Source organism: Metabacillus indicus LMG 22858 (assembly GCF_000708755.2).
GTDB lineage: Bacteria > Bacillota > Bacilli > Bacillales > Bacillaceae > Bacillus_P > Bacillus_P indicus.
Window position 1 is genome coordinate 172,610 of record NZ_JGVU02000022.1, and the last position, 57,671, is coordinate 230,280.

Annotated in this window: 48 protein-coding genes (1 of these 48 cut by a window edge); 33 read left to right on the plus strand and 15 right to left on the minus strand. The window is 46.1% G+C overall.

What is annotated here, in order from left to right; all coding sequences use genetic code 11:
- The first annotated feature begins 41 nt into the window (after positions 1-41).
- From AZ46_RS20535 to AZ46_RS20550, 4 genes are all read left to right on the plus strand, one after another.
- Positions 42-614, plus strand: a complete 573-nt coding sequence (locus tag AZ46_RS20535) for a TetR/AcrR family transcriptional regulator (protein WP_029283721.1) — start codon at positions 42-44, stop codon at positions 612-614.
- Positions 615-689: 75 nt separating this feature from the next.
- Positions 690-3,041, plus strand: coding sequence for a YhgE/Pip family protein (locus AZ46_RS20540; protein ID WP_029283723.1), 2,352 nt, complete (start codon positions 690-692; stop codon positions 3,039-3,041).
- A 157-nt stretch (positions 3,042-3,198) separates the two neighbouring features.
- Positions 3,199-4,212, plus strand: coding sequence for a LacI family DNA-binding transcriptional regulator (locus tag AZ46_RS20545; RefSeq protein WP_029283725.1), 1,014 nt, complete (start codon positions 3,199-3,201; stop codon positions 4,210-4,212).
- Positions 4,213-4,325: 113 nt separating this feature from the next.
- Positions 4,326-6,389: a catalase gene (locus AZ46_RS20550; RefSeq protein ID WP_029283727.1), complete on the plus strand. Its 2,064-nt coding sequence runs from the start codon at positions 4,326-4,328 to the stop codon at positions 6,387-6,389.
- A gap of 489 nt (positions 6,390-6,878) precedes the next feature.
- Here the strand turns inward: AZ46_RS20550 and yhfH are convergent, their stop codons facing one another.
- Positions 6,879-7,013, minus strand: coding sequence for a protein YhfH (gene yhfH, locus AZ46_RS21655; RefSeq protein WP_081870260.1), 135 nt, complete (start codon positions 7,011-7,013; stop codon positions 6,879-6,881).
- Between the two features lie 192 nt (positions 7,014-7,205).
- Here yhfH and AZ46_RS20555 point away from each other — a divergent pair, with 192 nt between their 5' ends.
- From AZ46_RS20555 to AZ46_RS20605, 11 genes are all read left to right on the plus strand, one after another.
- Positions 7,206-7,946: an MBL fold metallo-hydrolase gene (locus AZ46_RS20555; RefSeq protein WP_029283729.1), complete on the plus strand. Its 741-nt coding sequence runs from the start codon at positions 7,206-7,208 to the stop codon at positions 7,944-7,946.
- Positions 7,947-7,958: 12 nt separating this feature from the next.
- Positions 7,959-8,948, plus strand: a complete 990-nt coding sequence (locus tag AZ46_RS20560; protein ID WP_029283731.1) for a lipoate--protein ligase — start codon at positions 7,959-7,961, stop codon at positions 8,946-8,948.
- 665 nt (positions 8,949-9,613) lie between these two features.
- The gene (locus AZ46_RS20565; protein ID WP_029283733.1) at positions 9,614-11,170 is read left to right on the plus strand and encodes a fatty acid--CoA ligase family protein; all 1,557 of its coding nucleotides are present in this window, start codon (positions 9,614-9,616) and stop codon (positions 11,168-11,170) included.
- 17 nt (positions 11,171-11,187) lie between these two features.
- A complete protein-coding gene (locus tag AZ46_RS20570) occupies positions 11,188-11,958 on the plus strand; it encodes an enoyl-CoA hydratase-related protein (RefSeq protein ID WP_029283735.1) in 771 nt (256 codons plus the stop codon).
- Positions 11,959-12,243: 285 nt separating this feature from the next.
- The gene (locus tag AZ46_RS20575; RefSeq protein WP_029283736.1) at positions 12,244-12,795 is read left to right on the plus strand and encodes a helix-turn-helix domain-containing protein; all 552 of its coding nucleotides are present in this window, start codon (positions 12,244-12,246) and stop codon (positions 12,793-12,795) included.
- 17 nt (positions 12,796-12,812) lie between these two features.
- Positions 12,813-13,532, plus strand: coding sequence for an AzlC family ABC transporter permease (locus tag AZ46_RS20580; RefSeq protein WP_029283738.1), 720 nt, complete (start codon positions 12,813-12,815; stop codon positions 13,530-13,532).
- Entirely contained in the window at positions 13,522-13,827 is a 306-nt protein-coding gene (locus AZ46_RS20585; protein WP_029283740.1) for an AzlD domain-containing protein, read from the plus strand. Before AZ46_RS20580 ends, AZ46_RS20585 begins: the two co-directional genes overlap by 11 nt.
- Positions 13,828-13,904: 77 nt before the next feature.
- Complete coding sequence (locus AZ46_RS20590) at positions 13,905-15,170, plus strand: M48 family metallopeptidase (RefSeq protein ID WP_029283742.1); 1,266 nt, start codon at positions 13,905-13,907, stop codon at positions 15,168-15,170.
- A gap of 293 nt (positions 15,171-15,463) precedes the next feature.
- Entirely contained in the window at positions 15,464-16,747 is a 1,284-nt protein-coding gene (gene aceA, locus AZ46_RS20595) for an isocitrate lyase (RefSeq protein WP_029283744.1), read from the plus strand.
- Between the two features lie 122 nt (positions 16,748-16,869).
- Entirely contained in the window at positions 16,870-20,058 is a 3,189-nt protein-coding gene (locus AZ46_RS20600) for a DEAD/DEAH box helicase (protein ID WP_029283746.1), read from the plus strand.
- 141 nt (positions 20,059-20,199) lie between these two features.
- A complete protein-coding gene (locus AZ46_RS20605) occupies positions 20,200-21,084 on the plus strand; it encodes a hypothetical protein (protein ID WP_051827421.1) in 885 nt (294 codons plus the stop codon).
- Positions 21,085-21,158: 74 nt separating this feature from the next.
- Here the strand turns inward: AZ46_RS20605 and AZ46_RS20610 are convergent, their stop codons facing one another.
- Together AZ46_RS20610 and AZ46_RS20615 are read right to left on the minus strand one after the other, a co-directional pair.
- A complete protein-coding gene (locus AZ46_RS20610) occupies positions 21,159-21,995 on the minus strand; it encodes an alpha/beta fold hydrolase (protein ID WP_029283750.1) in 837 nt (278 codons plus the stop codon).
- A 284-nt stretch (positions 21,996-22,279) separates the two neighbouring features.
- A complete protein-coding gene (locus tag AZ46_RS20615) occupies positions 22,280-22,513 on the minus strand; it encodes an IDEAL domain-containing protein (protein ID WP_029283752.1) in 234 nt (77 codons plus the stop codon).
- Positions 22,514-22,774: 261 nt separating this feature from the next.
- Between AZ46_RS20615 and AZ46_RS20620 the strand changes: the two genes are divergently transcribed.
- Complete coding sequence (locus AZ46_RS20620; RefSeq protein ID WP_029283754.1) at positions 22,775-23,338, plus strand: competence protein ComK; 564 nt, start codon at positions 22,775-22,777, stop codon at positions 23,336-23,338.
- Here AZ46_RS20620 and AZ46_RS20625 read toward each other — a convergent pair whose 3' ends face one another.
- Positions 23,339-23,701 carry a hypothetical protein gene (locus AZ46_RS20625; protein WP_029283756.1) on the minus strand — a complete coding sequence of 121 codons (363 nt, stop codon included), beginning with the start codon at positions 23,699-23,701 and terminating at the stop codon, positions 23,339-23,341.
- Between the two features lie 180 nt (positions 23,702-23,881).
- On the opposite strand from AZ46_RS20625, the gene AZ46_RS20630 reads away from it, so the two are divergent.
- Together AZ46_RS20630 and lepB are read left to right on the plus strand one after the other, a co-directional pair.
- Positions 23,882-24,499, plus strand: a complete 618-nt coding sequence (locus AZ46_RS20630) for a TVP38/TMEM64 family protein (RefSeq protein ID WP_029283758.1) — start codon at positions 23,882-23,884, stop codon at positions 24,497-24,499.
- Positions 24,500-24,520: 21 nt separating this feature from the next.
- Positions 24,521-25,027 (plus strand): signal peptidase I, encoded by a 507-nt coding sequence (gene lepB / locus AZ46_RS20635; RefSeq protein WP_029283760.1) that lies wholly within the window; start codon positions 24,521-24,523, stop codon positions 25,025-25,027.
- A gap of 77 nt (positions 25,028-25,104) precedes the next feature.
- On the opposite strand, the gene AZ46_RS20640 is transcribed toward lepB, so the two are convergent.
- Positions 25,105-26,340 (minus strand): MFS transporter, encoded by a 1,236-nt coding sequence (locus tag AZ46_RS20640; RefSeq protein WP_051827422.1) that lies wholly within the window; start codon positions 26,338-26,340, stop codon positions 25,105-25,107.
- 99 nt (positions 26,341-26,439) lie between these two features.
- On the opposite strand from AZ46_RS20640, the gene AZ46_RS20645 reads away from it, so the two are divergent.
- A complete protein-coding gene (locus AZ46_RS20645; RefSeq protein WP_029283764.1) occupies positions 26,440-27,333 on the plus strand; it encodes a LysR family transcriptional regulator in 894 nt (297 codons plus the stop codon).
- Between the two features lie 26 nt (positions 27,334-27,359).
- On the opposite strand, the gene AZ46_RS20650 is transcribed toward AZ46_RS20645, so the two are convergent.
- Positions 27,360-28,484: an MFS transporter gene (locus AZ46_RS20650; RefSeq protein ID WP_051865818.1), complete on the minus strand. Its 1,125-nt coding sequence runs from the start codon at positions 28,482-28,484 to the stop codon at positions 27,360-27,362.
- A gap of 199 nt (positions 28,485-28,683) precedes the next feature.
- On the opposite strand from AZ46_RS20650, the gene addB reads away from it, so the two are divergent.
- From addB to AZ46_RS20675, 5 genes are all read left to right on the plus strand, one after another.
- Positions 28,684-32,181: a helicase-exonuclease AddAB subunit AddB gene (gene addB, locus AZ46_RS20655; RefSeq protein ID WP_029283769.1), complete on the plus strand. Its 3,498-nt coding sequence runs from the start codon at positions 28,684-28,686 to the stop codon at positions 32,179-32,181.
- Positions 32,178-35,885 carry a helicase-exonuclease AddAB subunit AddA gene (gene addA / locus AZ46_RS20660; protein ID WP_029283771.1) on the plus strand — a complete coding sequence of 1,236 codons (3,708 nt, stop codon included), beginning with the start codon at positions 32,178-32,180 and terminating at the stop codon, positions 35,883-35,885. The genes addB and addA overlap by 4 nt, the downstream gene beginning before the upstream one ends.
- 72 nt (positions 35,886-35,957) lie before the next feature.
- Positions 35,958-37,139: an exonuclease SbcCD subunit D gene (locus AZ46_RS20665; protein ID WP_029283773.1), complete on the plus strand. Its 1,182-nt coding sequence runs from the start codon at positions 35,958-35,960 to the stop codon at positions 37,137-37,139.
- Positions 37,136-40,480 (plus strand): SbcC/MukB-like Walker B domain-containing protein, encoded by a 3,345-nt coding sequence (locus AZ46_RS20670; RefSeq protein ID WP_029283775.1) that lies wholly within the window; start codon positions 37,136-37,138, stop codon positions 40,478-40,480. Before AZ46_RS20665 ends, AZ46_RS20670 begins: the two co-directional genes overlap by 4 nt.
- A 16-nt stretch (positions 40,481-40,496) precedes the next feature.
- Entirely contained in the window at positions 40,497-40,799 is a 303-nt protein-coding gene (locus AZ46_RS20675; protein WP_029283776.1) for a hypothetical protein, read from the plus strand.
- A 34-nt stretch (positions 40,800-40,833) separates the two neighbouring features.
- On the opposite strand, the gene AZ46_RS20680 is transcribed toward AZ46_RS20675, so the two are convergent.
- From AZ46_RS20680 to AZ46_RS20705, 6 genes are all read right to left on the minus strand, one after another.
- On the minus strand, positions 40,834-41,052 hold the full coding sequence (locus AZ46_RS20680) for a spore germination protein (RefSeq protein ID WP_029283778.1): 219 nt from the start codon (positions 41,050-41,052) through the stop codon (positions 40,834-40,836).
- Between the two features lie 44 nt (positions 41,053-41,096).
- Positions 41,097-41,486, minus strand: coding sequence for a spore germination protein GerPE (locus AZ46_RS20685; protein WP_029283780.1), 390 nt, complete (start codon positions 41,484-41,486; stop codon positions 41,097-41,099).
- The gene (locus AZ46_RS20690; RefSeq protein WP_029283783.1) at positions 41,483-41,659 is read right to left on the minus strand and encodes a hypothetical protein; all 177 of its coding nucleotides are present in this window, start codon (positions 41,657-41,659) and stop codon (positions 41,483-41,485) included. The genes AZ46_RS20685 and AZ46_RS20690 overlap by 4 nt, the downstream gene beginning before the upstream one ends.
- Positions 41,656-42,279 (minus strand): spore germination protein GerPC, encoded by a 624-nt coding sequence (gene gerPC, locus AZ46_RS20695; RefSeq protein WP_051827424.1) that lies wholly within the window; start codon positions 42,277-42,279, stop codon positions 41,656-41,658. Before gerPC ends, AZ46_RS20690 begins: the two co-directional genes overlap by 4 nt.
- A gap of 88 nt (positions 42,280-42,367) precedes the next feature.
- A complete protein-coding gene (locus AZ46_RS20700; protein WP_029283787.1) occupies positions 42,368-42,580 on the minus strand; it encodes a spore germination protein GerPB in 213 nt (70 codons plus the stop codon).
- A gap of 13 nt (positions 42,581-42,593) precedes the next feature.
- On the minus strand, positions 42,594-42,815 hold the full coding sequence (locus tag AZ46_RS20705; RefSeq protein WP_029283789.1) for a spore germination protein: 222 nt from the start codon (positions 42,813-42,815) through the stop codon (positions 42,594-42,596).
- A gap of 261 nt (positions 42,816-43,076) precedes the next feature.
- On the opposite strand from AZ46_RS20705, the gene AZ46_RS20710 reads away from it, so the two are divergent.
- Together AZ46_RS20710 and AZ46_RS20715 are read left to right on the plus strand one after the other, a co-directional pair.
- On the plus strand, positions 43,077-45,200 hold the full coding sequence (locus AZ46_RS20710) for a type IA DNA topoisomerase (protein ID WP_029283791.1): 2,124 nt from the start codon (positions 43,077-43,079) through the stop codon (positions 45,198-45,200).
- A gap of 746 nt (positions 45,201-45,946) precedes the next feature.
- The gene (locus AZ46_RS20715; protein WP_029283793.1) at positions 45,947-47,101 is read left to right on the plus strand and encodes a DUF418 domain-containing protein; all 1,155 of its coding nucleotides are present in this window, start codon (positions 45,947-45,949) and stop codon (positions 47,099-47,101) included.
- On the opposite strand, the gene AZ46_RS21660 is transcribed toward AZ46_RS20715, so the two are convergent.
- Positions 47,098-47,265 (minus strand): aspartyl-phosphate phosphatase Spo0E family protein, encoded by a 168-nt coding sequence (locus AZ46_RS21660; protein WP_081414267.1) that lies wholly within the window; start codon positions 47,263-47,265, stop codon positions 47,098-47,100. The genes AZ46_RS20715 and AZ46_RS21660 overlap by 4 nt on opposite strands.
- Before the next feature lie 311 nt (positions 47,266-47,576).
- Here AZ46_RS21660 and AZ46_RS20720 point away from each other — a divergent pair, with 311 nt between their 5' ends.
- Positions 47,577-48,482, plus strand: a complete 906-nt coding sequence (locus AZ46_RS20720; RefSeq protein ID WP_029283795.1) for a fumarylacetoacetate hydrolase family protein — start codon at positions 47,577-47,579, stop codon at positions 48,480-48,482.
- Positions 48,483-48,529: 47 nt separating this feature from the next.
- Here AZ46_RS20720 and AZ46_RS20725 read toward each other — a convergent pair whose 3' ends face one another.
- Complete coding sequence (locus AZ46_RS20725; RefSeq protein ID WP_029283797.1) at positions 48,530-49,720, minus strand: ornithine--oxo-acid transaminase; 1,191 nt, start codon at positions 49,718-49,720, stop codon at positions 48,530-48,532.
- A 182-nt stretch (positions 49,721-49,902) separates the two neighbouring features.
- Between AZ46_RS20725 and AZ46_RS20730 the strand changes: the two genes are divergently transcribed.
- Positions 49,903-50,259, plus strand: coding sequence for a YisL family protein (locus tag AZ46_RS20730; protein WP_029283799.1), 357 nt, complete (start codon positions 49,903-49,905; stop codon positions 50,257-50,259).
- 35 nt (positions 50,260-50,294) lie between these two features.
- Here AZ46_RS20730 and AZ46_RS20735 read toward each other — a convergent pair whose 3' ends face one another.
- Positions 50,295-50,861, minus strand: a complete 567-nt coding sequence (locus AZ46_RS20735) for a DUF2777 family protein (protein WP_029283801.1) — start codon at positions 50,859-50,861, stop codon at positions 50,295-50,297.
- A gap of 194 nt (positions 50,862-51,055) precedes the next feature.
- On the opposite strand from AZ46_RS20735, the gene asnB reads away from it, so the two are divergent.
- From asnB to AZ46_RS20760, 5 genes are all read left to right on the plus strand, one after another.
- On the plus strand, positions 51,056-52,906 hold the full coding sequence (asnB, locus tag AZ46_RS20740) for an asparagine synthase (glutamine-hydrolyzing) (RefSeq protein ID WP_029283803.1): 1,851 nt from the start codon (positions 51,056-51,058) through the stop codon (positions 52,904-52,906).
- A gap of 80 nt (positions 52,907-52,986) precedes the next feature.
- Positions 52,987-53,868 (plus strand): hypothetical protein, encoded by an 882-nt coding sequence (locus AZ46_RS20745; protein WP_029283805.1) that lies wholly within the window; start codon positions 52,987-52,989, stop codon positions 53,866-53,868.
- A gap of 157 nt (positions 53,869-54,025) precedes the next feature.
- Entirely contained in the window at positions 54,026-55,549 is a 1,524-nt protein-coding gene (locus AZ46_RS20750) for a phytoene desaturase family protein (protein ID WP_029283807.1), read from the plus strand.
- A complete protein-coding gene (locus AZ46_RS20755) occupies positions 55,546-57,021 on the plus strand; it encodes a phytoene desaturase family protein (protein WP_029283808.1) in 1,476 nt (491 codons plus the stop codon). Before AZ46_RS20750 ends, AZ46_RS20755 begins: the two co-directional genes overlap by 4 nt.
- Positions 57,014-57,671 carry the 5' portion of a phytoene/squalene synthase family protein gene (locus AZ46_RS20760; RefSeq protein ID WP_029283810.1) on the plus strand. It continues 176 nt past the right edge of the window, so 658 of the gene's 834 nt are visible here — the first part of the coding sequence; its start codon is at positions 57,014-57,016; its stop codon lies beyond the right edge, outside the window. Before AZ46_RS20755 ends, AZ46_RS20760 begins: the two co-directional genes overlap by 8 nt.

Consider the following 57,671-nt stretch of genomic DNA (forward strand, 5'->3'; position numbering starts at 1 on the left):
GACCAAAAATGTCATTCGGTCATTTTTAGGAGGTGAGAGGGTTGAGCGTGGACCGCAAACAGCTTATTTTAGAAGCAGCAACAAGATCATTTACCCACTATGGCTATAAGGCAACGACAATGGATTCTGTTGCAAAGCTCGCAAATGTGGGAAAAGGAACGATCTATACCTTCTTTAAAAACAAGGAAGAGCTGTTTGATGAGATTGTCTCATCTTTGCTGACGGAAATGCGGGTTGCTGCTGAAGAGGCAATGGATGAAGATCTTCCATTTTTTGAAAATGTTCATCGTGCCCTGTACAATCTGCTTGAATTTCGAAAAAAGCATCAATTCACGATTAAAATTTTTCAGGAAAGCACTGATGTCGGCACACCTGCCGTTCAGGAAGTCGTTCAGAGGCTTGAAAAAATGATCCTGCAGTTTATCGCTGCCAAAATAGAAGCAGCTGTAAATAAAGGAGAACTCCGGGAGTGCAATCCTGAAGTAACAGCATTCGTGATGCTGAAACTATATATTTCTCTCATTTTTGACTGGGAAAAGCACCATGAACCGCTTGAGAAAGAAGAAATTGCGCATTTATTTGAATTATACTTACTCAAAGGATTATCAACATAGATGGTCCTATCTTTTTGGGAAAAAGTGACCAATTGAACAAATTGGTCAATATGTATTAAATTAGGAGGAAATGCAATGAGTTTAATGGCTAAAGAGTGGAAAGCGTTAGTTTCCAACAAAAAAGTGCTGATTCCGGTCCTTGCTGTTTTATTTATCCCGCTCATGTATGCAGGGATGTTCCTTTGGGCGTTCTGGGATCCGTATGAGCAGCTAGATCAGCTTCCTGTCGCCGTAGTCAACGAAGATACTGGAGCTGATTATGAAGGAACAGAGCTTCAAATTGGATCTGAGCTTGTTGATAATTTGAAAGCAAATCCAAAGTTCAAGTGGGAATTTGTTTCAAAAGATGAGGCTGTGAGAGGCCTTGAAAACGAGCAGTACTATATGATGATTGAAATACCCGAGAATTTTTCAGAAAATGCGACAACACTGATGGACGAGGATCCTCAGTCACTTGAGCTGAAATATGTTCCGAATGAAGGCTTTAACTTCTTGTCAGGGCAAATTGGCGGAACAGCCGTTGCTCAAATTAAAGAAGAAGTCTCAAATACCATTACGAAAACCTATGCGGAAAGCATCTTTGAAAACATTGACAAACTTGCAGACGGACTTGGCGATGCAAGTGAGGGAGCAGGCAAGATTGATGAGGGTGTCATCGACCTGAAAGGCGGTTCAGCTGAACTGAAAGAAAAGCTTGAGCTGCTTGCAGGAAAATCGATTACGTTTAAGGACGGATTGAATGACGCTTCTGCCGGAGCAAAGAAACTGGCAGACGGAGCCCAAAAGCTAGACAGCGGTCTGGGACAGCTTCAGGACGGGAGCGGGAAGCTTTACAGCGGATCAATGAGCGCTGAAAAAGGAGCTGCCCAGTTGAACGAAGGTCTTGGAACGTCTCTGTCCGGAATGAAAGAGCTTCAGAGCAATGTTCCGAAACTTACTGCCGGGGCAGAAGGAATCAGTGCCGGAGCGGGTGAATTATCCGGAGGCCTTAACCGCCTTTCTGACGGAAGCACGGCATTAGCTGCCGGAGCAGGTGAATTATCTACAGGGCTGGATAAGCTTTCTGCCGGTAATCAGGCTGCCTATAAGGGAGCCGGAGAACTCTCTGCAGGCCTGACACAGCTGAATGACCAGCTGGCAGTCATGCTGCCGCAAATTGAGAAGCTTCCTCTTCCGGAAGCCGAGAAACAAAAATTGATTGAAGCAGCAAAAGGCGTCAGCCAGCTTTCTGAAGGAAGCAAACAGCTGGAGTCAAGTCTTGGCCAGCTTTCTGCGGGCGCTGCCGATGCACAAAAGGGAGCAGCTACTATTGCAGATAAAAGTGCAGAGCTTTCAGCAGGAGCCGGAAAGCTTCAGGAAGGTGCTTCCAAGCTTTCAAGCGGTTCTTCTGAACTTGCAGCAGGCCAAAAGAAAGCAGAAGAAGGCATCAATCAGCTTGTGGCCGGACAGGAAAAACTGTATGCGGGCTCAGGCGATCTATTGAGTGGTCAAAAACAATTAACAGAAGGACAAAAGACTTTTAATCAGGAATTCGCGAAAGCTAAAGCCGGCTCCGCTGAACTTGCTGCCGGCAATAGTGAACTCGGCTCCGGAATTTCAAAGCTTGCTGAAGGATCAGGTGCGCTTCAGGACGGCACAAACAAGCTTGCTGACGGTGCCGGAAAAGTGGACGAAGGCGTTGGCAAATTGTCTGAAGGGACAGGCGAGCTGTCATCAAAACTTGGTGACGCAGCAGAGGAAACAAAAGATGCCGGCGGCTCAGATGAAACCTATGACATGATTTCAGAGCCGGTAAAAGTAAAAGATGAAAAAATCAACGCCGTTCCAAACTACGGAACAGGTTTTGCGCCATACTTCCTGTCACTCGGACTATTCGTTGGGGCCCTGCTGCTTTCCATCGTATTCCCGTTAAGACAGGCAGCAGGAACGCCTAAGAGCGCAATTGGCTGGTTCATGAGCAAGTTTGGTGTTCTGGCAGCAGTCGGAGTTATCCAGGCCTTGCTTGCCGATGCGGTTTTACTCTATGGACTTGATATTGAAGTACAAAGTGTTCCATTGTTTATTTTATTCAGCATCATCACAAGCCTGGCATTCCTTACACTGGTTCAATTCTTTGTAACATCACTCGGAGATCCGGGAAGATTTGTGGCTATTATTATCCTGATTCTTCAGCTTACTACAAGCGCCGGAACATTCCCTCTTGAATTGATTCCAGAGCCATTGCAGATCTTTAATGCATGGCTGCCGATGACCTATACGGTTTCAGGTTTTAAAGCGGTCATCTCATCAGGTGATTACAGCTTTATGTGGCAGCAGGCAGGTATCCTCGGCATCTTCATTGCAGCGATGATTGCCGGAACGATTGCCTACTTCTTCATGGCCATCAGAAAAAACAAGAACAGCTTAACAGAGAAAGCTGCAGCATAATCTTAAACACCCGAAGCGAAAAGCTTCGGGTGTTTTTTGCAATGGAAAAATCTATAAAACTATTATTGAAAGCCCTTACATTTTAACATATAATAGAAAAATGAGAACGATTTCACTGTGTGTACGCTGATCGTTCGCAAGATGAGGAGGAGTGAACGTGTCTACAATCGAGGATGTGGCCAGACTTGCAGGACTTTCAAGGACCACTGTTTCCCGGGTCATCAACAATCATCCGTACGTTTCCGATTCGAAGAAAAAGGTTGTCTTAGAAGCAATGGATGAGCTTGGTTATGTTCCGAATTCATCTGCAAGAAGTCTTCGAAATCAAAAAACTGAAATTATTGCCGTTTTTATACCGCGGGTGCTGAATCCCTTTTTCAGCCAATTTATCGAATCACTTGAAATGGCGTCGTCAGCCAGGAACTATCAGCTGATCGTGTGCCAGACTCAATATTCCAAATCAAAAGAGCTCACCTATTTAAACCTTCTTAAAACAAAGCAGGTGGATGGTGTGATACTGGCATCCCTGGAGAATGACTGGAGCAAAATCGAGCCATTCACCGATTACGGTCCGATTGTTCTTTGCAATGAGTTTGAAGAGGACGCATCTGTGCCGATGATCAGGCTCGATCAGACATTTGGCGGATACATAGCAACCAAGCACCTGATTGAACAGGGACACACCCATATCGGCTATTGCTGCGGCGGGCACAGAAGCAACGTTGCCAAAGAACGGGAAAGAGGCTTCAGGCAGGCACTGATGGAAGCGGGATTAACGTTTGATGAAAATGCCGCATTCCGGAATGCCTTCAATATCGAAGACGGAAAACGTGTTTTTCATGAGCTGGCTGCTTTGGAGAATAGGCCGTCCGCTCTTTTTACCGGAGCAGATGAAGTGGCCGCAGGCGTTATTTCTGAAGCGAAAAAAAACGGCTGGAGCATTCCTTCTGACCTTGCAGTTGTGGGATTTGATAACCAGGCCATCACAGAACTGCTCGATCCTATGATTACAACCGTTCAGCAGCCTGTCTGCGAAATGGCTCAAAAAGCCATGGACATCATGATTGAAAAAATAAACAGAAAATCATACGCTGCCAGGGAAGTCTATCAGTTTCCGCTTAAACTGATTATAAGAGATTCAACGGGCGGCAAAAAGCTCGCAAACGTTTAATAGAGTAAGGCACCAGCCAGAGGCTGGTGCCTTTTTATGTGCATGCGCCATGAATGTTTACTGGAAAGAAAATAGTGGTAATTCAAAAGGGTGACTATTACTGTACGGAAGGGATGAGAAATTTGGACAAGCAGAGTAAAAACAGCAAGGATGAGCAGCTGGAAGCATACCGGGTTGATGATAAAGACGGGAACATGACCACCAATCAGGGGCTTAAGGTTTCAGATGACGAGCATTCTCTAAAAGCTGGCGATCGCGGGCCCACACTGATGGAGGACTTTCATTTCCGGGAAAAGATGACCCATTTCGACCACGAGCGGATTCCGGAGCGCGCTGTCCATGCAATGGGCTACGGGGCACACGGGTATTTCCAGGTATACGAGCCGATGAAGGAATTTACGATGGCGGGATTTTTGCAGGATCCTTCGGTTAAAACACCTGTATTCGTACGGTTTTCAACGGTGGCTGGCTCAAAAGGGTCTGCAGATACAGTCAGGGATGTCAGGGGATTTGCCGTGAAGTTTTATACGGAAGAGGGAAACTATGATCTGGTCGGGAACAATATCCCAGTCTTTTTCATCCAGGATGCGATTAAATTTCCGGATCTCGTCCATGCGGTAAAGCCGGAGCCTCATAATGAAATGCCCCAGGCCTCATCTGCGCATGACACGTTCTGGGACTTCATTGCCAACAATCAGGAATCGGCACACATGATGATGTGGGCGATGTCTGACCGGGCGATTCCCCGCAGCTACCGGATGATGGAAGGATTCGGCGTACATACATTCAGGTTTGTCAATGAGGAAGGAAAAGCACGATTTGTAAAATTCCACTGGAAACCGAAGCTCGGCGTGCATTCTCTAGTATGGGACGAAGCCCAGAAGCTTGCCGGAAAAGATCCTGATTTTCACAGAAGAGATCTTTACGAATCCATCGAGAACGGTGACTATCCAGAATACGAGCTTGGAGTTCAGATGATTGAGGAAGAGGACGAATTCAAATTCGACTTTGATCTCCTTGATGCAACGAAACTATGGCCGGAGGAAATCGTACCCGTTAAAATCATCGGTAAAATGACGCTCGACCGCAATCAGGATAATGTGTTTGCCGAATCGGAGCAGGTTGCGTTCCATCCGGGACATGTCGTGCCGGGCATTGATTTTACAAATGACCCGCTGCTGCAGGGGCGTCTCTTTTCCTACACAGATACACAGATTACAAGACTTGGCGGTCCGAACTTCCATGAGATTCCGATCAACCGTCCTGTCTGTCCATTTCATAACAACCAGCGGGACGGCATGCACCGCATGACCATAAACCGCGGTCAGACGGCCTACCATCAGAACTCGCTTGCCCAAAACGCTCCGCGTCCTGCAACGCGGGAGCAAGGCGGATATGTCCACTATCAGGAAAAAGTGGATGGACGGAAGATCCGCCAGCGCAGCGAGAGCTTTAAAGATCATTTCTCGCAGGCTAAGCTGTTCTGGAACAGCATGACAGAAGTTGAAAAGCAGCATATGATTTCTGCCTTCCGCTTTGAGCTCGGCAAAGTAAAAAGCAAGAGCGTTCAGCAGCAGGTCGTTCATATGATCAGCTGCATTGACAGCACACTTGCCGGTGAAGTGGCTGAGGGGATTGGCGCTTCGGTGCCGAATGAGCAAACGGAATCAGGCGTCACTCTTGAGTCTCCGGCACTTAGCCAGGAAAAAACGGTCAAAGTTCCCGATACGCGCAAAGTGGCAGTGCTTGCTGAAGACGGCTACGATTCGGCTTCCCTGAACGCTTTTATTAGTAAGATGAAAGAAACAGGAATGATGCCTGAAGTCATCAGCCATACGCTGAGTCCGCTGAAAAGTGAGGGCGGCGAAGAGCTTGAGGTTGATCATACCTTCCTCACAAGTGATTCCATTCTGTTCGACTCATTTTATGTAGCGGGCGGGCAGAAGAGTAAAGAGCTCCTGCTCGGCAAAAAAGACGCCGCAGCATTTCTAAAAGAAGGATTCAGTCATTTTAAGCCAATTGGAGCTGCCTATGAAGCTGCAGAAGTACTTGAAGCAGCGGGAATAGCTAATGGTCCCGGCGTTATTGTAGCAGAACAATCACAAGATCCGGCGGTATTCTCTGATGCATTTATCAGTGCAGCAGCCGATCACCGTCATTGGGATCGGGAAGTTTGACGATGGAGACACTGAGAAATCAGTGTCTTTTTTTTCTATTTATAGGGGTTTGTATGTTCACGTTTGTTTTGCAGCATTTTATGGTCGTGGATTATAGAGAAAGTGCTGTAAGCGGCGGTTAAGCGCACAAACGCGGTTATGGAAAAGGAGAAAGTGTTGTTAAAGGCGGTTAAGAACACTAACGTGGTTAGGAAGAAGAGGGAAAGTGCTGCAAGCGGTGGTTAAGCGCATAAACGCGGATATAGAAAAAGGAGAATTTTGCTGTTAAAGGTGGTTAAGAACACTAACGTGGTTAGGAAGAAGAGGGAAAGTGCTGTAAACGAAGGTTAAGCGCACAATCGTAGCCCCCAAAAATAGCAAAAGTGTTGTAAACGGAGTTTAAGAACACAAACGTAATTAATGAAAATCGAGAAAGTGCTGTAAAAGTCCGCAAAAAAAAGAAAGGACAATGTATCCTTTCTCAAAAATATAGGTATAGGATCGGTATGGTTACAGGCTGCCGACGTTCATGCACTTATCGCAAGTATTGCCGTAGCACTCGTGCTGCTCTTCAATCTTTTCCCCGCACTCAAGACATTTTTTCGCCGGCAGGTTTTTGAAAAATTCAGTCATTTTAACTAACATTGGTATCCCCTCCAAGTTGTTATTACACACATTGTATTATAACAGATAGAGGTATGTCAACATCTGTTTTGTAACAATGTGCTTCTTTTCAAAAAATGGGCTGCTGTCTGCATGTTTATAGTGGCCTCAGCTTGCGCTTATCAGCGGAAAATGGGTATATTGTAAGATAGGAATGAGCGAGGGAGGATTCACATGAAAATAACGGTTGTTGGTTTTTGGGGAGGATTTCCTGCTGTTAATGAAGCTTCTTCCGGATACCTGTTTGAATCAGATGGTTTCCGGCTCTTAGTTGATTGCGGAAGCGCGGTTTTATCCCAGCTGCAGAATTATGCAAAACCGGAAGAAATCGATGCGGTAATTCTGTCTCATTATCACCATGATCATATTGCTGATGTAGGGCCGCTGCAATTTGCCAGACTTGTTGGATCCTTTATGAATAAAAGCAGCAGGACGCTGCCTATATACGGCCATTCAGCTGATGCAGAAGCATTTGCAGGGCTTACATACAAAGAAGTAACGGCAGGGAAAGCATATAATCCGGAAGAATCCATCCAGATTGGGCCTTTTCACATCCGTTTTATGAAAACAAAGCATCCGGTAGACTGCTATGCGATGCGGATTTCGGATGGTTCATCAGAAGTAGTTTACACGGCTGACTCAAGCTACAGAGAAGAGTTTGTGCCATTTTCAAAAGATGCGGATCTTCTGCTGTGCGAATGCAATTTTTACGGAGATATGGACGGCTCGTCGGCCGGGCATATGAACAGTCTTGATGCCGGCAAACTTGCTGAGCATGCTTCTGTAAAGGAACTGATCCTGACTCACCTTCCTCATTTCGGAGAAGTGTCAAATCTCGTAAGTGAGGCCGAAACGATTTACAAAGGTCCTGTCCGTCTTGCAGCATCCGGCCTGCAATGGACAAAGGGCAATTAGGAGGAAAAGTACATGCTGTTTATTGATAATAAAGGAATAACGGATCCGAGAATCAATCTGGCCATAGAAGAGTATTGCCTGAAAAATCTTGATCCTGAGCAATCTTATTTGCTTTTTTACATTAACGAACCTTCCATTATCATCGGAAAAAATCAAAATACTATTGAAGAAATCAACACAAAGTATGTGGAAGAGCAGGGTCTTCATGTTGTGCGGAGGCTTTCAGGCGGGGGTGCGGTTTATCATGATCTTGGAAACCTGAACTTCAGCTTTATTACAAAAGATGACGGAGACAGCTTCCACAACTTCAAAAAATTCACTGAGCCTGTGACACGGGCATTGAAGCGTCTTGGTGTAGATGCAGAGCTGAGCGGCCGCAATGATATCCTTGCTGAAGGCAGAAAGATTTCAGGAAATGCCCAGTTTTCTACAAAGGGCAGAATGTTCAGCCATGGAACGCTGCTGTTTGATTCGGAAATGGAAAACGTCGTGTCCGCGCTGAAAGTGAAAAAGGACAAGATCGAATCAAAAGGAATTAAATCCATTCGCAGCCGTGTGGCAAACATCAGTGAATTTCTTGAAGAGAAGATCACGATTGAGGAATTCAGAGAACTGATTCTGCGCTATATTTTTGATACAGACGGCGAAATTCCGCAATACGTTTTAACGGAAGCGGATTGGGAAAACATCCATGCTCTTTCTGAGGAACGCTATCAGAACTGGAACTGGAATTACGGCAAATCGCCATCCTTTAACCTCCAGCATTCCCACCGCTTTCCGATCGGACAGATTGACATCCGTCTGGAAGTGAAGAAAGGCAAAATCGAAAACTGCAAAATCTTCGGAGACTTTTTCGGAGTGGGTGATGTTGAAGAAATCGAAAACCTTCTCACCGGCCTGCAATATGACCGTTCTTCCATAGAAACGGCTTTGAGGGACACAGATATCAAACATTATTTCGGCAATATTGAAAAAGAACAATTTATTGAGCTTATTTATTGAGCGTGAAGGGCGTCCTTTTTTAGGGCGCTTTTTTATTGATTGATGGGAAATATGCTGCTCAGATTATCTCCTCGGCACGGCCTTGGTTGTCCTGGAATGGAAATAACCCTTCATCGAGATCCACTCTGTGCGAATGTCACAAAGCCGCGTGGAAATGACCCTTCATCGAGATCCACTCTGTGCGAATGTCACAAAGCCGTGTGGAAATGACCCTTCAGCATAATCAAATCTGTGCGAAGGTCACAAAGGCGCGTGGAAATGACCCTTCATCGAGATCCACTCCGTGCGAAGGTCACAAAGCCGCGTGGAAATGACCCTTCATCGAGATCCACTCTGTGCGAATGTCACAAAGCCGTGTGGAAATGACCCTTCAGCATGATCAAATCTGTGCGAAGGTCACAAAGGCGCGTGGAAATGACCCTTCAGCATGATCAAATCTGTACGAAGGTCACAAAGGCGCGTGGAAATGACCCTTCAGCATGATCAACTCTGTGCGAAGGTCACAATCCGTCATAGAATCTCCCGCGTTCACAATTCAGCAAATTTCTCCCATATCCGCCAAGCCGTTTGTTGAGAATTTTTCCGTCATAAAATATAATAGATTTATAGTTTTAAATTTTTAGAAAATGAATGGCTGTTCATTCATTTTCGCAAGGGGTGGGAGAATGAATTTACTATCACAGCTGTCTCTGTCTGCACAGAAGTACGGAGGCAAGCCGGCGTTTATTTTTGAAGGGAAAGAAACGTCGTACGGGGAACTTGATGTGCTGATCAGCAAATTCGCTGACAGTCTGCAGCAGCTTGGGGTCAAAAAGGGGGATCATCTTGCGCTTGTGCTTGGCAATTCTCCGTATTTCGTGATTTCTCTTTATGGGGCAATGCGTGCGGGGGCTACGGTTATACCAATCAATCCAATTTACACACCGGATGAAATCGGGTACATATTGAACAATGGTGATGTAAAGACAATTGTCACACTTGATGTGCTGCTTCCGCTTTTTGAAAAAATGAATGGGGTTCTGCCTCAGGTCGAGCATATTATCTCATGTGAAACACCGCCGTCAGAAGCAAAGAGCGGGTTAGATGCGTCTTCGCTGTCAATCAGCCCAAAATTGAAATCGTTTACAAGTATTGTAGCCCAAGCTGGCGCAAACCCGGCTGAAGTTACGCTTGAAGACGATGACACGGCTGTCATTCTCTATACATCAGGCACGACAGGAAAGCCGAAAGGTGCTATGCTGACGCATAAAAACCTGTACAGCAATGCACGTGATGTAGGTTCTTACTTGAAAATGAACGACGGGGACAAAGTCGTGGCGACACTTCCAATGTTCCACGTATTCTGTCTGACGGTTTCGCTTAACGCGCCGCTGATCAGCGGTGCGACACTGCTGATCGTTCCGCGCTTTAGCCCTGCTGAAATCTTTAAGCTTGTTAAAACGTATGAAGCAACTGTTTTTGCAGGAGTGCCGACGATGTATAATTTCCTTCTTCAGCATGAAGGCGGAGACAAAGAGGATCTTCGGACCCTCAGATTGTGCATTTCCGGCGGAGCTTCGATGCCGGTTGCTCTATTAAAAGGATTTGAACAGAAATTTAATGTCGTTGTGTCGGAAGGGTATGGCTTATCGGAAGCTTCTCCTGTTACCTGCTTTAATCCGCTGGACCGTCCGAGAAAGGCCGGATCTATTGGGACAAACATTTTAAACGTTGAAAACAAAGTGGTGAATGAGCTTGGTGAGGAAGTGCCTCCAGGACAGGTAGGGGAACTGATCGTCAAGGGCCCGAATGTCATGAAAGGCTACTATAACATGCCTGAGGAAACAGCCCATACGATTCGCAATGGCTGGCTTTACACAGGGGATCTTGCGACGATGGATGAGGAAGGCTATTTCACAATTGTCGACCGCAAGAAAGATATGGTGATTGTCGGCGGGTACAATGTTTATCCGCGCGAAGTGGAGGAAGTTCTCTACAGCCACCCGGGTGTAGTGGAAGCTGCGGTTGTCGGCGTGCCTGACCCGAATCAGGGAGAAGCTGTGAAATGCTTTGTAGTTGTAAAAGACAAATTAATGACAGAAGAAGGGCTGAAAGCGCACTGCCGCGAGCATCTGGCGAAGTATAAAGTCCCTGGCTCCATCGAATTTCTGGAGGAGCTTCCAAAGAATACGACTGGAAAAATCCTGCGCAGAGCACTTAAGGATCAGGTACTTCAAAAATAGCCGGGGGGAAGTCTGTTTTGACAAATATTCTATACTCTGTGGAAAAAAATCTTGCGGTCGTTACGCTGAACAGACCGGAAGTGTTCAACTGTTTCAACTACGAAACGCTTCTTCAGCTTGAGGAGGCAGTAGAAGATATTCGGACAAACGAGGAAGTAAGGGCCGTTATTTTTACAGGGTCAGGAGATAAAGCCTTTTGTGCCGGAGCTGATTTGAAGGAACGAAAAACGCTGACTGATCAGCAGGTGAAACGTAACCTTTTTAAAATAGGAGAAGTTTTCACAAAAATCGATGCCTTGCCTCAGCCGACTATTGCAGCCATCAATGGCTATGCATTCGGGGGCGGCATGGAGCTTGCTCTGTCATGTGATTTCCGAATCATAGCTGATGGAACGTCAGTCGGCCTTACAGAGACTGGACTCGGAATTATTCCGGGCGCAGGCGGAACGCAGCGTCTCCCGAGAATCATTGGGGAGGCAAAGGCGCTGGAGCTGATTTTAACTGCGAGGAAAATGACTTCCGAGCAGGCAGCAGCCTATGGACTTGCCTTGAAAACGGCTCCGAATGCGCTCGAAGCGGCTAAGGAGCTTGCTGAGGAAATTCTTAAAAATGCACCAATTGCCCTGCAGCAGGCAAAGTTTGCCGTTAAACAGGGAATGAATGCAGATCTTCAGACCGGCCTTCATATTGAACGCAAAGCATATGAAGTCACGATTCCGACGGAAGACCGCCTCGAGGCATTAGCCGCGTTCAGCGAAAAAAGAAAACCCGTTTTTAAAGGAAAGTGAGAAAAAAGCAGCCTGAGGCTGCTTTTTTCTTGTTTATCAAATAATAAAGAATAATAGGGCTGTGGATAACATAACAAAGTTATCATCGGCAAGCGGAAGCGCCTAGATCCTCTGTCAGAACAAATCCGTCAAAAAAGTCAAAACCGGACTTTTCCGCCGGATTCTTATCTGCCTATCGGATCTGACCAAGGCGCTTCCGCTTTTGTTATTATGTCTGAATATTTCCTATTGTTCAAAATATTATACAAATGTATACTATAAAAAACATATTGAAAGGAATTAGATATGAAATCCTTGCAGGAGCAGATTGGCTACAACTTAAAAAGCATCAGGAAAATGCGGCAGTACAGTCTTGATCAGCTTTCGGGCGTCACAGGAGTGAGCAAGGGGATGCTTGCCCAAATTGAAAAAGGGCAGTCAAGTCCGACCGTCAACACGCTGTGGAAAATCGCTAACGGCCTCGGGGTATCTTTTTCATCTCTTGTTGAGGAAGAGACCTCCGGAATCTCGATTGTCCGCAGAGAAGAAAAGGCCGCTTTGCAGGACGTAAACGACAAGTATCATGTATTTCCTTATTTTCCTTACGACCAGCAGAAGAAATTTGAAGTGTTTCTGCTTGAGCTTTTGCCGGGCTGCCGGCATGTATCGCAGCAGCATTTGAGCGGAGCGGAAGAATACATGTTTGTCAGTGAAGGGGAAATGGCTGTTTCAATTGGAGACGATTACTATGAACTTGTAAAAGGCGATTCAATGAAATTCACAGCTAACCGGGAGCATGTATATGAAAATAAGACAGAAGCGGTTTCATCATGCTTTCTGCTTATCTATTATCCATAAGGAGAGGAGTAATCAGGATGGCGGAAACAGCGTTTATAAGAAAACAGACGCACTTTTCAGAGGGAATGGCAGCGGGACTCAGCATTGCGATCGGGTATATGCCGGTGGCGCTGACATTCGGCCTGCTTGCGGGGGATACAGGACTGACCCTTTCTGAAACGGTGATGATGAGCATTTTTGTGTTTGCAGGTGCCGCACAATACATATCGCTCAGCCTGCTTGCGGCAGGCACGGGCATTTTTGAAATTGTGTTTACGACGTTCATTGTGAACATCCGGCATTTCTTAATGTCAGCCTCTCTGAATGAAAAGGTGGAGGAGGACAGTCTTTGGAAAAAGGCTCTTTACTCATTCGGCATCACAGATGAAACCTTTTCCGTAGCTTCGGTTAAAGAGGGAACGGTATCTGCGGGATATATGTTCGGGCTTATTTTTATTTCATACTCAAGCTGGGTTGTTTTTTCCGGTGTCGGCCATATGATTGGCGCAAATCTTCCGGAGACCCTGCAGGAAAGAATGTCGGTTGCGCTTTATGCGATGTTTATCGGGCTGCTCGTCCCGTCAATGAAAAAGCAGCGGAAGGTCGTGTTTTTAGCGGGAGCGGCAGCCATTTTTAATTCCGTTTTCTATCTGACAGGCTCTCTTTCAACAGGCTGGTCAATTGTCCTGTCCACTCTGTTATCGGCTGTCTTAGTTGAACTTGCTTATTCAAAGGGGGGCAAGCGGCATGCTGAGTAATATAATGATGATGATTCTCGGAATGGCCATTGTCACTTATCTTCCAAGAATGATCCCTCTTGTTGCGCTGAGCGGTATAGATCTGCCGCCTTTTGTTCAGAATGTATTGCGGAATGTTCCGTTTGCAACGCTCGGAGCCCTGATTTTGCCCGGTGTCTTTTTTATACAGGAGGATATTTGGTTCGGGGCAGTTGGCGCAGCGGCTGCATTTGCAGTCGCCTATTTTGGTGTGAATGTCATTATTGTCGTCATGAGTTCCATTTTAACCCTTATCGTGTACGGGCTCCTGTTTTAATCCGGACGAATAAGTTCTAACTCTGCCGCTTTCACACTACACTAGTACAAAGAGCTTGTTCGGGGGAGGACAACATCATGCGCAAATGGCTTACTGTATCAGTCCTGATTTATTTCTTATACGGCCTGTTTGTCTACTGGTATATCTATATGGGAGCGGACTCGACACTTCCGGCACAGTTCCAGGGCGGTTCAGCCGACCCGAATACGTTTATGAACAGCAGGGAGCTTACCCTTTCACAGGATTACTCTAAGCTGAGGGATTTTATGTTTTTTACAGCCGCGCCCTTTGAATGGTTTATCTTTTTTGTTGTCCTCGTTACCGGATTTGCAAAAAAGATGCAGCGCTGGGCCGAAAGTATTTCCAGGTTTTTTATTCTCCAGACGGCCGTGTTTGTTTTCGCGCTGTCTCTGCTTGTAACGCTCTGTGCTTTTCCACTTGAATGGCTGCGCTATAAAATTTCGCTGTCCTATCACATTACGACCCAGACCTTTTCAGGGTGGATGAAGGATCAGCTGATTGATTTCTGGGTGAACTGCGCATTTATGGTGCTGATTGTCGCCGTATTGTACGGCCTGATCAGAAAATTTTCAAGAAAATGGTGGCTGTTTGCGTGGATTCTCTCTGTACCGTTCAGCCTGTTCCTGATGTTCATCCAGCCGGTCCTGATCGACCCGCTGTACAATGAGTTTACGCCGCTTAAAAACAAAGAGCTTGAAACGAAGATCCTCGCGATTGCAGAGGAGGCCAATATTCCTGCAGACCATGTGTTTGAAGTGAACATGTCTGAGAAGACAAATGCTCTGAACGCATATGTCACAGGAATTGGAGACAACTCAAGGATCGTTCTCTGGGATACAACGTTAAATAAATTGAGCGAGGATGAAATATTGTTCATCATGGCCCACGAGATGGGGCACTATGTGATGAAGCATATTTATATCGGGATAGGCGGCTATCTCGTGCTCACCTTGCTTGGTCTTTATATGATCAACAGGCTCATGAACTTCTCCATCAGGCGTTACGGGCACATTCTGAAGCTTGACGGAAAAAAACAGCTTGCCTCACTTCCGCTATTACTTATGCTGCTCGGAATGCTGAGTTTTGCCTCGGATCCTTTTTCAAATATCATATCGCGCCACCAGGAAAAGGACGCAGATCTGTATGCTATTGAAATGACAGAGAATACCGAAGCTGCCGTGAGCACATTCCAGGAACTGACCCGGGCAGGTTTAAGCCAGGTCAATCCGCCGGCTATTGTGAAAGTGTTCAGATACAGCCACCCGACCATTTTAGAAAGAATCAACTATCTTGAAGAATGGGGCAGCGGGAGGGAAGAATAATAAGAAACTGATTATTACTTTTAAAAAATCCGAACTGGTTATTGGTTCGGATTTTTTCGTTTAGAGTGATACTTCCTCCTGCTTTCCTTCTGTTATCATACAGCGGAAGACTGCCTCCGCTCCTTTATGAATCGTACAAAACCCAGTTATATCAACCTTTCAGTCAATTAATTTAAAAAAATCAAAAAAATTAAAAGAAAAAGATTCCATTTTCAATCAATCTGTTATATATTAATACTATAAAATACAAACTGTATTATAACAAAACGTACAGACTATTGGAGGGACTGGAAATGACAAACGAAAGAGCGCGAAAACTGGAAGAAAGCTGGGCAATGGATGCGAGATGGAACGGAGTAGAAAGACCGTATTCGGCGGAAGAAGTGATTCGTCTGCGCGGATCGATCGATATTGAACATACTCTTGCACGCAGAGGTGCAGAAAAATTCTGGAATCTGCTTCAGACGGAAGACTATATTCATGCACTGGGAGCATTAACCGGCAATCAGGCCGTTCAACAAGTAAAGGCAGGATTGAAAGCGATTTATTTAAGCGGCTGGCAGGTTGCCGCTGATGCAAACCTTTCAGGCCATATGTATCCTGACCAAAGCCTTTATCCGGCAAACAGCGTTCCGGCCGTTGTAAAACGAATCAACCAGGCCCTTCAGCGTGCAGATCAGATTCAGCATATGGAAGGAGAAGGAGACGTGGATTGGTTCGCTCCAATCATTGCAGATGCTGAAGCAGGTTTTGGCGGACAGCTGAATGTATTTGAACTGATGAAAGGCATGATTGAAGCGGGAGCAGCCGCTGTTCATTTTGAAGATCAGCTTTCTTCTGAGAAAAAATGCGGTCACCTTGGAGGAAAAGTGCTTCTTCCTACACAAACAGCTGTGAAGAATTTGATTTCTGCCCGCCTTGCAGCAGATGTATCGGGTGTACCGACAATCATTATTGCCCGGACGGATGCTGACGCAGCAGATTTGATTACGAGCGACGTTGATCCTGAAGATCAGGCATTTATTACAGGCGAGCGCACGGCGGAAGGGTTTTTCCGGACAACAGCCGGCATCGATCAGGCTATTGCACGCGGACTTGCTTATGCGCCATATGCCGACCTTATTTGGTGCGAAACGTCAGAGCCGAACCTTGAGCAGGCTCAGAAGTTTGCGGATGCCATTCATGCGAAGTTCCCTGGAAAGCTTCTTGCTTACAACTGCTCACCATCCTTTAACTGGAAAAAGAAGTTGGATGAAGAAACAATTTCCAAGTTCCAAAGAGAAATCGCGAAAATGGGCTACAAATTCCAGTTCGTTACTCTTGCCGGATTCCATGCCCTCAACTACGGAATGTTCGAGCTCGCCAGAAAATACCGCGACAACGGAATGGCAGCCTATTCGGAGCTTCAGCAGGCTGAATTTGCAAGCGAACAATACGGCTACACAGCGACAAGACATCAGCGTGAAGTCGGAACAGGCTACTTTGATGAAGTGTCACAGGTTATCACAGGAGGCACATCCTCCACAACTGCGCTTAAAGGATCGACAGAAGAAGAGCAGTTTACGGCACAGTCCTAAAAAAAAAGCTGCTGCATCCATCGGGATGCAGCGGTTTTTTTATGCCTTTGTTCCCTCTCTGATAAAATGGTAGATATAGAACAGTATGCAAGACCGAAATTTAACTTTGAGGAGCCTTTGCCTTGAATAGGAAGCTGAACAAAAAAATGATTGAAAACCTCTGCGGCCGCGTCTCCTTGAAAAGCGGGGATTCGCTGCGCCGCTCCAATAAAGTAAAGTTCCGTGAGTATCATGAAGACCGCTGTCATGCGGTCGTTAAAAGTACGGAAGATTTCTGTGTTTCGATAAAGGTGGACACAGGCGGCGGCCTTCAGGCAGTCTGCAGTTGTCCGAAGCTACTCTCCTTTAATCAGGAATGCCAGCATATTGCGGCGGTATTGCTTGAGATTATGGAACATCAGAAACAAGGGACGGTTCCTCCGGTTCTGAGCGAAGGAGAGGCCCCCTTTAACCCAGACTATGCGCTGACGGAGGAATTGCTGACGGCCTTTAAGGAGCGAAAAGACCGTAAAACGGAGGCGCAAAATTATTTTGAAACGCGAACCGTACAGCCTGCCGTGTTTACGTTTAAGCCGGTATCAAGGGAAGACGGAGGGATTTTGTTTGCACTGGAGATTACGGTTGGACCGGTAAAAATCGTGAAACCGAGGGCTTTTCTTGAACAGCTTAAAAGCGGACAGTCCTTTCAGCTTGCGCCCGGCTTCCTGTTTGATCCCGAGTCTCATTGCTTCACAAAAGAGACGGATGCTGTCTTTCAGCAGCTTGTCAGGATTGTACGGAATGAGAGGACTGAGGAAGGCCCTCAGATTCTCCTCTCTCCTATTTCATGGAACCTGCTCCTGCCGGCCCTTATAAAAGCGCCCAATATAGAGCTTGAGGTCAACGGAGAAATTTATTCGGGACTTCATTTGTCAGAAGGCATCCTGCCGCTTCAATTTGATTTGTATGAAGAAGGATCAGGATATGTGCTGAGAGTAAACGGTCTAAAGGAGCTGCTCCTGTTAAAGCCTTATGAATCGGTGTTCGCCGCAGGGACATGGTATCACTTAGAACCTGAAAATTTCGAGCGCTTGGCCGAACTGAATCGGGTCATCCTTGCATCCGGAAAAAATACGGTCCCAATCCCGCCGCAGCAGGTCAGCCTGTATCTGGAGAAAGTGGTGCCGGGGCTTCGGAAACTAGGGGATGTGGCCATATCGGAAACGATTTCCAGGCGGTTAGCGGAAACTTCGCTTACAGCGAAGCTCTATTTAGACCGGGTGAAAAACCGGCTGCTTGCGGGACTTGAATTTCATTACGGAAACATCGTTTTTAATCCCTTGGACGAACAGGAGGTACGATCTCTGCAGGTGATAATCCGGGATAGTGAAAAGGAGGATCTGATTCTTAAACTAATGGAGGAAAGCTCATTTGCCCGGACGGACAGCGGCTATTATCTTCAAAATGAACTACTGGAATATGAGTTCCTGTATCATATCCTGCCGAAGGTTGAGAAGGTTGCCAAAGTGCTTGCAACAACTGCTGTCCGGAGCCGGATATTTAAAGAAGCAGCCCCGCCGAGAATCAAGGTGGAGGCGCATAAAGAGAGGACGAACTGGCTGGAATTCAAGTTTGAAATGGATGGAATTTCCGAAAAGGAAATCCGCAATGTGCTCTCGGCCCTCGAGGAAAAGCGGAAGTATTACCGGTTGAGGAGCGGGGCGCTGCTTTCCCTTGAAAAACGAGAATATGAGGAGATTTACCGGTTTTTAAATGCGGCACCGGTACAGGCGGAGGACTGGGAACAAGAGCTTGAAATGCCTCTGATCAAAGGACTTCAGCTTCTCGATTCGGTTCCTGTTTCCGGCACAATGACGCTCGGTGATTCGGTTCAGCAGCTGCTGAATGGACTTCTCCACCCGGACGAGAAGGAATTTTCGGTTCCAGAAGAGCTGGAACCGGTGCTGAGGGATTATCAAAAGACAGGATACCGGTGGATGAAATCTCTTGAGAAGTACGGATTTGGAGGGATTCTGGCAGATGATATGGGTCTTGGGAAAACCTTGCAGAGCATCACGTATATTGTGTCGGTTCTTCCTGAGATTCGCCGGCTAAAAAGGCCGGTCCTGATTGTTTGTCCATCCTCCCTTCTGTATAACTGGAAAAACGAAATTGAATCCTTTGCACCGGAAATCAAAAGCATAATTATCGATGGCAGCCGGACAGAGAGAGCGGGGCACGTTCAGGATCATGCAGCGGCAGATGTTCTCATTACATCTTATCCGCTCATTAGAAGGGACATCCATGAGTATGAAAAACGGTTTTTTTATACGGTTTTTTATGATGAGGCCCAGGCCTTTAAAAATCCGCTCACCCAAACGGCAAGAGCGGTGAAAAGAATTCAGGCCTCGCATCGGTTCGCGCTGACAGGCACACCTGTTGAGAATTCGAGGGAAGAACTGTGGTCGATCTTTCATGTTGTCTTTCCGGAGCTGTTCATGGGATTAAAGGAATACAGCACGCTCACAAGAAAAAAGATCGCAAGGAGAATCCGCCCTTTTCTGCTCCGCAGAATGAAGGAGGATGTACTGCCTGAGCTTCCGGAAAAAGTTGAATCAATGGAAATCGTCGAACTGCTTCCGGAGCAGAAGAAGCTGTACGCAGCCTGCCTGGCAAAGCTTCGCGAGGATACCCTAAAGCATTTGGATAAAGACACACTTCAGAAAAACCGGATGAAAATCCTGGCCGGAATCACAAGACTTCGGCAAATCTGCTGCCATCCTTCTCTGTTCGTTGATGGATACAGCGGAGGGTCGGCAAAATTTGACCAGCTCCTCAAGATTCTGGAGGAGGCCGGGCATTCAGGAAGAAGAGTGCTGATTTTTTCCCAGTTTACCTCTATGCTCGATTTGATTGGGAGAAAACTCGCCGTACAGGGTGTGCCCTACTTTTATCTCGATGGTCAAACTGCAATGCCGGAAAGGGTTGACCTGTGCAGACGCTTTAATGCAGGGGAACGGGATCTTTTTCTCATTTCGCTGAAGGCGGGAGGCACGGGTTTAAACTTAACGGGTGCAGATACCGTTGTTCATTTCGATACTTGGTGGAATCCGGCGGTAGAGGAGCAGGCAGCAGACCGTGCGCACCGGATAGGCCAGACTAGTAAAGTGAACGTAATCAAGCTCATCACCCGCGGAACGATTGAGGAAAAAATGAACGAGCTGCAGGATAAGAAACGGCAGCTTATTAGCGAAATTGTGGATATCGATGAAAAAAGGCCGTTTACCCTGACCGAAGAAGATATCTACGATTTGCTGAAGATCCAAACATGACACATCCTCCGTCTGCAATATGTGTTATTTGTGTTACTGGTCCTTCAATTCCACCGGCTTTAGAAGGTCGTAAGGTTTAACAGGCCATCCTTTAGGAGATGGTTTATATACCATTTGTCCTGAAAAAGGAGGCGAACCCCTATGAGCTCTTTCTCTCTTGGCGAAGATGGATTTAGCAAAGCGAAATCATTAATAGCCAAAGCTTCTCTGCACCAGGAAGAGCTGCTCGGGGAACCGATTTCTCATGAGTTTATCGAAAGAGCCACACCGGTTGCGTGGCTGGGAGAGGCGGTTCCGGGCAGCTGGGTCACAATGGCCACGAATCCGTCTCCTAAAGAATTTCTCAATCGGAACAATCAGCTGCTGCTTGGGGAACAGGCAAGATTTCATATCCTTGAAAACGGACAATCATTAGCAGAGTTTGCAAAGGACGAGACTCAGTTAGAATCAGCCGTTGAGTTCTATCAAACGTATTTTAAGGAAGGGAAGACGTACCGCACATGGTTTGGCAAACCAGGGGGAGCGAAGCTTGAGGGTTTTATAAATGGAATGGGCGGTTCTTTTTACGAATCTGCCCGTCTTCAAAACGTGGTTCACTCGGATTTTTTTCCCTTTGCAACACGCACGCATATGGGGAGGATTAAAGAGAAACTCAATTTGCTGGGTTCTGATTTTTCGCGGGAATTTATGCAGGATAAGCTTGAGTTTTTAAGACCGGGCATGGTCATTCTTCTGGGAAGAGAACACACAGCTCTGTTTGAAAGAATCGAACAAGGAATTACATTTGACCCTCCGAAAACGATTGAATTGTATCCAAGCGCACACTATCAGCTTGGCTTCCATCAAAGGCTTGGAATTCCGCTGCTTGGCCTTCATTTTAAACCGTCCGAGCAATTTCTGGGGCTCGGCGGGAGTCAAGATGTAAACGGCCTTAGCCATGGGAAATACGGGACAAAAACGGCCTTGAATGAAATGGGAAGAGAAATTGCATCAAATTTGAAATCCTTTATAAAAACGATGAACTAAGGTCTGCAAACGGCAAAGAAAAAACCAGTCTGGAAATCAAACTGGTTTTTTTACTCATGATGACTCTTCCGCCTTTAAGAATTGAGGAAGCGGATTAAACCGCGGTTAAATTCCTCGGCGTGCGTAGCGTTAAATCCATGAGGGGCGCCTTCAATCACCACAAGCTCACTCCCTTGAACCATTTCATGTGTACGCTTGCCGCTCACTTCAATCGGGACCGTTCCGTCTGAGTCTCCATGAAGAATCAGAGTGGGGATGTTTATTTTTTTCAGGTCGTCCCGGAAGTCGGTTTTGGCGAAAGCTTTGATGCAGTCAAGGGTTCCCTTCGGGGACGCCATGGCGGCGATATCCCGGTTGTAGAGACGGAATGGCTCGCTGACAAGGTCTGTTCTGTCGCCTGCTGCAAAGAAATTTTGGGTGAACGTATCGAGAAATGCGATTCGGTCGCCCTTTATTCCGTCTTGGAATTCTTCGATCGCCCCGTCATCCAGGCCGCCGTCCGGGTTATCCTCTGCCTTGTACAGATAAGGAGGAACGGCTGCGGCGAACACTGCTTTGCTCACACGTTCTGTTCCATATGTGCTGATATAGCGCGCTACTTCTCCGCCGCCCATTGAGAATCCGACAAGTGTGGCTTCACGGAGATCTAAATGCTCAAGCAAAGCGTTCAGGTCGGCTGCGAATGTATCATATTCATAGCCGCTATAGGGCTGAGAGGATTTTCCAAATCCCCTGCGGTCGTATGTAATCACCCTGTAGCCGGCATCAATGAGAGCGGGCACCTGGCTTTCCCATGATCGTCCGCTCAGCGGCCATCCGTGAATGAGTACAACCGGTTTTCCCGTTCCATGATCTTCATAGTAAATTTCAATTGGAGCATCGTTTTCATTGCCAACTTTAAGCATCGCCATACTAATCCCTCCAAACAAAATGTGAATGACACACAGGCACTGAGAAAAGACGGCTCGTGTCATCCTTTAGTATGTGATACCCGGATCTTTTTTGGTTCAATCTTTTCAATGTTTGTTAAAAGAACACAGGGCCCTGTCCGAACCTTGAGATGAAGGAAAGAAAGTTCATATCCGTCCGCTAAGGAAGCAGATAACTTTCTTCATAAAACAGAAAAAGGTGAATTTGAGCACAAGCTCAAATTCACCTTTTTCATTTTCGGAGCCAGTTATGATCTTAGCCTCTTTTAAATAATCAGTCTCAATTCTGCATATTCTTTTGCCAGTTTAAAAAACAGCGGTTTGTCATTTCGGTCTAAGGACTCATCGATCTTTTCCTGAAGGAGGGACAGTTTCCGGGTCAACACAGCTTCATCCAACACCATTTGAATGTAAATATCAAGTACGGTTTCCTGTTTCTTTTCCATCTTGAGCGTGTTACGGGACTTCATGATCTCGGTATAAGTTTTCCTGTTTTTCAAGAAAGATCACCCCTGATGCCTTTTTTTAATTATATGGATAAAGAGCCTAGAAATCAACTAAATATTTAAAATTTTTAGAAAACTTATTTCACCAAATTTTGCACGTTTTTCCTTTTTCATAAAAAGCGTCAAAGAGCAGTTCTTTTAATTGGTGATCAAATCGCAATAATGTAAAAATAATGTAAAAATGTAGAAATGCAGAGAGGGATTGTGCTAGATTAAAAGTAGTTCTTTACTCCTATTAAAATTGAGGTGATAGCGATGGAAAATAAGTTTATGAAGGACTACATAGCAAACCGGTTTACGATGGCCATTCTTCCTGATCCGCATATGGGAAAGCTCTATTCCAAGGTGATCGAGACAGAGAAAGAGATTGCCGTTAAACTCAGCCCGCAGGAGATTGTAAGCAAGAGCTGCATGTACTTCGGCAGCAGCTATGAAGGAAGAAAGGCGGGGACACGGGACCTTATGGGAATTACACATAAGCCGCCGATTGTCATTGACCCCGGAAACTATATGTTCTTTTTTCCTACACTGGCCTCAACGAGGAGTCAGTGCGCCTGGATATCGCACGCCCACATCCAGCATTATACGGCTGCGGATTTTGACAATACAGAAGTGCTGTTTACGAACGGACTGGTTGAAACCATACCAGTTTCCTCTTCGTCATTTGAAAATCAGCTTTATAGAACAGCTCAGCTGCGGACCATTATTACGGCAAGAATTGAAGAGGAGCACCGCAAAATGAATATGCTGATGTTTCCAAAGGAAAAGCAGACAAATTTCATTTACGAACAGATTATCCGTGAACTCAACAAACACTAATCAGGCTTTTACCGCTTTGAACAAATATTCTTCCATCAACTCGCATACCTTATTGCGTATTCTCGGATTAAAATAGTTGTGCTGCTCTTCGTAGCCTCTGAAGATAAAGGAATACATCGTAAAAGCTTCATCCCTTTTCACTTCACTTACTTTGATGCTGTTTTTTTTCAGCTCGCGGCGCACTGCAGCAAGGTCTTTCTGGGCAAGCTTCAGTGATTCCTCCACGAGGTTCAAATAGGGCTGCTGCAGCTTGAATGGACTTTTTTCAATGATTAACAGATCCCTGCTGAAGATGGAGATGGTCATGGGGAGGTAGATGGACATCTCAATCGCATCACGCAGGTCTGAGGGAATTCGTGTCATCGCAAAAACCTCGCTTTAACATGATAAAGAGAACGTATGTTCGTTTTTATTTTACTTTATCAGTATACGAAATGCAAGCCGCTTTTATTCAGGCAGTTCCTGAAAAAATGCTCAATGTTTAAAGTCTCTGCACAAACGTGTAGAATATGAGCATAGAGAAAGATAGAAGGAGCTTGCAGGATGGAACTTCAGGCAATACTGGATTATTTTACAATTGAAAGAATGATGGAATTCTTTAAGGATTACAAATCGTTTGGACCGCTGCTTGGCATTGGGCTTCCCTTGCTTGAGGCATTTCTTCCCTTTTTGCCTCTGGTTGTGTTTATTGTAGCGAATGCCAATTCGTACGGGTTATGGTTCGGCTTTTTGTATTCCTGGATTGGAAGCTGTCTCGGAGCGCTCATCCTGTTTTTTCTTGTAAGAAAGTACGGACAGGAGCGGTTTTTCAGATTTATAAGCCGTCATCAATCGGTTCAGAAAATGATGGGATGGATTGAAAGGCATGGATTCGGACCTTTGTTTATCCTGCTGTGCTTTCCATTTACGCCGTCTGCTGCCGTCAATGTGGTGGCCGGCCTGTCGAAGGTCAGCATCTGGCAGTTCTGTCTTGCTGTGATGTCCGGGAAGCTCGTGATGATTTTCCTGGTCAGCTTTATTGGATATGACCTGCGTGCCATCATCACGCAGCCCGAAAGAACGCTTATCGCTGCGGTTGTTATTTTTCTGCTCTGGCTGATCGGCAAGCAGGTGGAAAAGCGCCTGAATGTCAGAATGCTTGAGAGGAAAAGAAGCCATTAATTTTTTTACGGGGGAGTAAAGATGAGAAAAAGATACTGGTTTTTGTCTGCCGTCATCACCTTTTTGCTCATACTTACTATAAAAAATCTTCTATTTGTCGACTACAGGGTGGAAGGGGTTTCGATGCAGCCTACTCTGACTGCGGGCCACCTTCTGTCTATTAATAAAGTAAACCATCGGTTATTTGACCTGAAAAGATTTGATATTGTTGTCTTTCAGCCTCCAGGGGAAAAAGAGGCCTACATCAAGAGAATTATCGGTTTGCCGGGAGATGAGCTGGAGTATAAGAACGACAAGCTGTATATCAACGGGAAGGCTGTGAAAGAACCATATTTAAATCCGGTCAAAAAAGAGTTAAGCATGGGAAAGCTGACCGGCAATTTTACGCTTGAGGAGATTACGGGCAAAAAAACGATTCCCGAAGGCTGTCTTTTCGTTATGGGTGACAACCGCCTTGTCAGCAGGGACAGCAGACAGTTTGGATTGATCAGCACAGATTATGTGATTGGCAAGGCTACAAAAGAATAGGGAAGATCCCAATAAAAGTGCACGATGGTGATCATGCACTTTTTTTCTGTACGGACATCCATCTCAAATTAACCTTTTCAGGCTGTTTGTTCTTCTTTCCGCATATATTCTCGGTCTCCTTCAGACTTCCTGTACTCTTTATTCGAAACCCATGCCAGAAACAAACTCAAGCCTGAACAGAAGTAAAGGAATGTTGTTCCTTTTTCTATTACTAGAAAAGCAGATAGCGGACCTAATGCAGCTCCGAGGTCAGCAGCCATAGAGTATTTTGTTATGATGGCTGTCTTTTGCTTCATTGCGGAAGCAGCATCAGATACTAATACATCGGTTAACGTTGTTATAATGGTTGAGCAAATCAGGAGAAGCACGATGATCGATGCCCAAATGAAGAACGGAAGCTGACAATTGATAAGCGGAAATAAACAGCCTGTCATGAGTAATGCAATGAACAAAAGAGGATGCCTGCCAAGTACTCCGTCGGAAACATGTCCTATAAATGGAGCAAGAAACGGCTCCCATGTCCATCTTAAACCAAGGAGAAGCCCTGATGCGGCTCCAGAAGCAAGTATAAAGCCATCTGCTATAGATACGTGCATTCCGTAGTGCCTGGTCAGGTAATAGCTTACAGTAGAAGCAAATACGCCCTGAAGCAGAAACGCCGCGATCAATCCCCTGAGGAGAGAGAGCCTAATTGTCCTTTTGCTAAAATCAACCTTTTCGATTTTTTCTGATTTTTCTTCCCTTGGCCGTAATAAGGCAGGAGTTAACAAAAAGACCAATGGGACTGAGAGCAAACAAGCTGCTGCAAATACAAGGCACGTTAGTTTCATCCCAATTTGATAGCACAGTAAACCTCCAAAAATCATTCCGGCAAGGCTTCCCAGCCGGTAAGTGCCATTATAGATCCCCATGAATTTCCCTTTATTTGACTCGGAGGATAATTGCACCACAAGCAATTGTCCGGAAAGACGGAGCAGTGCCCAGGCAAACCCCCATATACACCGGAGAATAAACCAGCATAGAAAACCGTTCAGAGAGAAAAAACCGATATTTGTCAGAAAGGTTAATAGAATCGCGAGCAGTAAAGCGTGCTGAAGTTTTAGCGTTTTTACCAATAAAGCTGCAAACGGATTGAGAGGAATTCGAATGAAACGGTTTACCGACAGCAGAACTCCAGCTTCAATTAGCGAAGATAATCCTGCTTCCTTAAAATAAAGAGGCAAAGCGATATAAAACATGGAGTCCGTGAGTAAGCAGATGCCTGTAATTAAAGCTGTAAAAATGATGTTTGAGCGGTTTGGTTTTTTTGTCATGATGTACCTCTCTTTCATCATTACTCTAAAGGATGTAAAATAATAAGAAAAATATATATATTTTATCAATTGATAAGTTTTAATTATGGGAGAGTTTTAATGAATCTAAATGCTTTAAGACATTTTGTCAGTGTTGTAAAAACTGGCAGTGTCACAGGGGCAGCGAGGGAGCTGCATATTAGTCAGCCGGCCATTTCCATGCAGATTAAAAATCTGGAAAAAGAACTTGGCCACACACTTTTTAAAGCCAGGGGCAGGGGAATTGAGCTGACAGAGGCGGGGGAAGTTGTCTATCAGCAGGCTGTCAAACTGTTTTTGGCCGAAGAAGAAGCAGAAAGAATAATTGAACAGTATACGAGCGGAGTCACAGGGAATATCAGGGTCTTTGCTACGAATTTTCCGGCAAGCTACTTAATGCCCGGATGGATTGCCGGTTTTAAACAGCTTTATCCGGAAACTGGTATTCAGATATTTTCCGGAAACACAAAAAGTGCCTTGGATAAGCTGATGAAAAATGAAATTGATTTTGCGGTCATCGCAAGCCATTCTTCACTGTCTGATGAAGCCGATATTGTTCATCTGCTTGATGATGAGCTATTCTTTATCGTTCCCTGGAATCACCCTTTAGCATCAAAAAGGGCTGAATTTGAAGATCTTATGGAAGAAGATTTTATATTAAGGGGAGAAGGAAGTTCTACAAGGGCTTTAGTAGAATCATTATGTCAGATAAAACAGGTGCAATTGCAGAGGACACCCGTTCAAGTTGAGAGGCTAGAAGAAGCAATCGGGATTGTTGCATCTGGATATGGGATTACGCTCGCACCGCGATTGGCCATTTCCCCATATATGGACAGAGGTCTCCTAAGTGTTGTGAAGGTAAATGATCTGTATCTTACAAGGAGAATAAAACTATGTAAAAAAAAGGGGAATCATTTTTCCCCCGCGGTAAAAAACTTCATGAACTATATTGTAAATAACAGCCATAAAAGCTGATAGACCGTTTCCAATGCTAAAACGATTCAATCATTCCCTGACCCAATAAACGTAACCGCAGCAGCAATCCCGTAAAAAACAGAAAACCCAAGCAGCATGCTCTGAAAAGACAGAACTCCCGCAAGCAAAGGCCCTATGCTTGCACCTGCTAGCAAAATAAAGGAATACAGGGAGACGGCTGTTGCCCGGTCACTTCCTGCGGTCTCTCCAATCATGGAAATAACGGCCGGTATACAAACAGAAAGGGAGGCTGTGAACAGAACAGATAAAGCGGCGGACATGTAGAGGCTCCCGCTTGCATAGTTCAGCAGAAAAGCCAGAATGATCAACAGCATAGCGTACCTGACAGCAGCTGTTTTCCCGAACCTTCCGATCCACTTTACGCTGAATAAGGAAAACAGCGCTCCGGCAAGTCCTGCTGCTTTACACCAGAACAGGACTTCTTCAGAAACAATCCCCGAATAGGCACGGTGAAACCCCTCATAATAGGAGACAAATGACATCAGCATGGCAAACGTCAGGATATAGCACAGAACAAGCTTAGGATTGCGGAAAATGGACCGGAACGACGAGATCAGGTTCTTTGCACCGCTCTGATGTTTCCTGCCGTCCAAAAGCCATGCCAGACATCCTGTAAGCAGGGCATAGGCGACGGCGAAAAAGAGAAAAACTGTTCTCCAGTCATGCGAAATGGCGATGGCAGAGCTGATCAGCTGCCCGATCATGCCGGACATTAAAAATCCCATATTAATCAGGGAGATGAGCATGGTTGCCTCTTTTTCCCTGAACGATTCAAAACAATAGGCATAGGCAACAGGGGCAAAGCATCCGAGACAAAACCCCTGCAGGGATCTGAGCGGAATAAATGTGGCGGATGAGGAGAACGCAAGCATGGCGGTTGCTGCAATTGCGAGGGCAAAGCCTGCGATCAGGACGTTTTTCTTTCCGGCTTTTTCTGTGAGCGGCCCGAACGTAAAAAGGCCGGCCGCATAAAAGAATGTAAAAAAGGTGCTGCCGAGAACGGCTTCATTGAAGGAAAGGCCTGTATCCTCCGATATAGATGCATACAGGGGAATCAGCACATAGATGCTGCTTGCTACCATAATGGCCGTCACGAGAAAAAAGGCCGAGAGCAGATGGATTCTTTTCATCAGACTGCCTCCTTTAAAAACAGCCTATGCATATGCCGCCATAGCGGTCACGGGGCTTCTGCAAAACTTGGAAGTCCCGGGAGAATGGCATTCCATATTGTTTTCAAGTAAAATAGACAGATAGATAAAAGAGAGTGAAACGGAACAGAAAGGCGTATGAGTGAATATGCCTTTTTTTACATAGAAAGGGGTTCTGACGGTGGGTGTCAGGTTTATTTTGGGAAGGTCGGGAAGCGGAAAAACACACCGTATGCTGAATGAAATCCGTTCAGAGCTTTTCAGGGAGCCTGAAGGGGATCCGGTGGTCTATCTTGTGCCCGATCAGATGACATTCGGCATAGAGTATGAGCTTGCTAAAACGCCCGGGCTTGGCGGCATGATGAGGGCGCAGACGTTCAGTTTCAGCCGTCTTGCGTGGAGGATTCTTCAGGAAACAGGAGGGATCAGCCGCTATCATATTACCGGGACAGGCATTCAGATGATGCTGAGAAAGCTGATTGAGCAGCACAAGCAGGACTTCAGGCTGTTTGCAAAAGCAAGCGGCAAAAGCGGTTTTATTGACCATATGGAAGCGATGATTACGGAGCTTAAACGCTATTGCCTCACGCCGCAGGAGATGGAAGAAAAAATAAACGGGATGTCAGTCAACGCCACGAAACAAGAGCAGGCGCTCGCTGACAAACTTCATGACGTTGTTCTGCTGTATAAGCAGATGGAAAAGGAACTGAGCGGCACATACGTCGATTCAGAGGATTATCTGCGTCTTCTCGCGGAAAAAATTCAGTATTCATCCTATATTCAGAGGGCTGATATTTACCTCGATGGTTTTCACAGCTTTACGCCTCAGGAATACATGGTGATCGGTGCGTTAATGAAACATGCAAAGAGTGTAACGATTGCGCTGACAACAGACAAGCCGTTTCATGAACACCTGCCGCACGAACTCCATCTTTTCAGGATAACAGGCATGACCTATCACAGGCTGTCTGTTCTCGCCGCTGATAACGGTGCCGAAATAGAGGATGTGACGGTGCTGAACGAAATGCCGCGATTTGCAGAGCGGCCGTCCCTTGCCCATCTGGAGCGTTTCCTTGAGTCAAGGCCGGTGAAGCCCTATGAGGGAGAGACACATGCTGTACTTGCACAAGCTTCCTCACGAAGGGCGGAAATTGAGGGCATTGCGAGAAAAATAAGAGGGTTTGTCATGGATGATGGCTACCGGTATAAGGATCTTGCTGTTTTAATCCGGAATATTGGAGACTATCAGGATGTTATTGAACAGGTATTCAAAGATTACGAGATTCCTTTTTTCATTGATCAAAAGCGATCGATGCTGAATCATCCGGTCATAGAATTGATCCGCTCTGCTCTTGAAGTGCTGAATGGGGGCTGGCGTTATGAGGCTGTGTTCAGGGCTGTTAAAACAGAGCTCCTGTTCCCCGCTGACACGGATAAGCGCATCATGAGAGAAAAAATGGATCAGTTTGAAAACTATGTCCTTTCCTATGGCATTCAGGGCAGCAAATGGACGAGCGGTGAGCGGTTTGTCTACCGCCGCTATTATTCCCTTGATGACGAATATGTCAGAACAGATGAAGAAAATGAAACAGAAGAGATGATTAATGAGCTGAAGGACATCGTTGTACCTCCGATTCAGACGCTCGGTGAACGGATGAAGCGCACGAAAGATGCATCAGGCAAGGCCGAGGCACTTTATTTATTCCTCGAAGAACTCCATATTCCGTATAAACTCGAACAGATGAGAGCGGAAGCAGAGGAAGCGGGGAGACTCGTTGAGGCAAGAGAGCATGCTCAGGTGTGGAGCGCGGTCATCGGAATGCTCGATGAATTTGCTGAAATGATGAATGAACACCGCGTCTCGCGCAGTCTGTTCGCAGATATGATTGACACAGGTCTTGAAGCGATGAAATTTGCACTTGTGCCGCCTGCGATGGATCAGGTAGTGATTGCAAGCCTGGAACGTTCAAGGCTGCTGAATGTGAGCGTTGCGTTTGTTGCAGGAGCAAATGACGGTATTCTGCCAGCAAGGCCGATGGAAGAAGGCGTCCTGACGGAGGAAGACCGCATCTCCCTTCATCATCAGGGGATTGAGCTTGCCCCGACTGCACGGGAGCAGCTGCTTGATGAAACCTTTGTTTTATACATGGCCCTCTCAAGTGCATCCCGCGAGCTGTATATCTCATATCCTCTCGCAGATGAAGAAGGAAAGGCGATGCTGCCTTCCATCATCGTGAAACGATTAAGAGATTTATTTCCTGACATCAAAACAGAGATTTTCATCAATGAGCCGGAAGAGCTATCAGAAGAGGAACAGCTTTCATTTATCGTAAATGAGGAAGTCACACTTTCATATTTAACCTCTCAGCTTCAAAACTGGAAAAGAAGCTATCCGATCAGCCCGGTCTGGTGGGATGCCTATACACATTTTGCAGAAAAAGAGGATCGGGCTGCGCTGTCAAAAGTGACAGGAAGCCTGTTTTACCGGAACGAAGCGGAAACACTTGAAAAAGGAATAAGCAGAGAGCTTTACGGTGAACACATTCAGGGAAGTGTATCCCGGATGGAAATGTTCAAAGCCTGTGCATTCTCCCATTATGCTTCACACGGCCTGAAATTAAAGGACAGGCAGCAGTTCCGTCTTGAGGCCCCTGATATCGGACAATTGTTCCACTCGGCGCTCAAACTGATTTCAGACCGGATGCAGCAGCTGAAAATCGGCTGGAAGGACCTGTCTCATGATCAGTGCTCCCTTCTTTCCCGGGATGCCGTTGAAACACTGGCGCCAAAACTTCAGCGCGAAATTCTGCTGAGCTCAAACAGGCATCATTATTTAAAAAGAAAGCTCGTCACCATCATTACGAGGGCATCCTCCATCTTGAGCGAGCATGCAAGGGCAAGCGGTTTTGCCCCGGCAGGCCTTGAGCTCGGATTCGGAAAAGGCGGCCCGCTGCCGCCAATCCGCTTCAAGCTTGAAAATGGATGCACAATGGAGCTTGTCGGCCGGATTGACAGAGTGGACAAAGCGGAAAGTTCAAAAGGCGTTCTTCTCCGGATTGTTGATTTTAAATCGAGCGACAAAACGCTGAATTTATCCGAAGTGTACTACGGGCTTGCTCTGCAGATGCTGACGTATCTTGATGTCATCATTACCCATTCAAAATCGTGGCTTGGCGTCGAGGCGACTCCTGCGGGTGTTCTTTATTTCCATGTGCATGACCCGATGATCCAGTCTTCAGCCATGCTGCCGCAGGATAAAATCGATGAAGAGATTTTCAAAAAGTTTAAAATGAAAGGCCTGCTTCTTGGAGATGAGGAGGCTGTGAGGCTGATGGATCAGACACTGGATTCCGGCCTCTCAAAAATCGTCTCGGCCGGCCTTAAGAAAGACGGCGGATTCAGGTCAGATTCCGCGATTGCAAGCGAAGCGGAATTTGATCTTCTCAGAGGCCACGTCAGATCCGTTTTTCAATCGATTGGAACGGACATTACGAACGGGAAAACGGACATTTCTCCTTACAAGCTGAAGGATAAAGTACCGTGTACCTTCTGTTCATTTAAATCGGTCTGCCAGTTTGACCAGTCGCTTTCAGAAAATCAGTACCGTGTTCTGAAAGATGACAAGAATGATGTGATTTTAAAACGGCTTCAGAACGAAGCGGGAAGGGAGGAATCATGATGCTGCAAAAACCAGCAGACAGCCAGTGGACAGACGACCAGTGGAAAGCCATTGTCTCAAGCGGACAGGACATCCTGGTTGCTGCAGCTGCCGGCTCAGGAAAAACAGCGGTGCTTGTCGAACGAATCATCCGTAAAATCATTTCAAAAGAAAATCCCGTGGACGTTGACCGTTTGCTTGTTGCCACGTTTACGAATGCATCTGCAGCTGAAATGAGAAACCGGATCGGCGAAGCGCTTGACAAGGCGCTGAAGGAAAATCCATCATCCCTCCATTTAAGACGCCAGCTGTCACTGCTGAACAGGGCTGCCATTTCCACCTTGCATTCGTTCTGTTTGAATGTTGTAAGAAAGTATTACTATTTAATTGACCTTGACCCGGGATTCCGGATTGCCGATCAGACGGAAGGCCAGCTTCTGATCGATGAAGTGCTTGATGATCTGTTTGAAGAGCAGTACAGCATACCGGATAACGAACGCTTTTTTGACCTTGTTGACAGGTATACAACAGACAGAAGCGATACAGACCTGCAGACACTGATCAGAACGCTGTATGATTTTTCCCGCTCCCATCCGAGTCCTGCAAGCTGGCTTGAAGGGCTGTCTGATATGTACGGCGGAGAAGAACCGCTTGAAAATCTGCCGTTCTTCCCGTATCTGGCTGAAGACATCTCGATGCAGCTGACGAGCAGTCTTGAAAAGCTGAAGCGGGCGCTTGCCCTGACTGAAAAGCCCGGCGGTCCGGCACCGAGAGCAGAAAATCTGACGGATGATATCAGACAGGTTCAGGGGCTGCTTGAGGTAAGAGGGTCATGGCACGATCTTGCTGAGAAAATCAAGCTGATTTCTTTCTCACGCGCCAAGGCATGCAGAGGGGCTGAATACAGCAAAGAGCTGCTTGAACAAGCGACATCGCTCCGCAATTCCGCAAAAAAGCAGGTCGAACAGCTGCAGGAAGAATTGTTTGCGCGCTCTTATGAAAGCCACATGAATGACCTTAAGGAACTGAAGCCTGTAATCGAAACACTGATTGGGCTTGTTCATCAGTTCGGAATCCGTTTTGATGAGATGAAAAAACAAAAAGGCATCGTTGATTTCTCGGACCTTGAGCATTATTGCCTGCAGATTCTCGGTGTGCCGGATGAGCACGGCCGTCTGCAGCCGAGCGAAGCTGCGCTTGATTACAGGCAGCAGTTTGCAGAGGTGCTTGTTGATGAATACCAGGACACAAATCTTGTTCAGGAAACGATTCTGAAGCTTGTTTCAAAAAGCGGGCCGGGAAACCTCTTTATGGTAGGTGATGTCAAGCAGTCCATTTACCGTTTCCGCCTTGCAGAGCCGTTTCTGTTTTTAAGCAAATACAAGACGTTCAGTAAAGACGGGCACGCACAAGACGGCCTGAGAATTGACCTGTCGAAAAATTTCAGAAGCCGTGCGGAAGTGATAGACGGCACCAATTTTCTCTTTAAACAGGTGATGGGAGAAAAAGTGGGAGAGGTCGCCTATGACGAAGCCGCTGAGCTGAAGCTTGGCGCGTCCTATCCTGAGTCTGAAACGATGAGTGCGGAACTTTTGCTTGTGGACCGCGGAAAAGAAGAATCAGATGATGCTTCTGAAGAAGATGTTTTTGCTGCAGAGGATTTGGAAACCGTTCAGCTCGAAGCAAGAGTGATGGCCAAAAAAATCCGGGAAATGGTTCAGACAAAATATCAGATTTATGACCGAAAGCTTGGAGGCACGCGAAATATCGCATACAAAGATATTGTCGTTCTTCTCCGTTCCATGCCGTGGGCGCCGCAGATCATGGAAGAGTTTAAGCAGGAGGGGATTCCTGTTTATGCCAATCTCTCAGGCGGTTATTTTGAAGCGGCGGAGGTCGCTGTCATGATGTCGCTGCTTAAGGTCATCGATAACCCGTATCAGGATGTTCCTCTGGCGTCTGTTTTAAGGTCTCCTGTTGCGGGCCTTGGCACGAACGAACTTGCTGTTATCCGCACCTATTCAAAAAAGGGCACTTATTTTGAAGCGCTGAAGGTGTTTCTTTCTGAAGCTCATGGCTCTGATGCGGCTTTAAGAGATCAGCTTCAAGGATTTTATGATCAGCTCCAGGAGTGGAGAGAACGGGCGCGGATGGGCTCTGTTTCAGAGCTGATCTGGCAGCTGTACAGAGATACCAAGTTCTTTAACTACGTCGGCGGCATGCCGGGCGGCAAACAGCGCCAGGCGAATCTGCGTGCCCTTTATGACAGGGCAAGACAGTATGAAGCGACTTCGTTCAGGGGACTGTTCCGGTTCCTGCGCTTTATTGAACGGATGCAGGAGCGCGGAGATGACCTCGGTGCAGCAAGGGCACTGGGCGAGCAGGAGGATGTTGTCAGGCTGATGACCATCCACAGCAGCAAAGGGCTTGAGTTCCCGGTAGTTTTCACAGCCGGTCTCGCCAGACAGTTCAATATGATGGATATGAACAAAAAGTATTTGCTGGATAAGGAGCTTGGCTTTGCCACGAAGCTGATTAAACCGTCACTCAGAATCAGCTATCCGACACTGGCGCTTTCAGCCATGAAGAAAAAAATGAAGATTGAGCTGCTTTCAGAAGAGCTAAGAGTGCTGTATGTTGCGCTTACCCGTGCAAAGGAAAAGCTCTTTTTAATCGGAACAGTTAAAGATGCAGCAAAATCTCTTTCAGACTGGCAGACAGCGCTGGGTCAGGAAGAATGGCTGCTGCCTGATTTTGAACGGGCGCAGGCAAAGTCCTACCTGGACTGGATCGGACCGTCGCTTGTCCGCCACAAAGACGCAGAAATGCTGAGAGAGCAGGCAGAGGGGGTACCGCACCTTCTTTCGCATCCTTCCCGGTTTGAAATCACGATGGTGAAAGAAACAGACCTCTATGATATCCGGGCAGAAGAAAAGAAATACGATGAGGACATGCTCACAGCCCTGAAAAAACTGGAGCCGATCGCAGAGCAGTCAGCATACCGCGATCAGATTGAAAAACAGCTCTCATGGATCTACCCTCATCAGTTTGCCTCTGTGTTCAGATCCAAGCAGTCTGTTTCAGAAGTGAAGAGGCAGCAGGAAACGCGGGATGAATTCAGCGACTTCCGGATTCTCGAAAATCAGCAGGATTCATATATGTTTGACCGCCCTAAGTTCATGCAGAAGAAAACCCTCACAGCTGCCGAAAAAGGGACAGCCATGCATGCCGTCATGCAGCAGCTGAATGTCAGAGAGCCTGTGACGGAAGAAAACACAGCATGGAAAGTAAATGAGCTTGTTGAAAAAGAAATCCTCACAAGAGCGCAGGCGGACAGCATCAATATTGCTGCCATTGTTCATTTTTTTGAAACAGATATCGGCATGCGTCTTCAAAAAGCAGACCGCATCGAACGGGAAGTTCCCTTCAGCTATGCCCTGCCGGCTGAAGAGCTGTACGAGGCAGCAAGCGGTGAACAGGTGCTCATTCAGGGGGTTATTGACTGTCTGTTTGAAGACGAAGAAGGAGTCGTGCTGCTTGATTACAAGACAGATGCGATTCACGGCAAATTTCCGGGAGGGTTCGAGCAGGCAAAGCCTGTTCTTGCAAGCCGCTACAGCGTGCAGCTTGACCTCTACGGCAAAGCCATTGAAAAAATAACGAAAAAACCTCTATCTTCAAAGGTGCTGTATTTCTTTGACGGAGGGCATGTGCTGGAAATGTAAAGAAAAAGAACAATAACAAGCTCAGGGTGCGCCTCTTGGCGCAGCTTGAGCTTTTTTAAAGGAGAGAAGCTTATGAGAATTCTGCACACAGCAGACTGGCATCTTGGAAGGACGCTTGAAGGAAGGAGCCGCCTTGAAGAGCAGGCCCAGTTTTTAGATGAGCTCTCCCTGATCGCGGCGGAAGAAAAAGCGGATGCCATAATTATGGCTGGAGACGTATTTGACACAGTCAATCCGCCCGCAGCGGCTGAACAGCTCTTTTATGAGAGCATCTCGAGACTTTCGGACAAGGGAAACAGGCCTGTCGTTGTGATTGCAGGAAATCATGACAATCCGGAACGTGTTCAGGCTGCTTCGCCTCTTGCAGATACCCAGGGGATCTACTTGGTTGGCTACCCGACAGCGGATGTACTGACAATTGATGTGCCGTCTGCCGGCCAGACGATGGCGATGGCTGCTCTTGCCTATCCTTCTGAGGCAAGGCTTAAAGAGGTTCTGTCAGACACCCATGATGAAATTCTGCTTCGCAATTCATACGACGAGCGCATCAGAGATTTGTTCGCCGTGATGGCGGGAAAGTTTAGAAAAGAAACAGTAAATCTTGCGATGAGTCATATTTATGTCGCAGGCGGGAGCTCGACTGATTCGGAAAGACCGATCGAAGTGGGCGGGGCCTATACGGTCGCTGCCTCAAGTCTTCCGGAACTTGCTCAGTACACGGCGCTTGGCCATCTTCACCGTCCTCAAACGCTGAAGCGGGCAAGTTCTGCCGCCAGATATTCCGGCTCACCGCTTGCTTACAGTTTTTCTGAAACGGGCTATGCGAAATCCGTCACGATGGTGGAGGCCGATCCGGGAGGACAGGCACAGGTATCCGAGATTCTGCTCTCAAGCGGAAAGCCTCTTGTGAAATGGAAAGCCCAGGAAGGCCTGCATCAGGTTCATCAGTGGCTGGATGAAGGGAAGGACAAGCTTGCCTGGATTGATCTTGAGGTTCACCTGAAGGATACACTTTCTCTTGAGGAAATTCACAGGCTGAGAAAATCACATCCTGGCTTTGTTCATATTCGTCCGGTTTTTGAAAAGAACATGAACGAAGAAATCCGTGAAAGCAGGGCGAACCTGCCCATTGACGAGCTTTTTACGAGATTTTATGAAAAACAGACCGGTGGGGCAAAGCCTGACGGGGAAACGATGAAACTTTTTCTCGATATGGTTCATGATGAGACGAAAGAGGAGGAGGACAGAGGATGAAGCCAATCGCACTTACTATCTCGGGGCTTCACAGCTTCAGGGAAAAACAGACCGTTGATTTCAGTTCTCTCTGCGAAGGCGGCGTATTCGGCATTTTCGGCCCGACCGGAAGCGGGAAATCCTCGATTCTTGACGCCATGACACTTGCTCTGTACGGAAAAGTGGAGCGGGCGGCAAACAATACCCACGGAATCATCAATCATGCCGAGGATACTGTTCATGTGTCGTTTACATTTGAACTGGAAAATGCAGAAAGCCTGAAACGATATTCAGTTGAAAGGATGTTTAAGCGGACGGATGAGCACCGGGTGAAAACCGCGCTGTGCAGAATTCTTGAGCATGGCGAGGAAACAGCGGTATTTGCGGATAAAGCGGCGGAAGTGAATGAAAAAGTACATGCTCTTTTAGGCTTGACCATTGATGATTTCACCAGGGCAGTCGTGCTTCCGCAGGGCAAGTTTGCAGAATTTTTATCTCTCAAGGGAGCTGAAAGAAGGCAGATGCTCCAGCGGCTTTTCCACTTGGAACAATACGGGGAAGAGCTTGTCAAAAAGGTCAGAAAACGGCTGACGGATGCCAGGGGAGAGCAGAACGAGATTTCAGCCGAACAGGCTGGTCTTGGAGATGCATCAAAGGAAGCCGTTAAATTTGCGGAAGAAGAGCTTAAAGGTGTAAATCTCCTTTTAGAAAAAAGGCAGAAGGAATATGAAGAAACAGTCAGGCACCATCAAGAGCTTGAGGAAGTCCGGGCACTTCAGCTTGAACAGGAAAGCTATGAAAAAGAGCTTGCAGAGCTTGAAAAAAAGAAAGCGGACATCCAACAGCTTGCAGCAAAACTCGACCGCGCAGAAAAAGCTGATCTGGCAAAACCCTACGCGGAAGCACTGCAGACGGCTGAGCGGGAAAAAGAAGGCAGCAGAAGGATAAAGGAAGAATCTGTAGCAGAATGGCAAAGACAAAAGCAGTCATATGCTTCTGCGGCAGCCGCCTATGAAGAGATCCGGAAACAAAAGGCAGCCGAAGAGCCGGCGCTTGCTTCAAGAAAAGAACAGCTCCTGCAGCTGCTTGCTCTGGAAGAAGAACTGCAGCATGAAATCCGGTTGCTGGAAGAAAAGGCCGCACAGAACAAACGCCTGACAACTGAACTTACAGAAAAAGAGGAAAGTGCGGCGCGGGCAAATGAGCTTCTGAAAAAAGCTGTTCAAAAGCAAAACCTTCTAAAAGAGCAGATGGAGCAAAATACAGTAACAAGCAAAGAAAGAGAAAGAATACGGGCTGCGTCAGAACAAAGGATGTTCCTTACAAATGCCGAGTCGGTCGTTACTGAATGGAAGAATAAAACTGAGCAAAAGAAGCAAAAAATCCTGCAGTCAGATGAAACCATAATGCAGGCAAAGAAGAAAATGCATGAATATGAAGACAGTATGAAAGCTCTTTATGAAAATGTGCAAAAGGGCTATCATGCAAGCTGCGAAGTGCTGAACCAGCACAAAAAGCATGCAGAGACGAGAAGACAGCTGCTTCAGGAGGAAAAGAAAAACGTTCAAAGAAACATGGCAGAAATGCTCGCAAAAAGCCTCACCACTGATGAGCCGTGCCCTGTATGCGGATCTGTTCATCACCCTGCGCCGGCTGACTTCAAAGCCTTGGAATCTTCAGATGGATCAAATCTTGAAATGCTTGAAAAGCAGGCAGATAAAGATGCGCTTCTTACGCTGCAATTGGAGAATGCAAAAGAAAAGTGGGAAGATCTCTCAAAAGAAATGATTTTATCCTATTCGTTTTTATCATCTGTCTTAACTGAACTTGAAGACGGTAATGATGAAATGGATGTGTTGACAGAATCAAAATCATTAACCCAGGATTTTCTTCAAATGAAAGAACAGTATACAAAGCTCCATTCAACCGTAAGGAAGCAGAATGAAGCTCTCCGTCAGCTTGAGTTTACGCATGGCAGTCATGTTGCTGAGCACAAGGAAGCAGCAGAAAAATGGCAGCAAACAGAAAAAGAATACAATGCTGCACTAGAAAAGTGGACAAAAGCATTTGGTGACCTTACAGCTGACCAGGCAGCAGAAGAGCAAAGGCTGATAAGGGAGAAAGATGAACAATTTGAAGAGCTGAAAACCAGGGTTGCAAAAAGCATTGATTTCATTGAAGAAAAAGAAAAGGAAATAAAACAGCTTGAGACAGAATGCCAGCAGCTGAGCATCAGCCGCGCAGAGCTGACGGCCTATTTAACAAGCATGAGGCAAACTGCGGGTGAAAAACAAAAACGGATTGAAAAAGAAACAGGAGATAAACATCTCTCCCTTCAGCTTCGGGAAAACGAGGCCATGCAAAAGGAGCTTTATGCCAAGGAACAAAGCCTCTATAAATCCTTTCAGGAAGCGATGGAGGCTGTGCAAAAAGCAGAAAGCAGCAGTGCGGCTGCAGAAAAAACGTTTGAACAGGCTGAAGCAAGACTGCGCGATGCGGCTGAAAAATGGGAGCAGATCAAACAGAAGACGCCTTTCAAAGATGCTGCGGAGGCTGCCTCTGCTTTTATGCCGCAAGCAATTAAGCAAAGTCTGAAGGAAGAGTTTGACGTCTATCAGGATAAAAAGAAACAAGTCATGGCAGACTTTAAACGTGTGGAAGCGAAACGGAAAAACCGTTCTGTCAGCTTGGATGAATGGGAGTCCATAAAAGAGCTGAAAGCAGAAACGAAACAGCTGGCAGATGCTGCCTCAGAAGCCCGCGGAGCTGCCGCAAAAGCTCTTCATATCCTGAAGGATAAGCACGAAAGATACATGGAACTGGAGCAAAAACGCCTTGAGCTTGAGGAGCTTGCAGCAAGACTTGAAAAGCTGCAGACGGTATTCAAAGGAAATGCGTTCGTTGAGTTCCTGGCAGAAGAACAGCTCCACCTTGTGAGCGAGGATGCTTCTGAGCGGCTCGGACAGCTTACAAGACAGCGCTATGCCATTGAAGTGGATTCTTCCGGCGGATTTGTCATGCGTGATGATGCAAACGGAGGAGTAAGGCGTCCCGTTTCAAGCCTTTCAGGCGGAGAAACATTCCTGACCTCCCTGGCACTGGCGCTTTCTCTGTCATCTCAGATCCAGCTGCGGGGAGAATACCCGCTTCAGTTCTTTTTCCTTGATGAAGGTTTCGGGACGCTTGATGCAGATTTGCTTGATACAGTCATAACGGCTCTTGAAAAACTGCAGTCCAATAACCTTTCCGTCGGCGTCATCAGCCATGTGCAGGAGCTTCGTGCAAGACTTCCGAGGAAGCTTGTCGTAACACCTGCAGAGCCGACAGGAAGCGGCACATCGGTCCAGCTTGAACTGATGTAGAGAGGATAGGTTGATAATGGCAAAGAAACAACTTGGAACATGCGAGCTGTGCAAAAGGCAGGAGGTTGAAACAACAGAACATCATTTAACCCCGAAGGAAATGGGCGGCACCTTCATGCCGACCGCGATGCTCTGCATTCCGTGCCATAAACAGATCCATGCCCTCTATACAAATGACGAACTGGCTGTAAGGCTGAATACCATCCAGGATTTAAGAAGCGATCCGAAAATTTCAAGCTTCATCAAATGGATCCGCAAGCAGCCGTCCTCAAAGCTTGTCAGGACAAAAAAATCAAATGAGCGGAAGAAACGGAAATGAAAAAAGACGTGCCGGAGAGTTGGCACGTCTTTTTCTAATTATTGGCTACAATATTCTGATCATTTACATCTGGGTCTAACGAGTTGGTTGCACTTACGATGTTGTTGACTATGATAAAGTCGCCTGTATTTCCGCCGCCGGAACCGGAAGCTGTCTTTGATGAGCTTTTAGGAGACAGATAAAAGGAATCACCAAAGTTTACGACACCGCCGCCGACAGAGTTAATGCAGATCGGACCGATGATTGCTGGCATGAACGAACACCCTTTGTCTTTCTGTCATACTTTCAGTCTATGCATTATGAATCGGAACGTTCATTCCTGCTCCGCAATTGTCTGATGTGCTTCACCCTTGATTCGCCGTCAATTGTATTGGTTGACCCGAAATGGACAACCCCGGCAGAGGATATAGAGGTAACTTTTACAGCACCGACACGGATGACCGGACATTCATGAAAAAATGCAGTCTGGACATTTTCGTATATAAGCGGCCGGGGAAGGTTTTCAGAATAAATATTATACTGTTTCAGGTCCCCTTCATTTCCGAAATCAATTTCTTCTTCCCTCTGTACGGCATAAACCTTTATACGCGGGATAATATCAACGCTGTCGCCGACTTGAAATACCGAACTGATCCCCACCGAATCAATGTACGCCCCATTGACGATGGATAAACGATTCTGGATCATGCCGGGGCAAGCGGTACAAAAGGACCGATGATCAGTGATTCAGGCGGCGTATCAAAAACCGATGACATGGTGATGCAGTTTGCATCTCCGATGAGAAAGACGCTTGAACTCGCAACAGCTGTTACCCTGATGGCACCAACTGAAATGTCCTTGTTTACAACCGTGAATTTCATGTTTCGCTTTCAGCTCCTTCTTGGGGCAGGGCCTGGATAAAGTAGGTGATTGAACGTTCAACCTCCTGTTTTACTTTAGCCGTTATTTCTTCAATCTGTTTTTCAGCAGGGACAGACTCGCTGTATCCTCCCTGCTTCAAATAGAATCTGATCCGGCTGTCGATCTGTTTGCGGATATCTTCAATGATGAATTCTTTATGAGCATCATCAAGCTGGTAGTTGTTCTGTTCGGCAAGTGTTTCAATGTATTTTGCGACATCTTCAGTCAGGAAGACGAGCAAATTGGACTGAACCGCCTCAAATATCTCTTCGTCGCGTTTTGGATTTGACGTTTGGTTATTTACTTGAAGACCGTTCTGCTCTACTTCAAACTGTTCAATCTGGTCAGGAACAGTTGGATTCAGCCCGATATTAAGCGTGCCTTCAAGTGTCTCCACTTTTAATTGATCAAATTTATATTCAATCTTTTCAATCGTTGTACTGGGGCGTTTTTTTAGTTCTTCTATTTCTTCCATCATAGCGGAAACAGAGGCCTCAAGCTTTTGAATCTTCTGGTCTTGAGCTTGAACCATTCCATACAAATGCTGAATGCACTGCATCATCGACTGGTCATAGTACAATTCATTCACCCCGTTTCTTTAGATCACGTGCAAAGCGATTATGGGCTATTATATGCACGCTGCAGATATGGGTGAATGCCTATTTGAATTAACTCGGTGCAAGCGGAACAAGCGGGCCTTCAGACTGAGAACCTCCGGGGCTGATTGCAGGAGGAGCGGGCGTCGTGAAAGCCCCGGTGTTATAGAGATTTGCAAGCGGCTTGATGATGCCTGCGCTTCCAATCTGCAGAACGGAAGAGTTGCTGACGGCATCCACTTTCAAAAAATTAATTTGAATGGTCTGGTTAATGTAAAAATTCATTTTTTCACCCCGTTTATGCATTGCCGACAATCGGCTGGTCAACCACGTCATTATCGTAAGCGTTCGTCACACTGTTTTGATTGTAGATGTTCAGTCCGTCACCTGTATTAAAAGATCCTGCCCCGGCAAAGGTTTTGACCTCGCTGTAAGGTGAGATGGTAATGCAATCCCCGACGTGAACAATGCTGCTTGTTCCGACGGCATTCACTTTAAATGCTCCCACAATGGCTGGCATATTCAACATCCTTTGCTTCATTCAGGCAGTAAGGCACCTGTAAAATATCGTATGAAAAATAGGCAGACTTGTGATAAAAGCGGAGTTTTTCCTGCAGCGCGATAATTGATTTTTCATCCTTTATTAATCAGGGAAAAGACGTTTTGACAGCTTTCACTGAAGCTGCAGCTATTTCTTTTTAGAGCAAAATGATCCATACTGGATAAGAATACAAGAGAAGCAGATTCATTGTTTCTTAAATGAAATGAGGTCCATGCAAACATGTCCCAAGTGGTCATTCTAGCTGAAAAACCAGATCAGGGCCGCAAGCTTGCAGCCCCTTTTCCTTCTGTGAAAAAAGAGGGATATTTAGAGATTAAACCGTGCCAGGTATTTCCGGACGGCGCAAAAATCACGTGGGCAATCGGCCACCTGGTCGAACTTAAAAACCCCGATGAATACAAAGACGAATGGAAAAAATGGCGGTTTGAAACACTGCCGATTATTCCAGATCATTTTTCATATAAAGTCAGCAAAGGGAAAGCGAAGCAGTTTAAGATTGTCAAAGAGTTATTAAAGGAAGCAGATGAAATTATCATCGGCACTGACCCTGCCCGTGAAGGGGAAAATATTGCAAGACTTCTGATCATGATGGCCGGTGCAGAAAAAAAGAGCGTGAAGCGTCTTTGGACAAGTTCATTAACAGAAAACGCCATCATGAAAGGATTCACAGAGCTTTACGACGGGAGCAAGACCATCCATCTTTACCATGAAGCCCAGGCGAGGCAAATCTCTGACTGGCTTGTTGGCTTAAATGCGAGCAGGCTGTATACCCTTCATCTTCAGAAGAAAGGGATAAGGGATGTCTTCAGTGTGGGAAGAGTGCAGACTCCGGTTCTGAAACTGATCTATGACAGGCAAAAGGAGATTGAAAACTTTAAGCCTGAACCTTTCTTTGAGCTTCAGGCTGCATTTGAAGTGTCCGCAGGAAACTATACCGGAAAGCTGAAGGGGCGCTTTAAAAGCCCGGAAGAATTGTTTTCTGCTGTTGGTCCTGAAATTGTAAAGGGAAAAACGCTTTATGAAGCGACAGTGAAAAGTGCAGAAACAGCGGAGAAAAGAGTACCGCCGCCAAAGCTTCACAGCTTATCAACCCTCCAGGCAAAATTGAATAAACAGAGAAAAATGAGTCCAAGCGGGGTTCTGAAAACAGCACAGTCTCTTTACGAAAAAGGGTATATTTCGTATCCGAGAACAGACTCCCAGTACATAACAGAAGAAGAATTCGGATACATCAAAGCGCGAATCGGCCAGTATCAGGAGACCCTGTCCCTGTCATGTACCCCTGCTAGACTGTCGCCTTCAAAACGGTTCGTGGATGCCAAACGCGTGAGCGATCACTATGCCATCGTGCCTACTGAAAAAAGGGTCACGCAAGCTGCATACAATTCCTTCAGCGGTGAACAAAAGGCTGTATACGAAGAAGTGATCAAAACAGCTCTCGGCATGTTTATGGAGGATTACGTCTATGATGAAACAACCATTCTGACGTCCATCGGCAAAAATGATTTTATCAGCAAGGGAAGAACGATGAAAAAGCCCGGCTGGAAGACGCTGTACCAAAAAGAGACTGACAGCCCGGAAGAAAAAGCAGATCTTCAAATGCTTCCAAAAGTGGCGGCGGGCGAGCCCGCAAAAGCGGAAATCGGAGTGAAGGACGGCATGACACAGCCTCCTAAACCGTACACCCAGGGACAGCTGATCACGCTCATGAAAACAGCCGGCAAGCATGTGGAAGACAAAGAGATGAGAGAAGCGCTGAACAGCACAGAAGGCCTCGGGACAGAAGCAACGCGCTCCGGAATTATTGATACGCTTCTTATGAGGAAGTTTATTGAAGTGAAGAAAAATGAAGTGTTTGTCACGCCAAAAGGGGAAGTTCTTTGTGAAGCCGTTGACGGCACTCTGCTCTCCAAGCCTGAAATGACGGCCAAATGGGAAGTCTATCTCAAAGGAATCGGAAGCGGCGAAAAATCCAAAGAAGTCTTTATTGAAACGGCCAAAAAATTCTGCTACACCCTGATCAGCCAGGCAGGAGAAAGTATGGAAAAACTTGAGGTCGCCATTCCGCCCCAGCAGGAAACGCGCGCTGCAATCTGTGCCTGCCCCGCCTGCCAAAAGGGCAGCATCATGGACAGAAAAACCTTCTACGGCTGCACAGAATACAAAAGCGGATGCAAGCAGACCTTTCCGAAAAAACTGCTCGGAAAATCCATATCCGCCGCGCAGATCAAAACACTGTGCCAAAAAGGGAAAACCAATAAGCTCAAAGGCTTCAAAGGTAAAAAGCCGTTTGATGCAAGTCTTGTCCTGAAGGATGGGAAGATTGGGTTTTCGTTTGAATAACCTGCCTTTACGGCATGCTGCTCGTCCTCTTTGGTAATCAATGGCGGTGAATATTTGAACCGTACCCTCAAACACTTGGAGACAGAGCTTGAGGGCACTGGAGAACGGGAATGATGCCCTCAAAACCTGGAAAACGGAGCTTGAGGGCACTGGAGAACGGGAATGGTGCCCTCAAACCCTTGGAGACAGAGCTTGGGGGTGCTGGAGAACGGGAATGGTGCCCTCAAAACCTGGAAATCGGAGCTTGAGGGCACTAAAACCGCAGAATAGTACCCTCAAAAATCGAAAGTAGGAAATTGAGGGCACTAAAACCACAGAATAGAACCCTCAAAAATCGAAAGTAGGAAATTGAGGGCACTAAAACCACAGAATAGTACCCTCAAAAATCGGAAGCAGGAAATTGAGGGCACTAAAACCGCAGAATAGTACCCTCAAAAATCGAAAGTAGGAAATTGAGGGCACTAAAACCGCAGAACCGTACCCTCAAAAATCGAAAGTCAGAAATTGAGGGTACTAAAACCGTAGAATAGTACCCTCAAAAACCGAAAGTCAGAAATTGAGGGCACTAAAACCGCAGAATAGTACCCTTAAAAATTGAAAGTAGGAAATTGAGGGCACTAAAACCGCAGAATAGAACCCTCAAAAACCGAAAGTCGGAAATTGAGGGCACTAAAAAAGCGGACGCGCACCCCAAAACCATAAAGACCACAAAATTGATCGTATGAAATAAAAGGAGGGGAGTAACAATGGATCCACTTACAGCAGTCCCTGAGAAGGACAGGCTGCATACGCTTGATATTCTAAGAGGCTTTTCTCTGCTTGGCATCCTGCTTGTGAATATGAAGTCTTTTTATGCGCCTGCTCTTTATGAGACGAGCCTTGTGAGCGGCAGCGGGTCTGACCGGATTGTTGAGCAGCTGATTTCGTTTTTTGCTCAGGCAAGCTTTTATCCGCTGTTCTCATTTTTATTTGGAGCGGGAACGGTGATTTTTTATGAGAGGGCATTGAAAAAGGGGCATTCGTTCAATGTGTATTATACAAGAAGGCTCATTGGTCTGCTGATTATTGGCCTCCTGCATGCTTTTTTGATCTGGCATGGAGACATTCTGGCAAACTACGCCTTGATTGGGTTTTTATTTCTGTTATTTATCAAGTGGAATTCCAGGGGGCTCATTAAGTGGGGGCTATTCATCCTGCTGCTTCCGAATGTGCTGATTTCATTTGCTCTTATTGCGGCATATGCAGTTGATCCGGAGATGCTCAGTCACTACAAATCGCAGGAAGCTGTTCAGCAGTCAGCTGACGCGTACCAGACAGGGAGCTTTTTTGACATTACTCAGCAGAGAGTGACAGACTGGCTGTATGTAAATAACTTTGAGAATGCATTTTTTCTTGTGATATCCATTTTACCGCTTTTCATGCTTGGTGCTGCCGCCTATAAGCGTGGCTGGTTTCATAAGGATCTGTCGTCTGAATGGAAACGGACGGCACTTATAACAGGAACTGCCGCAGTTCTATTAAAAGGTGCACCCTTATATTGGGAGGAGAATTTGCTTACTCAGCATCTGCAGCTGTCATTAGGGGGTCCGGCACTGACCCTGTTTTATGTTTCGGTGATTCTGCTGCTGCTGAATAACTATTCTTTCAAGCTTGGCGCTCTTAAGGCAGCGGGACGGGCATCTTTAAGCAATTACCTGATGCAGTCAGTGGTCTGTACATTTCTTTTTTATTCCTATGGTTTTGGCTTGTACGGAAACATTTCAGCAGCCGAAGGTGTCATGATTGCAGCGATTCTCTACTCGGTGCAGCTGATTGTCAGCTATTATTGGTTTAGAACATTTAGGTTTGGTCCGGCAGAATGGCTCTTGAGGAAGTGGATTTACTTGTTCAGCAGAGCTTAGTTTACTGCCGTCTGCAGTTCACCTTCCATCTGCCGCTTGATTTGTTCTAAGATGAGCTGGTCGAGCTCCTGGCTGCGGCGCACCGTTTCAGAAGAATTCATTCCATGTTCTTTTGCTGCTTCAAAAAGCTTTTGTCTGTGCACTTCGATTTCATTCACTGCCATGATTTTCCTCCAACTTTCATGGTTTAATAGGAAGGTTTTTTTGAGAAATGGAATTCCAAAAAGGCTTGTTCCAAACGGGTTACACTTATTATACACAGGGTTGTACAAAATGGTTTGATTTCGCTAAAATAACAAAAAACATTACAGGTTTCTACAAAGCGGGATAGGTTTCGATCTGTTTTTCATAGGTCTTATGCCAAAGAAAAATGCTGCCGGACAGACAGGCGTTTTTTTAGAGGAAATGTGTCATTCTTTATCGAATAAGATACATTATCAGGCAGTTTAGATTAAAGAGATAACGGGGGGTAACAATGAAACTTGCAACAGCTCAGATTGGCGGAAGGACCTTCATCGGACTGATTATGGAAGAAAACAAGATTCTTGATATTCAAAGGGCAGAGAAAAAGTGGTTTGACATGGAATCAGCCCCGCAGTCAATGATTGAATGCATTGAAATGGGAGAAAAGTTTTTCAATCACCTGAAACAGCTGCAGATGTATGTGAAAAAGGCGGTTGAGACAGAATCCTTTTTATATTCTCTGACGGATGTTACATGGCTTCCTCCTATTGCTTCTCCGCGGAAGAACATATTCTGCGTGGGCAAAAATTACAGGGAACATGCGATTGAGCTTGGGAGCGAAGCGGATATACCTGAACATGTGATGCTTTTTTCAAAAGCCCCTACAGCCGTAACGGGCCATGGACAAAAGATAGACCCTCACCTTCATTTGACAAGTGAGCTGGATTACGAGGGTGAGCTTGCGGTCATTATCGGGAAAAAAGGGAAACGGATTCCGGAAGCTGAGGCAATGGATTATGTATACGGTTATACTGTATTAAATGACATTACGGCAAGGGATCTTCAGTCGAGGCATAAACAGTTTCTTCTTGGAAAAAGCCTGGATACATCCTGTCCGATGGGACCATATATTGTACATAAATCTGCGGTTCCTGATCCATACGCACTTTCCCTTGTTACGAAAGTAAATGGCGAAGTCAGACAGGAAGGCCATACGAAAGACATGATTTTCTCCATTGAAAATGTAATTTCAACCATTTCACAGGGCACGACACTTGAACCGGGTGATATCATTGCAACCGGAACACCGGCAGGAGTCGGGAAAGGGTTTAAGCCGCCAAAATATTTAAGCCCTGGAGATACTGTCGAAATATCAATTGAAGGCATCGGAACGTTAAGCAACACGATTGCTGAATAACATGCTAGAAGCACACCGAAACCGGTGTGCTTCTTTAATCTTCTCTATTAGGAAAGAACCTTCTTCACTTTTTCAATCGCCCAGTCAAGATCTTCTTTTGAAATGACAAGCGGCGGTGCAAACCGGATGACCGTATCATGTGTCTCCTTGCACAGAAGGCCTTCTTCTTTCAGCTTCTCGCAGTAAGGGCGGGCAGCTTCAGTCAGCTCAAGGCCGATGAATAAACCTCTTCCGCGTACTTCTTTAATGACAGGATTGCTGATTTCGCGAAGCTTCTCCTGCATATAAGCGCCGAGTTCAAGTGAGCGCTCAGGAAGCTTTTCCTCTGTCAGGACGTCAAGTGCAGCGATGGAAACAGCGCACGCAAGAGGGTTTCCTCCGAACGTTGAACCATGTGAACCCGGCTCAAATACACCAAGGACATCTTTGTCTGCAGCTACGCAGGAAATAGGGAAAACCCCGCCTCCAAGTGCTTTTCCAAGAATGTACATGTCAGGCTTAACGTCTTCCCAGTCGCAGGCAAAAAGCTTGCCGGACCGGCCAAGGCCTGCCTGGATTTCATCTGCAACATAGAGAACGTTTTGTTCTTTGCAAATGTCAAAAGCAGCTTTCAGGAAGCCTTCTTCAGGAATGTGGATGCCTGCTTCGCCTTGAATCGGCTCGAAAATGAAAGCAGCCGTATTCGGTGTGATTGCTGCTTTCAGTGCATCAAGATCACCGAACGGAATGACTTTTATTCCCGGAAGCATCGGTCCGAAACCGCGCTTGTATTCATCGCTTGAACTCATTGATACCGCTGTCATTGTACGGCCGTGGAAATTTTCCTCGCACACGATGATCTCAGCCTGATCAGCAGGTACCCCTTTCACATCATATGCCCACCGGCGCACTGTTTTTACAGCGGTTTCAACGGCCTCAGCACCTGTATTCATCGGAAGAACCATTTCTTTCCCAGTTAAAGCCGATACTTTCTCATACCACGGTCCGAGCTGGTCGTTGTGAAAAGCTCTGGAAGTCAGGGTGATTTTGTCGGCCTGTTCCTTAAGTGCTTCAATGATCTTAGGGTGGCGGTGGCCCTGATTGACTGCTGAGTAAGCACTGAGCATATCCATATATTTGTTTCCTTCAGGATCCTCTACCCAAACCCCTTCTGCCTTGGAAATAACGATCGGCAGCGGATGATAATTATTTGCCCCGTATTTTTCAGTCAAGCTGATGATTTGTACTGATTTAGACACAATATCCCCTCCTGGTGCGTTTAAGTCTTGTAAAACAGGAATCTAGCATTCCTCAAGTACTACAATAGCCTACCTTTTTCAAGAAAACAATAGGCGGGGAGATGCGCTTACATTTCATTTTTTGGTGAGATTCATGATATTATATGGATGGATTACCATGTTTAAAAGAGGAGGAATGCCACATGACACACTTGCATATCACGACCTGGGTTGTCGCACTCATTCTATTTTTCGTTGCGAACTCCCTCTTCAAGTCGGGAAAAGAAAAACCGTTTAAAATTGTTCACATGACACTAAGACTGTTCTATCTGCTGATTATTGCTTCAGGAATTCAGCTGCTGCTCGGCCTTGGCGCAATCACTGGAGAGTACATCGGAAAAGTCATTCTTGGAATCTATGTCATCGGCATGATGGAAATGATCCTTGTCCGCGGAAAAAAGGGCAAGCCGACACGCATTTTCTGGATTCAGTTTGTCATTGCATTGATTGTTGTTATTCTGCTTGGCCTGCGTCTTCCGCTTGGCTTAAAGCTGTTTTAATGAAAAAACCTCCGCAACTTTTTGCGGAGGTTTTTTTATGGTTTCAGCTGGGTTAATAGAGCTCTTGTTCCAGTACATACTGTAAATTCGAATCTGTCTTCATGCTTGTTTCCTCTCAGGAAGTGATGCTGCACGGCGCAGACGGCTTCTTCGTTATCAAACTGGTAGAAGGAAACCCCTTTTTTCTCTTCTGTTTCTTCAAGAAAGACCATCTGATTGTAGCTGTAGATGCAGTCATGAATCGAAAAGGAAAGTTCATTCAGTTTTGACGTAAAGGAAACAAATGAGTCATCAGTAGCTTCCTTCAGCATATAATCAAACGCATACTGCACCTTTTTGGGAATGCGGAGGGTATCATTTTCACGGAGCTTATGCATCCCCGTCGGAACCGATAGCTGGCCGTTTCCGCTATAAATCCCATGATACCAGCTGTCTTCTAAAAGAATCTCCACTTTTTCATCTTTTTTGAAATGAAGAATCGTCACTTCCTCATGCTCATCATCATAAAATAAGATTTCCTGATCCTCGCCAATCTCAATAAATCCGGTTATGTGCGCTCTTTTTTGACGCTCAAACAGCCGGTGCTTCTGTTTTGACAGCATAACGCAGCCTCCTTTGCCCATGTTCTTATCATTCGTTTTTTCCAAAAGGAGGAAGAATTATGCAGAATGCCTTTATACTTGCCTGAAGAAAACGTGATAAGGACAAATCAACACTTCATAAAGTAAGCATAGGATAGGTACATCTTTGACCGTCTGAGACCTATCAGACAGTAAAAACGGGGAGTGAAAGGCAGATGTGTGGAATAACAGGCTGGGTTGACTACCAGAAAGACCTCAAACAGCAAAAAACTGTCATGAAAGCCATGGCGGAGTGCTTATCCAAGCGCGGACCGGATGATACGAACCTGTGGGGAGAGCAGCATGTTCTGTTTGGACATAAACGTCTCGTTGTTGTGGACCCTGAAGGCGGCAGGCAGCCGATGACAAGAAGCAGGGAAGAAAATGAGTACACGATTTGCTACAATGGGGAGCTTTATAATACAGAAGACATCCGCACGGAACTTCTTAAAAGGGGCTACACATTCAGAGGCCATTCAGATACAGAGGTGCTGCTGACTGCCTATATGGAATGGAAAGAAGAGTGTGTCAATCATCTAAACGGCATTTTTGCCTTTGCGGTGTGGGATGCTGCCCGTGAATCCGTATTTATCGCAAGAGACAGACTGGGAGTAAAGCCGTTATTTTATGCAGAGAAGGACGCATCTCTCATTTTCGGCTCCGAGCTGAAAGCTATTCTTGCACACCCGGATCAAAAGGCTGTGCTAGACCGGGAAGGGATGAGCGAAATATTTGGCCTCGGACCATCCAGAACGCCTGGCATCGGGGTTTTTAAAGGGATAAAAGAACTGCGTCCTGCCCATGCCATGACATTTTCCAAGAATGGAATAAAGGTATGGAGATACTGGAATGTGAAAAGTGCCAGGCATATAGATACATTTGATGAAACGGTAAGCCGCGTCGGGTTCCTTGTGAATGATGCTGTGACAAGGCAGCTTGTATCCGATGTGCCGGTTTGCACCTTTTTATCCGGAGGCCTTGATTCAAGCGCCATTACCGCTATTGCGGCAAAGGCTTTTGAAAAAGAGGGAAAAGGTCCGCTCCACACATTTTCAATCGATTATGAAGATAACGAGAAGTTTTTCAAAGCAAATGAATTTCAGCCGAACTCGGATGCCCCTTGGATTGATAAAATGACAGAAGCTTTCCAGACTGTTCATCACCGGTCTGTTATCACGCAGCAGCAGCTCGTTGACAACTTGACGGAAGCGGTTGAAGTCAGAGACCTTCCGGGAATGGCGGATATTGATTCATCTCTGCTCTGGTTCTGCCGTGAGATAAAGAAAGACTTTGTTGTGGGTCTGTCCGGAGAGTGTGCGGATGAAATTTTTGGAGGCTATCCGTGGTTCCACAGGCCGCAGGATTTATCGGAAGAAGCCTTTCCGTGGATGAGGTCTACGGATGCACGCATGAATCTGCTTCACAAGGACTGGCAAAGCAAGCTGAACTTAAAAGAATACGTGAAAATGAGATATCAGGAGACGCTGAAAGAGACGCCGCTGCTCGACGGGGAATCTGAGACAGAGTCAAAACGCAGACAGCTGTTTTATTTGAACATCCTTTGGTTTATGACGACGCTGCTTGACCGCAAAGACCGCATGAGCATGGGCGCAAGCCTTGAAGTCCGGGTGCCGTTTGCAGATCACCGTCTTGTTGAATATGTCTGGAACATTCCGTGGGAGATGAAGATGCACGGAGACCGGGAAAAAGGCATACTCCGCAAAGCGCTCGAAGGTTCTCTGCCAAACGAGGTGCTCTACCGGAAAAAGAGTCCGTATCCTAAAACGCACAATCCTCATTACACAAAAGCGGTCAAAACGTGGCTGCAGTCTCTTACGCAGAAAAAGGATTCAGCGCTGCATACATTTTTTGATAAAAAGGCGCTGCATGACATCATCGAATCAGAAGGCAGTGCTTTCAAGGCGCCGTGGTACGGACAGCTGATGACCGGGCCGCAGCTTCTTGCCCATCTTGCACAGATCCACGTCTGGTTTGAAACCTACAGAATTGATATTGATGAATCGTAAAAGCCGGCTGAGCCGGCTTTTTGTAATGAAACAAACTCTATTAATTTCCTCTTTATGTTAAAATTAGGAGCGGGGTGAAGATGATGTTTTATAAAAAAATCTTGAGTGCAGTCTTGGCAGCTTTTGGCCTTAGCTTGACATTCCTTCTGTTGAGCCTTATTTCTGGTGCTGTTAATGGTTATTTGGATTATTGGGATGCATGGATGATGATGCCGGTTTTTCTCTTGGCTGCCGGGGGCTTTATTGTGGCTGTTGGGCTGCCTGTGAGCATCGTCTCCTATTACATAGTGCGCAACAAGGGCAAGAGCAGAAGGCTTCTGAACTTTTCTATTCACGTCTTATCTGCTGCGGTTGCCGGCTTTTTTATTTTTCGGGAGGTTTATGGAATTCTCCTGACTGTTTTCGCAGGGTTTTTATATTTTCTGTTTGATGAATGGCTTTTGTATCACAGTAAGCATGAGCCGGTGAAAGGAACGAAATGGGACACTGCATTTGTTGCACTTGTTCTTGTTTGTATTGGAGTCCCCTTATTTATGGCCATATGGAACAGCGGCAGAGAGGAAGATGACGACTTACCGGACTTGTCCAAACCACCGGTTATATCGGTCGTATGGAATGAGAAAACGCTTGAGTCTATCAAGCCCAAATACTGCAAGGTTGAAGTTAAAGGCTGTACTAAGGAAATGGATCCATATTATACAGACAGCCTGAAAGGTGATGTGCTTGATACCTATTATTCAAACACTTTCACGCTGAGTGCTGCTAACAGAGAAGGAGAACCGGAATTTGAGATCTATTATCTCGAAGGAGAAGAAGTGAAGGAGCTCAGACCAGTGAACGGCGTTTATGTTGTGCCTTTGGGACTGAAAGATCAGGTCATGAAGGGAAATGCCGTTTGGGAGAACGAAATCCTGACATTTGAAGCAACGGTGAATATGATAGAAACGAGTCCGGCTAAATAGCCGGGCTTTTTTCTGTGCGTCAAATGATCTGAAAAGCTGCTGAAATCGTTCCTATTAGGGAATAGTAAAAAAAGGGAGAACCTAATTGATTGTGTTTTAATAAATTGAATTGTATAATGTTTGTATAACTGTTGTACAGGAATTAGGAGGAGTAAACATGGCTAAAAAAATCATAGTCATCGGTGCAGGGCCTGGCGGCTTGGCAGCTGCCATGAATTTAGCGAGTCAGGGGTACCAGGTAGACGTATATGAAAAACAGCCATATGTCGGGGGGCGCAATGCTTCCATTGAACTGGACGGCTTCACGTTTGATATGGGGCCGACCTTTTTGAGCATGATCCATATTGCTGAAGAGATTTTCGCTTCAGCCGGGAGAAACCTTCATGATTATATGGACATGATTGAACTTGAAGAAATGTACGAACTGATTTTTGACGATCAGTCCTTAAAAATGACAAAAAATCCGGAAAAAATGGTCGAGAGATTAGAAGAGTTTTCGCCGGGGGACGGCAAAGGCTATAACAGGTTCATGAACGATACGCGCAGAAAAATGGCGGCATTGACTCCGATTCTGCAAAGCAAAATGGACCGCTTCAGTCATTACTTGAGCTGGAAGGTCATCAAGGCTCTTCCGCAATTGACGGTTACCAAATCACTTTACGATGTTCTATCTCAGTATTTTAAAGACGAACGAGTCAAATATGCCTTTACGTTTCAGTCCAAGTATCTTGGCATGTCACCATGGGAATGTCCAGGCGCATTTTCGATCCTTTCTTTTATGGAGCATGAATATGGCATTTTTCATCCAAGAGGCGGAGTAAACCAGCTGTCAAAAGCAATGGCAGCTGTGCTTAAAGAGCACGGGGGCACGATCCACCTCGGAAAAGGAGTGAAAAAACTGCTGCTCCAAGGCAAGGATGTGAAAGGCGTCATTCTTGAAGACGGAACGACAGCAGCTGCTGATGAAGTCGTCATCAACGGCGATTTCGCCCACGTTATGTCAAATCTCGTTGAACCGGGTACATTAAAGAAATTCTCAAAAGAAAAACTGGAGAAGAAAAAATACTCCTGTTCAACCTTCATGATCTACCTCGGTCTCGATAAAAAATATGATCTGCCTCACCATACAATCGTTTTTTCTGAAGATTATAAGAGAAACGTAGAGGAAATCACGAAAACCCTCAAGCTGTCAGGGGATCCGTCCATCTATATTCAGAATGCGGCTGCAACAGATGATACTCTGGCGCCTGAAGGCAAGTCTGCGCTTTACATACTTGCCCCGGTACCAAACAACTTCAGCAATATTGACTGGGAACAGCATCAGGAAGAGTTCCGGGAACTGGTGTTTGAGACAATTGAACGGAAAACGCAGTTTAAAAACTTGAAAAATCATATTGAAACGGAAAAAATCATTACGCCGAAGAACTGGGAAGAAGACATTCTTGTCTATAAAGGAGCAACCTTTAATTTAGGCCATCAGCTGACACAGATGATGGTGCTCAGACCCCACAACAAATTTGAAGAGCTGAACAACTGCTGGCTTGTCGGAGGAGGAACTCATCCGGGCAGCGGGCTTCCAACCATCCTAGAATCAGCAAGGATCACGACCAATGCCATATTGAACGAAACCAGTCATGCTGTACCAATCAAATCTGAAAAGAAATTGGGGAATGCACTATGAAAATTGCAATAGCGGGCGGCGGCATTGGCGGGCTTATTTCAGCTCTGATGCTCAGGAAAAAAGGATATGAGGTCAGTTTGTTTGAAAAGAGAGACAGACTTGGAGGAAGGCTTGCCTTTACAGAAGAGCAGGGGTACAGGATTGATGAGGGCCCGACAATTGTTCTTTTGCCGGAAATGCTCACATCCATTTTGAATGAAGCAGGAATTAGCCGTGATCAGTACGAATTAATCAATATCAATCCGCTTTATAAACTGCACTTTAAAGACGGGTCTTCGTACACAAAATATAATTCCATTGAACGGCAGATCCAGGAGATAAAGGAGAACTTTCCGGGAAATGAAGAGGGCTTCGTTCAGTTCATGAAAGACATGGAAATCCGCTTCAACCTTGGTAAGGACCAGTTTCTCGAGAAATCCTTTCACGATAAGCGAACGTTCTGGACGCGCAACAACCTGAAAACGCTCGTGCACCTGAAAGCTTATAAATCTGTAAACAACTCGTTAAAAGCCTATTTTCAGGATGAGAGAATCCGGCAGGCCTATTCCCTGCAGACACTTTATATTGGAGGCAATCCGCTTGATTCACCGGCCCTTTATTCGCTCATTTCATTCAGCGAGCACAAGCATGGCATTTATTATCTGAAAGGCGGTTATGCTTCTCTTGTAACGGTTCTTGAAAATGCCCTTCTAAATTCTGGCGTAAAGGTGATGAAAAATGCTAATGTTGAAAGAGTAGTGACAGAGGGCGATCAAGCAGCGGCTTTGATTGTAAACGGAGAAGAAGTCAAGGCGGATGCCTTTGTTTTAAACGGCGATTTTCCAGGCGCATCAAAGATGATTCCAAAGGAGTCAATGCCTGCAAGAAACTATACGGCGTCATCCAGCTGTGTTCTGCTTTACTTCGGACTGGACAAAGTCTACACGGATTCACCTGTGCATCAGTTTTTTATGGGCTCGAATTTTCAGCAGCATATGAAAGAAATCTTTGAAACGAAAGAAGTTCCGTCAGATCCTTCCATCTACGCATTTCATCCTTCTGTAATCGATTCCTCACTTGCACCCGAGGGCCACGGCGTTTTATACGCACTTGTGCCGGTGCCATCAGGCAGCTCGATCAACTGGGGGGAACAGGAAGGTTTTGTTGAAAAGGTTATTGATCAGCTTGAAGAAAGAGGATTTCCCGGTCTCAGAAAGTCAATCCAGTGGAAAAAAGTCAGAACACCGGATGACAAAGAAATGGAAGGACTCTTTCAGGGAGGAAGCTTCGGCATCGCTCCGACTTTGTTCCAATCCGGCGTGTTCAGACCGCAGGTTAAACCATCCAAGCTCACAAACGTTTATGCAGCAGGAGCTTCGATCCACCCCGGAGGCGGGATCCCGATCGTTATGCAGGGGGCGAAGCTGATGGTTTCTGCCATCTTATCCGATCATCAAAACAAAGAGAGGGAAGGAGTGAGTCTGAGTGGTTGATTTAAAACAGGCCTATCAGCAATGTGAAGAAGTCATCCGGCATCATTCTAAAACTTTCTATAAAGCTTTTTCGCTTCTGCCTCCTAAAAAAAGAAAAGCAGTGTGGGCTGTATACGCCTTCTGCAGAATCGTCGATGACATCGTAGACGAGGGAGAGAGGCCAAGTGAAGAGTTAATGGAATTCACGGCTGAATTCGACTCTTTTCTAAGAGGGGATTACTCTAAAGATAATTTCATGTGGGTGGCCCTGCACGATACATTCACCAATTACGATATGGATGTGGAAGCCTTCCGGGACATGATTAAAGGCCAGGGAATGGATCTTGTCAAAATCCGCTATCAGTCTATGGAAGAAGTGCTTGATTATTCGTATCACGTTGCAAGCACAGTCGGCCTCATGCTTTTGCCGGTGCTTGCTCCGAAGAAGACAAACGTTCTTCGCGAAGGGGCTATCGCTCTTGGACTCGGCATGCAGCTGACGAACATCCTCAGGGATATCGGAGAAGATCTCGAACGCGGCCGCATTTACGTCCCTGAAGAGGTAATGGCAAAACATAAAATGACCGAATTTGATCTGCAGCAGCAGAAGGTAACCCCTGAATTTATCAGAGTGTGGGAGCATCTTGCCGCAGAAGCGGAAAAGCATTACG

Coding starts and splice junctions, on each gene's coding strand:
- AZ46_RS20540 (WP_029283723.1), top strand. CDS start 690: ATGAGTTTAATGGCTAAAGAGTGGAAAGCGTTAGTTTCCAACAAAAAA.
- AZ46_RS20550 (WP_029283727.1), top strand. CDS start 4,326: ATGAGAAATTTGGACAAGCAGAGTAAAAACAGCAAGGATGAGCAGCTG.
- yhfH (WP_081870260.1), bottom strand. CDS start 7,013: ATGTTAGTTAAAATGACTGAATTTTTCAAAAACCTGCCGGCGAAAAAA.
- AZ46_RS20555 (WP_029283729.1), top strand. CDS start 7,206: ATGAAAATAACGGTTGTTGGTTTTTGGGGAGGATTTCCTGCTGTTAAT.
- AZ46_RS20560 (WP_029283731.1), top strand. CDS start 7,959: ATGCTGTTTATTGATAATAAAGGAATAACGGATCCGAGAATCAATCTG.
- AZ46_RS20565 (WP_029283733.1), top strand. CDS start 9,614: ATGAATTTACTATCACAGCTGTCTCTGTCTGCACAGAAGTACGGAGGC.
- AZ46_RS20575 (WP_029283736.1), top strand. CDS start 12,244: ATGAAATCCTTGCAGGAGCAGATTGGCTACAACTTAAAAAGCATCAGG.
- AZ46_RS20580 (WP_029283738.1), top strand. CDS start 12,813: ATGGCGGAAACAGCGTTTATAAGAAAACAGACGCACTTTTCAGAGGGA.
- AZ46_RS20585 (WP_029283740.1), top strand. CDS start 13,522: ATGCTGAGTAATATAATGATGATGATTCTCGGAATGGCCATTGTCACT.
- AZ46_RS20590 (WP_029283742.1), top strand. CDS start 13,905: ATGCGCAAATGGCTTACTGTATCAGTCCTGATTTATTTCTTATACGGC.
- aceA (WP_029283744.1), top strand. CDS start 15,464: ATGACAAACGAAAGAGCGCGAAAACTGGAAGAAAGCTGGGCAATGGAT.
- AZ46_RS20605 (WP_051827421.1), top strand. CDS start 20,200: ATGAGCTCTTTCTCTCTTGGCGAAGATGGATTTAGCAAAGCGAAATCA.
- AZ46_RS20610 (WP_029283750.1), bottom strand. CDS start 21,995: ATGGCGATGCTTAAAGTTGGCAATGAAAACGATGCTCCAATTGAAATT.
- AZ46_RS20620 (WP_029283754.1), top strand. CDS start 22,775: ATGGAAAATAAGTTTATGAAGGACTACATAGCAAACCGGTTTACGATG.
- AZ46_RS20625 (WP_029283756.1), bottom strand. CDS start 23,701: ATGACACGAATTCCCTCAGACCTGCGTGATGCGATTGAGATGTCCATC.
- AZ46_RS20630 (WP_029283758.1), top strand. CDS start 23,882: ATGGAACTTCAGGCAATACTGGATTATTTTACAATTGAAAGAATGATG.
- lepB (WP_029283760.1), top strand. CDS start 24,521: ATGAGAAAAAGATACTGGTTTTTGTCTGCCGTCATCACCTTTTTGCTC.
- AZ46_RS20640 (WP_051827422.1), bottom strand. CDS start 26,340: ATGACAAAAAAACCAAACCGCTCAAACATCATTTTTACAGCTTTAATT.
- AZ46_RS20645 (WP_029283764.1), top strand. CDS start 26,440: ATGAATCTAAATGCTTTAAGACATTTTGTCAGTGTTGTAAAAACTGGC.
- AZ46_RS20650 (WP_051865818.1), bottom strand. CDS start 28,484: ATGAAAAGAATCCATCTGCTCTCGGCCTTTTTTCTCGTGACGGCCATT.
- addA (WP_029283771.1), top strand. CDS start 32,178: ATGATGCTGCAAAAACCAGCAGACAGCCAGTGGACAGACGACCAGTGG.
- AZ46_RS20665 (WP_029283773.1), top strand. CDS start 35,958: ATGAGAATTCTGCACACAGCAGACTGGCATCTTGGAAGGACGCTTGAA.
- AZ46_RS20670 (WP_029283775.1), top strand. CDS start 37,136: ATGAAGCCAATCGCACTTACTATCTCGGGGCTTCACAGCTTCAGGGAA.
- AZ46_RS20675 (WP_029283776.1), top strand. CDS start 40,497: ATGGCAAAGAAACAACTTGGAACATGCGAGCTGTGCAAAAGGCAGGAG.
- AZ46_RS20680 (WP_029283778.1), bottom strand. CDS start 41,052: ATGCCAGCAATCATCGGTCCGATCTGCATTAACTCTGTCGGCGGCGGT.
- AZ46_RS20685 (WP_029283780.1), bottom strand. CDS start 41,486: ATGATCCAGAATCGTTTATCCATCGTCAATGGGGCGTACATTGATTCG.
- AZ46_RS20690 (WP_029283783.1), bottom strand. CDS start 41,659: ATGAAATTCACGGTTGTAAACAAGGACATTTCAGTTGGTGCCATCAGG.
- AZ46_RS20700 (WP_029283787.1), bottom strand. CDS start 42,580: ATGAATTTTTACATTAACCAGACCATTCAAATTAATTTTTTGAAAGTG.
- AZ46_RS20705 (WP_029283789.1), bottom strand. CDS start 42,815: ATGCCAGCCATTGTGGGAGCATTTAAAGTGAATGCCGTCGGAACAAGC.
- AZ46_RS20710 (WP_029283791.1), top strand. CDS start 43,077: ATGTCCCAAGTGGTCATTCTAGCTGAAAAACCAGATCAGGGCCGCAAG.
- AZ46_RS20715 (WP_029283793.1), top strand. CDS start 45,947: ATGGATCCACTTACAGCAGTCCCTGAGAAGGACAGGCTGCATACGCTT.
- AZ46_RS21660 (WP_081414267.1), bottom strand. CDS start 47,265: ATGGCAGTGAATGAAATCGAAGTGCACAGACAAAAGCTTTTTGAAGCA.
- AZ46_RS20720 (WP_029283795.1), top strand. CDS start 47,577: ATGAAACTTGCAACAGCTCAGATTGGCGGAAGGACCTTCATCGGACTG.
- AZ46_RS20730 (WP_029283799.1), top strand. CDS start 49,903: ATGACACACTTGCATATCACGACCTGGGTTGTCGCACTCATTCTATTT.
- AZ46_RS20735 (WP_029283801.1), bottom strand. CDS start 50,861: ATGCTGTCAAAACAGAAGCACCGGCTGTTTGAGCGTCAAAAAAGAGCG.
- asnB (WP_029283803.1), top strand. CDS start 51,056: ATGTGTGGAATAACAGGCTGGGTTGACTACCAGAAAGACCTCAAACAG.
- AZ46_RS20745 (WP_029283805.1), top strand. CDS start 52,987: ATGATGTTTTATAAAAAAATCTTGAGTGCAGTCTTGGCAGCTTTTGGC.
- AZ46_RS20750 (WP_029283807.1), top strand. CDS start 54,026: ATGGCTAAAAAAATCATAGTCATCGGTGCAGGGCCTGGCGGCTTGGCA.
- AZ46_RS20755 (WP_029283808.1), top strand. CDS start 55,546: ATGAAAATTGCAATAGCGGGCGGCGGCATTGGCGGGCTTATTTCAGCT.